General features: G+C 36.8%; 34 protein-coding genes (1 of these 34 only partly in view). 4 read left to right on the top strand and 30 right to left on the bottom strand.

All coding sequences use genetic code 11. The features are described 5' to 3' along the window. Positions 1-1,504 carry the 5' portion of a CAMP factor family pore-forming toxin gene (locus M1R53_RS07410; RefSeq protein ID WP_249242580.1) on the bottom strand. 194 nt of this gene lie to the left of the window's left edge, so the window shows 1,504 of its 1,698 coding nt (coding positions 1-1,504); the start codon lies at positions 1,502-1,504; its stop codon lies off the left edge, out of view. Positions 1,505-1,558: 54 nt separating this feature from the next. Continuing rightward, complete coding sequence (locus M1R53_RS07415; protein WP_249242582.1) at positions 1,559-4,633, bottom strand: C1 family peptidase; 3,075 nt, start codon at positions 4,631-4,633, stop codon at positions 1,559-1,561. A 404-nt stretch (positions 4,634-5,037) separates the two neighbouring features. Between M1R53_RS07415 and M1R53_RS07420 the strand changes: the two genes are divergently transcribed. Then, positions 5,038-10,431, top strand: a complete 5,394-nt coding sequence (locus tag M1R53_RS07420; RefSeq protein WP_249242583.1) for a lectin like domain-containing protein — start codon at positions 5,038-5,040, stop codon at positions 10,429-10,431. A gap of 315 nt (positions 10,432-10,746) precedes the next feature. Here the strand turns inward: M1R53_RS07420 and M1R53_RS07425 are convergent, their stop codons facing one another. From M1R53_RS07425 to M1R53_RS07465, 9 genes are all read right to left on the bottom strand, one after another. Then, complete coding sequence (locus M1R53_RS07425) at positions 10,747-14,124, bottom strand: S-layer homology domain-containing protein (protein WP_249242584.1); 3,378 nt, start codon at positions 14,122-14,124, stop codon at positions 10,747-10,749. A gap of 22 nt (positions 14,125-14,146) precedes the next feature. Then, positions 14,147-21,352, bottom strand: a complete 7,206-nt coding sequence (locus tag M1R53_RS07430; RefSeq protein WP_249242585.1) for an InlB B-repeat-containing protein — start codon at positions 21,350-21,352, stop codon at positions 14,147-14,149. 551 nt (positions 21,353-21,903) lie between these two features. Further along, positions 21,904-22,113: a hypothetical protein gene (locus tag M1R53_RS07435; RefSeq protein ID WP_249242586.1), complete on the bottom strand. Its 210-nt coding sequence runs from the start codon at positions 22,111-22,113 to the stop codon at positions 21,904-21,906. A gap of 48 nt (positions 22,114-22,161) precedes the next feature. Beyond that, positions 22,162-22,581 carry a type II toxin-antitoxin system HicB family antitoxin gene (locus tag M1R53_RS07440; protein WP_249242587.1) on the bottom strand — a complete coding sequence of 140 codons (420 nt, stop codon included), beginning with the start codon at positions 22,579-22,581 and terminating at the stop codon, positions 22,162-22,164. A 25-nt stretch (positions 22,582-22,606) separates the two neighbouring features. After that, positions 22,607-22,906 carry a type II toxin-antitoxin system RelE/ParE family toxin gene (locus tag M1R53_RS07445; protein WP_249242588.1) on the bottom strand — a complete coding sequence of 100 codons (300 nt, stop codon included), beginning with the start codon at positions 22,904-22,906 and terminating at the stop codon, positions 22,607-22,609. Continuing rightward, positions 22,899-23,231: an AbrB/MazE/SpoVT family DNA-binding domain-containing protein gene (locus tag M1R53_RS07450; RefSeq protein ID WP_249242589.1), complete on the bottom strand. Its 333-nt coding sequence runs from the start codon at positions 23,229-23,231 to the stop codon at positions 22,899-22,901. Before M1R53_RS07450 ends, M1R53_RS07445 begins: the two co-directional genes overlap by 8 nt. Positions 23,232-23,522: 291 nt before the next feature. Beyond that, entirely contained in the window at positions 23,523-25,418 is a 1,896-nt protein-coding gene (locus M1R53_RS07455; protein ID WP_249242590.1) for an alpha/beta fold hydrolase, read from the bottom strand. 585 nt (positions 25,419-26,003) lie between these two features. Continuing rightward, positions 26,004-26,219 (bottom strand): DUF2922 domain-containing protein, encoded by a 216-nt coding sequence (locus M1R53_RS07460; RefSeq protein WP_249242591.1) that lies wholly within the window; start codon positions 26,217-26,219, stop codon positions 26,004-26,006. A gap of 30 nt (positions 26,220-26,249) precedes the next feature. Then, positions 26,250-26,441 (bottom strand): DUF1659 domain-containing protein, encoded by a 192-nt coding sequence (locus tag M1R53_RS07465; protein ID WP_249242592.1) that lies wholly within the window; start codon positions 26,439-26,441, stop codon positions 26,250-26,252. 291 nt (positions 26,442-26,732) lie between these two features. Between M1R53_RS07465 and M1R53_RS07470 the strand changes: the two genes are divergently transcribed. Together M1R53_RS07470 and M1R53_RS07475 are read left to right on the top strand one after the other, a co-directional pair. Further along, positions 26,733-27,230 (top strand): sigma-70 family RNA polymerase sigma factor, encoded by a 498-nt coding sequence (locus tag M1R53_RS07470; protein WP_249242594.1) that lies wholly within the window; start codon positions 26,733-26,735, stop codon positions 27,228-27,230. Positions 27,231-27,330: 100 nt separating this feature from the next. Further along, on the top strand, positions 27,331-27,774 hold the full coding sequence (locus tag M1R53_RS07475) for a hypothetical protein (protein WP_249242595.1): 444 nt from the start codon (positions 27,331-27,333) through the stop codon (positions 27,772-27,774). A gap of 421 nt (positions 27,775-28,195) precedes the next feature. Here the strand turns inward: M1R53_RS07475 and M1R53_RS07480 are convergent, their stop codons facing one another. Further along, on the bottom strand, positions 28,196-29,350 hold the full coding sequence (locus tag M1R53_RS07480; protein WP_249242596.1) for an FRG domain-containing protein: 1,155 nt from the start codon (positions 29,348-29,350) through the stop codon (positions 28,196-28,198). A 5-nt stretch (positions 29,351-29,355) separates the two neighbouring features. Then, positions 29,356-30,018: an ImmA/IrrE family metallo-endopeptidase gene (locus M1R53_RS07485; protein WP_249242597.1), complete on the bottom strand. Its 663-nt coding sequence runs from the start codon at positions 30,016-30,018 to the stop codon at positions 29,356-29,358. 232 nt (positions 30,019-30,250) lie between these two features. Here M1R53_RS07485 and M1R53_RS07575 point away from each other — a divergent pair, with 232 nt between their 5' ends. Next, positions 30,251-30,385, top strand: coding sequence for a hypothetical protein (locus tag M1R53_RS07575; RefSeq protein WP_283162599.1), 135 nt, complete (start codon positions 30,251-30,253; stop codon positions 30,383-30,385). 587 nt (positions 30,386-30,972) lie between these two features. Here the strand turns inward: M1R53_RS07575 and M1R53_RS07490 are convergent. The 17 genes from M1R53_RS07490 to M1R53_RS07570 form a co-directional block, all read right to left on the bottom strand. Further along, positions 30,973-34,617, bottom strand: coding sequence for an S-layer homology domain-containing protein (locus M1R53_RS07490; protein WP_249242598.1), 3,645 nt, complete (start codon positions 34,615-34,617; stop codon positions 30,973-30,975). Between the two features lie 1,090 nt (positions 34,618-35,707). Beyond that, complete coding sequence (locus M1R53_RS07495; protein WP_428979549.1) at positions 35,708-37,510, bottom strand: RNA/DNA-binding domain-containing protein; 1,803 nt, start codon at positions 37,508-37,510, stop codon at positions 35,708-35,710. Positions 37,511-37,583: 73 nt separating this feature from the next. Next, positions 37,584-38,225, bottom strand: a complete 642-nt coding sequence (locus tag M1R53_RS07500; protein WP_249242599.1) for a cyclodeaminase/cyclohydrolase family protein — start codon at positions 38,223-38,225, stop codon at positions 37,584-37,586. 663 nt (positions 38,226-38,888) lie between these two features. Then, positions 38,889-39,782: a PhzF family phenazine biosynthesis protein gene (locus tag M1R53_RS07505; protein WP_085839833.1), complete on the bottom strand. Its 894-nt coding sequence runs from the start codon at positions 39,780-39,782 to the stop codon at positions 38,889-38,891. 1 nt (position 39,783) lies between these two features. Then, on the bottom strand, positions 39,784-40,620 hold the full coding sequence (locus M1R53_RS07510) for a ParB/RepB/Spo0J family partition protein (RefSeq protein WP_249242600.1): 837 nt from the start codon (positions 40,618-40,620) through the stop codon (positions 39,784-39,786). 4 nt (positions 40,621-40,624) lie between these two features. Continuing rightward, positions 40,625-41,395, bottom strand: coding sequence for a ParA family protein (locus M1R53_RS07515; RefSeq protein ID WP_249242601.1), 771 nt, complete (start codon positions 41,393-41,395; stop codon positions 40,625-40,627). A 617-nt stretch (positions 41,396-42,012) separates the two neighbouring features. Continuing rightward, entirely contained in the window at positions 42,013-42,714 is a 702-nt protein-coding gene (gene rsmG, locus M1R53_RS07520) for a 16S rRNA (guanine(527)-N(7))-methyltransferase RsmG (RefSeq protein WP_249242602.1), read from the bottom strand. Between the two features lie 31 nt (positions 42,715-42,745). Next, positions 42,746-43,546: a metallophosphoesterase gene (locus M1R53_RS07525; RefSeq protein ID WP_249242603.1), complete on the bottom strand. Its 801-nt coding sequence runs from the start codon at positions 43,544-43,546 to the stop codon at positions 42,746-42,748. After that, positions 43,543-45,432 (bottom strand): tRNA uridine-5-carboxymethylaminomethyl(34) synthesis enzyme MnmG, encoded by a 1,890-nt coding sequence (gene mnmG, locus M1R53_RS07530; protein ID WP_249242604.1) that lies wholly within the window; start codon positions 45,430-45,432, stop codon positions 43,543-43,545. The genes M1R53_RS07525 and mnmG overlap by 4 nt, the downstream gene beginning before the upstream one ends. 18 nt (positions 45,433-45,450) lie before the next feature. Beyond that, positions 45,451-46,806, bottom strand: coding sequence for a tRNA uridine-5-carboxymethylaminomethyl(34) synthesis GTPase MnmE (gene mnmE, locus M1R53_RS07535; RefSeq protein WP_249242605.1), 1,356 nt, complete (start codon positions 46,804-46,806; stop codon positions 45,451-45,453). A 181-nt stretch (positions 46,807-46,987) separates the two neighbouring features. Next, a complete protein-coding gene (gene jag / locus M1R53_RS07540) occupies positions 46,988-47,737 on the bottom strand; it encodes an RNA-binding cell elongation regulator Jag/EloR (RefSeq protein WP_249242606.1) in 750 nt (249 codons plus the stop codon). Continuing rightward, complete coding sequence (locus M1R53_RS07545; RefSeq protein ID WP_019214999.1) at positions 47,727-48,434, bottom strand: YidC/Oxa1 family membrane protein insertase; 708 nt, start codon at positions 48,432-48,434, stop codon at positions 47,727-47,729. Before M1R53_RS07545 ends, jag begins: the two co-directional genes overlap by 11 nt. A 38-nt stretch (positions 48,435-48,472) precedes the next feature. Continuing rightward, positions 48,473-48,688 (bottom strand): membrane protein insertion efficiency factor YidD, encoded by a 216-nt coding sequence (yidD, locus tag M1R53_RS07550; RefSeq protein ID WP_019214998.1) that lies wholly within the window; start codon positions 48,686-48,688, stop codon positions 48,473-48,475. Next, positions 48,681-49,031: a ribonuclease P protein component gene (rnpA, locus tag M1R53_RS07555; protein ID WP_283162600.1), complete on the bottom strand. Its 351-nt coding sequence runs from the start codon at positions 49,029-49,031 to the stop codon at positions 48,681-48,683. Before rnpA ends, yidD begins: the two co-directional genes overlap by 8 nt. A gap of 6 nt (positions 49,032-49,037) precedes the next feature. Continuing rightward, a complete protein-coding gene (gene rpmH / locus M1R53_RS07560) occupies positions 49,038-49,172 on the bottom strand; it encodes a 50S ribosomal protein L34 (RefSeq protein ID WP_019214996.1) in 135 nt (44 codons plus the stop codon). A 163-nt stretch (positions 49,173-49,335) separates the two neighbouring features. After that, the gene (locus tag M1R53_RS07565) at positions 49,336-49,551 is read right to left on the bottom strand and encodes a hypothetical protein (RefSeq protein WP_019214995.1); all 216 of its coding nucleotides are present in this window, start codon (positions 49,549-49,551) and stop codon (positions 49,336-49,338) included. Positions 49,552-50,254: 703 nt separating this feature from the next. Next, positions 50,255-51,592 carry an ATP-binding protein gene (locus M1R53_RS07570; RefSeq protein ID WP_249242608.1) on the bottom strand — a complete coding sequence of 446 codons (1,338 nt, stop codon included), beginning with the start codon at positions 51,590-51,592 and terminating at the stop codon, positions 50,255-50,257. Positions 51,593-52,758 lie beyond the last annotated feature (1,166 nt).

Raw genomic sequence — 52,758 nt, forward strand, 5'->3', positions numbered from 1 at the left:
CGTTATTTAAAGCTTCTACTTCGATAGAGAAGATACCTGCTCTTCTTTGAGTGTTTTCTACTCTAACGATTTCGATGTTATCTTCTAATTTTCTTTCTTTTACTTCTACATAAACTGAGCCTCTAACTCCATTTTCAGAAGTAGCAAATACTTTAATAAGTCCTGGATGTAGTGCTCTTACAAGTCCTGTAGTTTTGTCAACGTCTGCTATAGTGTCGTTTTCTGAACTGTATGATAATGATTTATTAACTGCTTCTACTGGATAAACAAGTGCTTGAGCTGATAAATCATAAGTGTCTCCTACTGTCATAGTGATTTTATCTGTAGCAAAATCAACGCTTTTTACTATTGTCTTGTCATGTTGAATTGGTGGTTGATCGTCATGTCCTGGATTTGGGTTTGGATTTAAATCGTAGCCGTAATTTTGTCCTGTTGCTTGTAGTGGTGGGATTTGATCCATGTATCCGCCTTGTTCAACAACGTATAATGTAAATTTGCCTTGAACGTTGTTATCTTTAGCAATAACAATGATTTCAGTTGATCCAGTCTTTTGTGGAATGATTTCTCCAGCGCTTACTCTTGCGATATATGGATTAGCTGAGTAAATGATGACGTCTTTATTCTTTACTTCGTTTGGGAATATAACTGGTCTGATTCTTGTCTTTTTATCTATAGTAATATATCCAGCTGGTCCTTCCATAAATTCAATTCTGTCTACTCTAACCTTTGGTCCAGTTATCTTTTCCATTTCAGCATGAACTTTTTCGACTTGTGCATCAAGTTCTCCACAAGTTACATCAATTCTCCACCACATTCTAGAAGCGTTGTCTATAGCTTCTTTAAGTGGTCTTGCTCTAAATTGTTTAGTCACGCTGTTTTGACTGTTATAAACTCTTCTTGCTTCTGATAGCTCTCTACTAAAAGCGGCTTTCTTGTAGATAGTTGCTATGTCTTCAGGTCTAAGATCTGGATATTGAAGTAATTCTTGTTGAAGTGCTTCAAATTTTTCCATGTACTCAACGATTTGTCCTTCGCTTGCGAATGGATTAACTACATATAATATACCTGTTAAGATATATTCTGCAATCTTAGTGTGAGCAGCTACTACTTTGTTTGAAAGTTCAGTAGTTGCAAATCTTATAGCGCGACCGATTCTAATAAGAAGTTGTATTCTTACTGGAATTGTTGTTAGATCATAAACTGATCCATCTGCGATACCTTGTACGGCACCAGATACTCTTTCTTCGCTTATTTCAAGCTCTCTGTTGATGTCTTTAGCAGCTTCATGATACTTATCTAGAAGTTCTTTTTCATCAGCATTCTTTGGCTCGATATCTTGAACGCTTTGAACGGCGTTTTTAATATCAACCTTTAAGTCAGAAATTTCTAGTAATACTTGATCCTTTTGTGAATCAGCTTTTACTACGCTGCCTAGAGGGCTAAATACTGTTACTAAGATTGCCAATGCCATGACAAATGATAGTACATTCTTGTAATTTTTCATAGGTAAACCTCCCCTAAATTTATTTATATAATTGGCTAAGCCACTTATACCAAATTAATTATATGAATATTTAATTGATGTTTCTTCACCATAAATATTAAGCGTAGATGTAAATTCTTTTCTCCAGTTAGCAAATCTGCCAGCTGTATACTCGATTTGAGCTTTACCGTCTGTAAATTTAACAGTGTTTGTAAGTTTACGGCCGTTTCCCTCTGTTGTTATAGTAGCGTATCCATCAAAAGGTTTTCCATCTACCATAGCTTCGGCTGTAAGTGTGAATCTAGCTGATGTTCTTGTAGCTGAATTTCTAAAGTATAGTATCTTTACTACAGGATTAGCTCCATATGCAGGTTTTGTTAGGTCGTATGAAAAGTGTAGTACTTTTCTTTCGCTTCCTACTGTAAGTGTTGCGACAAAATCGTCGTGTCCTAAGCCAAAGGATGCAGCTGTGAACTCTCTTACAATGTAGCCTTCTTTAGCCCAAAGCTTTGATGTGATTGTCTTGCCATCAAGTGCTTCTACTTCTAATGTTGTATAGCCTGTGTATGGTTTGCCATTTGCTTCAACATAGGCATTTACTCTAAATATGCCTGAGTGGCGCTCTGTATTTTCAAGACTTATGATTCTTATATCTTCTAAGTCTTCTGTGAGTATCTCGCCATACTTGCCAAATCTTATAGTCTTTTCTTCGTTTCTTATCTTAAGTGTAGCTTCAAATCTGCTTCTCGAAAGAGCAAAGTCTCCGCCAAGATACTTAGCTACAACTTTTCCTGCGTTAAAGTAAACTTTTCTTTCGACTACTTTGTCATCACTTTTAACTATGATTGTGGCGGCTCCATTGTATGGCTTGCCATCAACTGTTGCCTCGCCATATAATCTGAAGATACCAGATCTTCTTTCTGAGTTAGTAAAACTTGTTATTTCAATAACTTGTTTGTCGTAGTCAGGTACTACCTTTGCTCTAAATGTTGTCTTTAAGCCCTTATCAGTCATTACAGTTATGTTTGAGTAGCCTACACTCCTAGCAACTAGTATACCGTCTGGTCTTGCTTCAATAACATTTGGATGATCTGAGTAATAAATGAAGTTTCTCTTAGCTGTTGCTGGATAAGTGCCAACTAGTGGCTCTAGGTTAAATGTTTTTCCTTCTGTTATAACGTCTGATTGTCTATTCATAAATAATGATATAGCAACGTCTGGGTCAAGTTCAGGTTTGATTGGGTCTGGCTTTTTGTCATCAGGAACGCCAGGTTTTTCTGGTTCTGGTTCAGGTTCAGGAACATAATCGTTATTGCCTAAAACTTCAATCTTTTCTCTTCCTGGAATTCTTATGCCCGGATTAACTACTTGTACGTTAAATCTCTTCTCTAAAGTGCCGTCCTTAGTTTTTATAAAGACGTTAGTATTTCCAGGTGCTACTGGATAAAGTATGCCGCCTTCTTTAAATACAGCTACCTTTTTATCCATGCTGCCAAAAACTAGTTCAACATCATCAGCATTGGCTGGCTCTAAAGTGTATCTTAGTATACCTTTTTTATCAATCTCGATAACGCCTTGGCTGCCTTGATTAAAAGATATATCTCTTAATTTTACTTTTCCGTCTATGATTATATCGCTGCCAGAATCGTCAACTTCGTCTAAGTCCTTTTCAGGAACCTCATCGCCAGTTGTTGTGATAGCTTTGATACAGAAGTTTGCGTTTGCAATTGTTTCTGTTAAGTCCTTCCAACCGCTACCTGTTTTTGAGTAGAACGATTGTCCAGGAGCAGATGCTGCCTTAGATGTGTAACCGCTAATTCTTGATTCAATAGCAAGTGGTGTGTTGTTTTTAGCTCTTTGTGAATTCATATAGACAACTACAGCAAATTGTTCGCCTTCATCAAGCTGTTGTGGTGTGATGTCTATAGTGTAGTAACCTGGATAAAGTATATTTCCTTCAGCAACTTTTACTCTGTCGTCTGATAGCTGAGATGTTTTATCGATGTGTCTTACTACATAAACCTCATAACTAGTTTGATTAGAAACGTTAAATACACCAACTTCGTGAAGAAGTTCTTTGTATTTAGCTGTGTAGATGTTGGCCATGTATCCCTCGCCCTTAAAGCCTACAGACCTTGTTGCTCCAAGAGGGTCATATTGATGAATGATACCTCTTAAGTCTTTTTTCCTTGGAACAAAAACAGTTGGGCTCTTACCTATAAAGCCATCGTAGTATGAAACATAGTAAAAACCAGAGTCCATATACTTATTGCCCCAAGAGTTTTTACAAATCCAAGCTCCATTGCCTGGTGCATTTTGAGTAAATGCTGTTGCAGGGAAAGTATCGTCCCAACCAACTATAGTTACAGCGTGGTTAGTAGATCCATGACCTGGGTTATACATAGAGTTTGTACTTTTGTTTTCATAGTAAGATGTAGAGTTAACAGTAGTATAAACACCGCCGTACTCATTTATAGCCCACTTAATGTTATCAATTTCATTGATGTTTGTTACGTCTGGAAGGTAGATAACTTTGTCAATATCTAAAATTCTTCTTAAGTCGCTTTTTGAAACAGTTATAACTGGATCATAAGGGTCGTCATCTTCAGATATAGGTCCCTTGCCGCTTGCAAAGTAAGCAGTTGCCATATCGCGGTTACCGCCCTTTTCAGCAGACCAGTCAAAGCCGTGCATATTTCTTAAGTGTTTTTCACTAAAATCGTATAGGCCCTTCTTTTGTCTTAATAATATGGATTCCATAGATCCATATGTAGCGAATGCCCAGCACGAACCATTTTGTCCTTGGTCTTTAACAGGAGATACCATGCCACTTTGTCTTAAGTCGAATTTAGCAGGATAAAACTTCGCTGCTCTCATAGATCTAGTTCTAAGCTCTGGAACAGTTGCTTTAGTGTCAACCTTTAGCGGTGCAACACTTAAGTCTTCCCCATCAAAATTTTCATTGATCTCGCTTATTTGCAAAGAAGAATCTTCCTCACTATCGTCAGGTACTAAAACTGTTTCTTCATTGTTGTTATCAAATTCTAAGCCGTCAAAGTTTTCTGCCTTAGATATGTTTGGAAGATTGCTAGTTAATATTAAACATAGAACTAAAAGAAAAACTAAGTTTCTAAATTTTTTACTTCCCATTGATATCCTCTCCTTTCATTATATTTTTACATGTTGATGTAAACAAATTTTATAGAAATTTTTTCAATTAGTATAAGCTAATAGTATAAATTTCCTAACCTATTATAATATATTTTGCATCGTTTTTTAAATAAATTGCAAAATTTTTTTCAATTTTTGCTAAAAAATACTACAAAAGTATGACAAATTTCTTTAAAATAAAATATTTTTCTATAAAAATACTACTTTTGTCTATAAATTTTTTTGATATTAATCATTGTAATTTCAAATACTTTGTGATATAATCAATAATTGTAAACAGTATAACGTTGACGGTTTATCGCGGTACAATTGTTTTGGGTATACGTCTTAATGATGCAACTTATTTTTTTATAAATTCATTTTCTTTTAAGGGAGGTATGTAAATGAAAAGAAAATTTCTTAACAGTATTTTAAGCCTTATTTTAGCACTTATAATACTAGTCACACCGGTAACAGCATTTGCTGAAGATTTAGAAGTATCAGACCCTTTGGTCAATCAAGTAAATCGAGCAGATATTGTTAAGAAAGATGAAATTACTGATCAGATCGATGGCTCTTTCTCGCCTATCAATCCCGAGTACAACAAAGTAAGGTCATCAAAGCAAGATGAAGCGTTCTATGGTTTGCGCGTGAGCCCTGTGCTTTACAACGCAAACTATGAACTAGAAAAAAGCAAGGAGTTCGCTCCGTGGAGAGAGCGTCAAGCAGCTCCAAGAAAGTATGACCTAAGAGAGCACAATCGTGTTACTTCAGTCAAAAATCAAGGCCCTAACGGCTCTTGTTGGTCATTTGCATCGTTTGGATCAGCTGAATCAGTTTTGATGCCCGAGTACAATGACTTTAGTGAAAAGAACATGAGAAACACTCACGGCTTTGACTGGGGTCCAGACCAAGGCGGTACTTGGCAAGTAGCAAGTGCCTACTTAACTCGTGGCTCTGGTCCTATCGCAGAAAGAGACGAACCATACTCACCTTATGATTTTTACTCTCCTAGAGGATTAAGAAGAGTTAAAGACGTTGATAAGATTATGAATATACCAGATGTTAGAGGCGGCTGGGATACAGATACCTTAAAGCAAGCTGTTATGGAATACGGCGCTGCTTATACAACTGTTAACGGTGATGAATCGTACTTAAACTCAAGAACTATGGGTTCATACAACCCAGGCTACCGCGGCTATGCTAACCACGCTGTTGCTATAGTTGGTTGGGACGATAATTTCTCTCGTTATAATTTTGGTATCACTCCTCCAGGAGATGGCGCTTGGTTAATCAAGAACTCTTGGGGACAAAACTGGAAGTACATGGGCGGTTATTATTGGGTTTCTTATTATGACGGTTTTGCAGGCAGAAGCAATGCAATTTTTAAATTAAAGGACATGACTCCTAACGAAGAGATTTGGTATTATGACGACTTAGGTATGACAAGTACCTATGGTAATGGTCAAAGTGCATATTTCTCAAATGTTTTCGGCCCAGTTAATTCTAGTAAAGATGTTTATCAAGTTGGTTTTTTCGTTCCGTCAAATGGAGCAAGATATGAAATATATATGACAAAAGGCAGAGGACAAGTTTCTTTCAACGACAGAGTAAAAGTTGCTGAAGGAAGTGTTACTTATGCTGGCTATGTTAATGTCCCTATAAGAAAGTTTAACGTTTCAAACGGAGAATACTTTGCCCCTATAGTTAAGCTAACAACTCCAGGATATAACTATCCAATCCCTGTTGAAAACTACATCAGTGGCTACTCATCAAGAGCAAGAGCGGGTAGAGGCGAGTCCTACATTTCCTACGACGGATCTAGATGGACTGATATGACTCAAGTTAGATACAATGCTAACGTCGCTTTAAAGGCTATGACAGTTCCAGGAGGTTCTTCTCCATCTTATGATAAGAAAGTTTCTTCAATTGAATTTAATGAAGATCCACTAAATATTAAAGTCGGAGAAAATTATGAAATAAATCCAAGAGTTCTTCCACAAGACGCTGCAAATAAAAATTTAAACTACTCTGTTAATCCAAGCGGAATTGTTAGTGTTAATAACGGCGTTTTAAGAGCTTTAAGAAAAGGAACAGCAACAGTAACTGCTACAGCTACTGACGGCTCTTACAAGAGAAATTCATTCACTGTAAATGTTTTAGATGACGTTCAAAATGTAGAAGTAAAAAATATTATCTTAGATAAAGAAAATATTAAATTAAAAGTTAATGAAACAAGTACAATCAGAGCAAGCGTTGAGCCAAGTAATGCTACAAACAGAGCTATATACTGGACAAGCACTAACACAAGAGTTGCCACAGTTCAAGGAGGCTTCGTAAAAGCCATAGCTAAGGGCGAATGCGACATCATCGCTAAAACTGCTAACGGTGTTTATAAAAAAGCTCATGTAATTGTTTATGATGAAAATAACGATAATGATGATAATGACAAAAACATTATCAAAGTATCATCATCTGTATACGCTAAGACTATAAAGCAAGGCTACAGCCAAAGTGTTACAGTTAATTCAAAGGACTACCTAAACAGAAATCTTCGCTATGTAATGACTGAGATTGAACTTATCGCTCCAGATGGAACTAGCATAAATAAATCAGCCTACTCTGACTACTATGGCAACGCAAAATTCAATTTCGGCGCCAATGAAATTTATGCTACAGGTGAATACACTGTCAATATCAAGGTTAGCGGCGGAACTTACAAAGCAAATACTGATAAATTAACATTTACAGTTGAAGATTCTCGTCCAAGTTTTGATGTAGAGGTAAAACCTATGTCAAAAGAAATCATGAACAACCAAAAAATTCAACTAGCAATCAAAACTACTGCTAACGGCAGAAACTTAAGAAATGTAGACCTAGATATCGAGATAGTAACTGCAAGTGGCGCTGTTCATAAAAACACAGGCAGAACTAACTACTACGGCAGAGCAAACTATTTCTACAGTCCAGACGGAGGACAAGAAGGCACTTATACAGTAAAAGTTACAGCTAGAAGCTCTCAATACAAAGACGCCGTTGGAACAGCAAGCTTTGAAGTTAAAAAATACAGAAACCCTTATCACCTAGATATGTCTTTCGAAAAAGATAGTGAAAGCTACAAATTAGGCGATAGAGCTGAGATAAACATTAAAGTTATTGACCAAAGAAAATATGGTGTAAGATACTTACCTGTTAAGATCGAAGTAAGTGGTCCAAATAACTTTAAGTATAATTTAACAAAATATACTAATAACTATGGTATAGCCACAGTCTACATCACTCCAACTAAGGAAATGGGCGATGGCGAATACACTATCAAGGCAAGCGCAAGCAAATACGGATACGACGACGCTTTAGGTGAATACAAGATTGTTTTCGGCGATAAAAAGCCTATCGATCCAGTAGACCCAGTTATACCTGAAGAAACTATCTACAAGATGATAGAAACTGACGAAGCTCAAAAACTTATCGAAGAAAATAAAGGCAATGAAAACTTTGTTATCTTTGACGCAAGAACAAAGGCTGAATACAACGAATCTCACATCGATGGCTGCATACACCACGATTATTACCAAAAAGATCATGAAGATTTTATAAAAACACTAGATAAGAACAAAACTTACCTACTATACTGTAGAACACAAGTTCGTTCAGGCGCTACTGCTGAGATTATGAAAAAGCTTGGCTTTAAAAAGATTTATTGGATGAACGGCGGTATGACTAAGTGGCTTAGAGAAAATCGTCCATCAGTCTTCCCTGAATACGATAAAGCGCTTGATATCAATATCGGCGCAGAAAAATCAGCCTACACCGCTGGCGAAAATGTTGTTTTAAACGCAAAAGTTACTGACCTTGATGCTAACGGCGTAAGAAAAGCAAATATCGATTTAGTCTTACTTGATGACAATGGCAAATCTATCGATAGAAAAACCGTTCAATCAGGCAATACTGGTGAGTTCACAGTTAATTTCACAGCTCCAGCAAAGCTTGGCAAATACACAGTAGAAGCAAAGGCTAGCTACAACGATTTCAAAAATGCGAACGGCCTTGCATCTTTCGATGTAGCCCAAAGCGAAAAAGAATTTACTTCTTATGAAGAAAGAAAAGCAGCTGGCCAATACAAGCACTTAAAAACAACTGATTTTGAATACGAAGCACTACAAAAACATTATGGCAAGAACCTTCTTCAATATTATGTAAAGGATGCAAATCTAAAAGATCACAGAATTTCAGACCTTATAGACCCTAATAAGAAAACAGTTTTAGTCTTTGGTTACCCAGGATGCGGAGCCTGTGTAGAAATGTGGAAGGCCATGGCACCACTTGCACACGAAAAATATAATTTCATTGAGATAGTTACTTCAGTTGAAGAAGATGTTAAATCAACAGTTAATTTTGTTGACAACGTTTTGAAAGAATTAAATATCGAGCACTTTAAAAACCATATATTCTACGATGCAGACGAAAAGATCTGGGCATCACGCCTTGGTTTCTTGACAACACCAAATACAGTTATCTTAGACGAAAACGGAAGATTAGTAAATATAGCCGGCGCACTTGATAAAGACGGTCTATATGATTTACTATACAAAACATTAGGCTTAAATGTCGATGGAAATGACGAGCCAGAAGAAGAGTACAACGCTAAACTTAGCCTAAACTTTGATAAAGAAGAGATAAGAAGTGGCGAAACAGTTAAGATCACAGCTAAACTACAAGATTTAGCAGGTAAAAACATCAACCAAGATACAATCAGATACACAATCAAGTACCCAAACGGTGCTTACAAAGACGGTGTATACGATAGAAAAACACTTTATACAGGCGAAACAAACTTATACTTCACAAGTGATGAATCAAGCGTAGAAGGCGAACATGAAGTTACAATCGAACTTATCTCAAATAATTACAAAGCAAAAAAAGTCACAAAATCATTTAGAATAGTGAAAGAAGAAAAGAAAGCTGATTATAACTTAAACATCTCCTTTGGTAAAGATAATTTCAAAAAAGGCGACGTTATCAGAATGGTGCTTGAAGTAAAAGACCAAAATGGAAACGCAGTTAAAAACGAAAGAGTTAAATTCATATTCGAATATCCTGATGGAAAATCATATAACTATGATAGACAAACAGACTACTACGGACAAGCAATGCTAACATTTACAACAAACTCCTACGTTCCAGAAGGCAAATTCACATTAAAAGCATCATTGACAGATAGACCAGAGTATACAGCCGAAAAATCATTCACAATTGGAAGCCAAGATCCAGATAAGCCTATAAACAAAGATTCACTAAGCTATCAAGACAGATACAACAACGGTGAGTTTAATCACTTACAATCAGGCGACCTACTTGGCAAATTAAGAAATGCATACGGCAAAAACGTTTCTAATTACACACTTACAAATATGCAAGGACAAACAGTTACTATCGCTTCACTAATGGATGGCCGCCGTCCAACAGTCATCGCCATGGGTTACCCAACATGTGGAGGCTGCCAAGCAAGCTGGAGAAGCCTTGTAAACATCAATAAATCAAGTTTCAACATGGTAGAAGCAATGACAAATGGAGATAGCCAAAGCATCACATCTATACTAAATAGACTTGGCCTAAGCCAAATGCTACCATATTTCCACTACAACGCAAGAAGCTTATTTAACATAATTAGCTCAAACTACGTTCCTTGCCTAATGTATCTTGATAAAGATGGCAATATAACAAACCTAAGCTACTTCAACTCAAACGAAGAAGTACTAAGCATAGTTAGGACAATAGCTGGAACAACATCAAAATAGTTATAGAAACTCTATAATAATAAACAATATTTACACTTTGGATGCTATCTAGAAATAGATGGCATCCATTTTTATTTCTTCGTAAATTTTTTATCTAAGATAATTTTCAAAAGAGTTTTGTATATAGAAAAGATAGTTCGAATGCGTTTTACTCACTAGCTAGAATAGAAAGAGCTTGTAACCTTTACGCTCGTTCGCATCTTACCATATACGTTTGCTTTGCTATTGGCAAGCACTTATCCTTAGTCTGAAGCGCAAAAAAGACGCATATCTTAATTGATATGCGTCTTTCTATTTTGATATTATATTGTTTACTTATCTAATAACATTGTATTGGAACTTCTTTTGAGAAATTCTTAAATAATCCGTAACAATGTTAAATGTAACATTATCCATCACAATAGTATTAGCCTTGTAATATCTGCCATCTGTCAATAATGTGTTGCTTGCACATAAGATGTCTTCATATAGAGGCATGCTTGGATTGATATCCTTATAAGTCAATAGTGTGTTTACACTTCTCTTTAGATATATCTTGTCAAGCACTCTTCTGAAGGCTCTGTTCGATACGTAGGCAACTTCTTGTCTTGTGATAGGCTTGTCAGCATCAAACTTCGCTGTACCATCTTGGTAAACGCCTAGCCATCCAGCTTGGTATGCTGCTTCAACTTCTTCAGTAGCCCAGTGACCGCTTCTTAGCATCATAGTGTTGCCACTTGCCTTTTTAAGGTCTTGGAATCTTCTAAGAGTTGCTACCCACTCAGCTCTAGTGATCTTGCCTTGTGGTCTGAACGTTCCATCGCTATAGCCTTGGAATACATTTGCTTGAGTAACTACTCTAACTGCGTCTGTGTACCACTTGCTTCCAACGTCACTGTAGCTTAGAGCGTAGTTTGCATCGTATCTGTAGCCGTCAGCCTTTAGAGCGTTCGCTAAGATTTGAGCAGCTTCAGCTCTAGTTAAGCCATCGTATGGTCTGAACTTGCCGTTAAAGCCTTGCATGTATCTGATTTCCTTAAGAAGTTCGTCGTTGTCGCCAACTTTGACAATCTTTTCAACTATCTTTTCTTTTTCGACAATTTTGTCTCTGTAGATAACTTCTGGATATGGTCTGCCTGGTCTATCGTCTGGCTTACTAGGTGTGAATTTTGCTAAAGCTGTTACTACGATGTCGTCTTTGCCAATAGGAGTTGTGTCAGGTTTATCCCAGCCATCAAATGCATAACCGTTAGCTGCTTGATATTTAGGTTTTGCTAATTGAGCTAAAGTAATTCCTGCATTGGCCTTAACATAATAATACTTAGTACCTGTTAACTTTAATCCTAAGTCAGCATCAAATGTTACTGTCACATAACCTTCTGGCTTTGCAGTAGGTTTTGTTGGATCTACTGGTATTATATCTTTAGAGTCATTGTATGTTGCTGTTATAGTTGTCGCTTCTTTAAATTGTGTAGGCACTGTTGGATCATATTTATCTCCGTCAGCCTTTTCTCCAAATTTCCATTCTTTGAATGTGAAGTATTGTTTACCGACTGGATCTTTTACTGGAATAGTTACTTCTTTTTCAGGATTAACCCAGAAAATCTTAGCACCTTCCATAGTACCATTGTCTGTTGGCACGAAAGTAATTTTTACAAAATTATCTGGTACTCCTTCAGGTTTTGTGTCCCCTTCTTGTGGAATTACATCTGCTGAGTATTGTGCAGTGATTGTGCTTGCCTTTTCAAATTTAGTTCTTGGTTTTTCTGAAAGTTTATATTCAGAGCCTTCTCCTTTTGCAATATCTTCTTTCGTAGTCCAATTAATAAATTTAAATCCACTAATTGCTGTTGGATCTTTTCCAGGAATTACAACTTTAGCCGCTGGATTTACATAATAGTAAGTCTTTTGTGGGTCAGTAGCCTTTGTTGTTGGGTCTACTGTTACTTTTACATAATCATCTGGTACATAGAAAGGCTTTTCTGTCAATGTTTTTGCTTCGTAGATATTTTTAACTACCTTGATAGGTATTGTAACTTCTTGAATTATGCCATCGCCACGAGTTACTTTTGCCTTTAAAGTAACATTGCGAGAAACTTCTGTCGCATCGTCTTCTTTTAATAAATTATAAAGATAATCTTTAGCTGCAGCATCAGTTGTGTATTCATTTTGACCATCAACTATTGCAAAAGTATCATCATTTGCTAGTGCTTGTGGAGTTCCACTTGCATCTTTAATCTTTACTTGTCCCTTTAATTGGTCAAGTGTCGGAATAAAATCGTTGACATAGCCTGTTCCATCTTTAAAAGATTCTTTTACTTCTAATTCATCTGCTGTGATTTGGTTATTGTCCCAAATTGCAAAGAAAGTCTTTGCTTCTTTGATGTTTTTTATAGCTTCCTTAAACTCTTCTTCAGTAAGTGGAGTTCCATCTTTTGCTGTTGACCAACCCTTAAAAGTTTCTCTTTCTTTTGTCGGATCTTCAGCCTTGTCTGTCAAAGTGCCTTCATAATCAACTTCTTTAACAATTTTTTGCTCTGCATTTGGTTCAGTAATAGAAGCAAACTTACCACCATTAGCATCAAATGTTAATGGTATTATTTCTGTCATAATAAGCTTTCCGCCGTTTATAACGTCGTAATCGAAAGTGTATTTAAACTTATTATTAACATCCTTAACAGTCTTAACTCCATCTTTTTCTTCAAAAGTTAAACCTGCTGTATTTGTTTTAACTTCTACTGTCTTTGGAGTTGTTTCAAGTTCAGAAGATAAGAAAGACCATGGACCATTCTCTTCATCTTCTTCAAAGTTTTCTACAAAACTAGATCTTAATATAGTTCTTGTTGTATCATTCTTAGGAAAATTAAAGTCATTATCTGTTTCATCATCGACCTTAAAATATCCTTCAATTTGAGGTCTGTCTGCTTCATTAACTCCTGTATGCCACTCAGATACAAATTTTGTAGAAGCTACTTGCTGAATCTTTATATCTAGGAAAGATATAGTTGCAACTTGTTTGTCCCCTTCTTGTCTCCATTGAGATTTAGGTGTACTATTAGATTCTTGGATAATAAGTTGTACATTTTTACTGTAATTTCTTTCTATTTGGACATTATAGGTGTAGGGATTTCCATCTACATCATATAAAGGTAGGTAGGTTGGCTTACCGTCACTACCTTGCCAAGTATAGGTTCCATCTTTATCTACTAATAAAGAATATGTTACACCTGTCATAACATAGCCATTTGTTTGTGTAAATAAAAGCTTTACTTTTGCCCCTTGGCCAAATATCTTATCCCAATCAAATGTAGTACCGTCAATTCCTCTTGTTGTAAGTTTTCCCTGTACATTTGCCCAATACTTTGGCTTATCAGGGTCAGCTGGTTGCGAACCATTGATATATGGAGAACCAGCGCTCCTTAATGCTTGAGGAATGTTTTCATCACTTATTTCCAATCCATCTAAAGCGTCTGTGTTCTTATGGTTTTTTTCTTTTACTTCTTCTATTATGCTAATAGATGCAGTGGGATTATCTTTAGAGAATCCCACTCCTTTTAGCTTTCCAATTGTTACTACATTATCTGGACCTTTAGTTTCTTCAGATATTATTTTTGTGTCTTGAGGGTTTGCTTGATTTGCATATACAAGACTTGGTAAGAAGGCTTGCAATAGAAAAACAAGAGCTAAAAATCCTGCCGATATTTTTTTCTTCATTCTAATTTAATCTCTCCTTTCTCTAATTGATAACCTCTGTTGTTTTGTCAGATATTCTAGATGAACTTTCTTGCCAGTATCTTATAGTATCTCCGGATTGCAATGCATTAGTAAGATCAAATACATTGTATTTTTTTCCTCTTCTCGTAAACCTTTTGTTAGTAACAGTTTCTATTAACTTGCCAGCTCTTATAAGTTCAAGTTTTCCTGTCAAATCATCAGACATTTGCTCGATATAAATTCTCTTATCTCCTGCAAATGGTTTTGTAATTATAAGTTTAATTTCATCTGTTTTATTATCACTAATTACTGTATCTTCTTTAAATGCTTGTTTTACCCATTGGAATAATTTTGCTTCAGGGTTGTTAATGTCATTTGGATCAAGTGGTTCATTAACTATGTTTACATCTTTCCAGCCTTTAAATACATCATCAATGTTTTTCTCTAAAACTACTGGTGTAGGAATTCTAACTTCTGTATCTTTCTTTACATAGTATTTAGCATTGTTTGGAATGTAGAAATTATTGTCATCAGAAACTTTAAATGTTACTAATACCATGCCTTCTGGTCTTTCATCCTCAATTTCTTGATCTGTCTTACTTGGGTCTATAGGGATGACATCTGCTTCTGGTTTGTATTGTGCTGTGAATGTAACTTCTTTTCCTTCTAGTTTAAGAGCCTTGTCCCAACCAGAGTTTTTGTCTATCAATTTATAATAAGTGTCTGCTATTGCTTTTGGTACTACCAAGCCATTTTTCATAGCTTCAGCCATTGAATAGTCTTTAGCAACTTTGTAATATACATTTTCTAATTTAGTATTTTGTTCATCAAGCTTTAATGTTCCATGTTTACCTTTATTAAATGTAACTTTTATAAATTGTTCTTCAACTTGATCAGTATCACCAATCTTTTGAACTGGGTCTTGCCATTGAGCTATTAATGTTTTGTCTTCATTTATAGCTGTATTAGCAAAGTCAAAGTAAGCTTCTTCGTTTTCTTTGCTCTTTTCTTTCCAGCCCATAAAGACTTTGCCATCTTGTGTTGGTGCTTCAGGGTTTGTTGCTGTCTTTCCGTGTTCAACTGTTTGGCTAGGAACGTCGCTGCCGCCCATACTATTGAATGTTACTTTATGTTTAGCTGTTGTCCATTGAGCTGTTGCTGTTCTTGCTTTTTCAAGTGTTACTAGTTCGCCTGCTTGGTAAATTTTTTCTTCTCCATCAAGCTTCCAACCAGCAAATGTAGCATTATCTTTTTTAAGTCCATCTGGTCTTGCAAGTGCAACTGTTGTGCCATAGTCTACTTCAACTGCTGCTGGTACTGTTCCTGTGCCTTCACCTGCTTTATAAGTTAATGTTACCTTAGCTAGTTTAAATTTAGCTACATGGATTCTTTCACTTGTAATTGGAGTTTTTTGGTCGATTTCTTCGTACCAAGTATCATCTTCGTAATGTTCAGCTGGTATTGTTTTTGGAACTGCTAATTGTTTATCTGTTGCTGTTTCATTTTTGCCTAAAACTTTTAGAGTAATTCCTGCTTTTGGATTTACATAGTAGATTTTTACTAGCTTTTCACCTTCAAGTTTACCCTTGGCTTCATCTTCTGTCTTGAAGGTTACTTGTACATATCCGTCTGGCTTTTTAACAGTGTCGTCTGTTTTTTCTACTATATCATCTGTCTTTGTAAAGTTAAAAGTAAATTCAGTTTCTTGAGCAGTGAATGTTGCTTTTAATTTTTTAGTTTCGCTTGTATCCCAATCTCCACTGATATAACCAACATCTGGATTCTTTGTAATTTTTTCAGCTGATTCTGTCATGTCGACTTCTACTTCTGGTGATACATAGTAAACTAGGTCGCCTGATAGGCTTCCGCCTGTGCCTGCTTTGAAGATTACTTTTACATAATTTTCAAGTGCGTCTTTTGGTCTTTGTCCGCCAGGTGCTTCTGGAATTATGTTTTTGTGTACTTCAACTGGAACTTCTAATGGTTTATCATTTGTACCAACGCTTGATCCGTCAGTGTATTCAACGATTACTTTTGCTATACTCTTTCCAGGATTATTTACATCTGGATTTTCAACTATTGTTACTTTGCTAATAGTTTTTCCTTCAGGTGGAGTAATTTTAGCTTTGATTTCATCTACTGTTGGTGTCTTGCCTTGTGGTGTGTGAACTGTATCTGCACTTGGTACTTGAGGCTTAATAACTTCTGGTGTTACAGAATATTTTGCAATGATTGTAGTTTCATTTTCAAATTTTCCTACTATCTTGTCTGTCCAAGTTTTTGCCTTGTCTTCTGTTGATTCCCACTTAGAGAATTTCATTGTGTAGCCAACTGCTCCAACATTTGCAGGGTCTGCAGCTACAGTCTTACCTGTTGGATTTGTTACATCAATAGTAACTTCCTTAGTTGGATTAACCCAGAATGTTTTTTCAAAAGCTGTTTCATCTGTAGCCTTGTCTGTTGTTTTAACTATAACTTTTACATAGCTGTTTGGTACATCTGGTTTCTTGTTCGGATCTGTTTGTTCAACTACATCCTTAGCAAATCCTGGTGAAATTATTGTGTTTTCTGTAAACTTGTGACGTTTTGTAAACTCATAGACACCATTTGCTTCTTTATTTTCATTTTGAGCATCCTTATCTGCTGTCCAATTTGTAAAGCCTAGTGCCTTCTTTTCTTCTTCTGTTAATTTAATTTCAGGAATTTCTACCCAAGCCTTTGGATTGACATAGTAAATCTTTGAATCTTTTTCTCCTGGTTTTCCTGTTGGGTTTACTGTTACCTTTACATATTCTCCAGTAATATCTTTCAATTCGCCTTTTTCAGCTTGTGAAAGGAATAATGGTTTTTCTGTTCCTGTAAGTGCTTCGTAAACATTTTTGTAAACTGTAATTGGTATATCAAGCTCTTGTGGCTCTTTGCCGTTTTTGAAAGTAACTTTAGCTTTGACATTCACTGTGCGAACAAGCTCATCCGTGTCGGCAGCTTTCTTTTCATTGACTAATTCATAAACTTGATCGTTTGTTGTTAATTCGTTTCCAGCTTCATCGTATAATTTTATTTCAGTTCCTGCTGGAAGAGGTTTTACCTCATCTTTTTCTCTCCAAACAAGTTGTGCTTTTAACTGGTCAATAGTTGGAGCAAAGTCGTTTGTCCAAGTGCCATTAGGATCTTTAAAGGCTTCTGTTCTTACTAGTCCAGATGCGCTTAGGCCTGACCATTCAAAGTAGGCTGTAAATTCATGAGCTTCGTTAATAATTGTGTTTTTGTTTAATAGTGGACTCTTGTCCCACTTAGTAAATTTCTTTCCAGTTTCTGGTGTGATGTAGTACTTGTCAGCAACTTTTTCCTCACCATCCTTAAGTTCTTCTGGAACTGGAAGTAGGTCTGACTTAAGTCCCTTTATTACATCGTAGTATAATTCTGTCTTTGAATTTCCATCCTTGTCGGTAAATGCTCCGCCCTTGTCCGCCTTATAAGTTACTCTTACATAGCCATCTGGTACTGGATCATCTTTTGGAACTTCAATTACTCTTACATCCTTATAATAGAAGGTAATTTCATCCTTGCCTGTTCCGTTGATTCCTAAGAATTCATTTGTTTTTTCATTTACATCAAAGAATAATTGTTGTTGTGGTTTTTCATCTTTGGCTAAAACCCAGCCTGGTATTGGTCTATAGTTTCTTGCGTCAAAGTGACGATTACCATTTGTAACTAATTCTTGGTCAATAATCTTTCCTTTTTCTGGATCGTCTTTAAATCTTTCATCTATATAGTTAACCTTATATTGACGAGTTCTAAATGGTTTGTAGAAGAAGTGGAAAACATTGTTTTTTACATCAGGATTGTCTTCTACTTGGTTAGTTGCTGTATTTAATTTCTTTTCCGGTTCTACACGGAATTGTTGGAAGTAAGTGTTATTAGCCTTTACTCTTCCATTATATTCTTCATATAGTGTCTTTAAGTCGCCTGTTAATTTTTCACTAAGTTCTTCATGAGGAGCAAGCACCAATTCGTCATTTTGTTGGTCTCCAGTTGTGGCAACAAGATAGTTTGCACGCTTATTAGCTAAAATTTGTTCAAGTGGCGGTTTTGTTTCTTTACTTAAATCCAAACTTAAAAAGTGGTGTACTACTTTTACATCTACTTTGTCGTTTGGAAGCCAAATTGCCTTTAGATAAACTGGTGCTACTACGTCGTTACCAAAGGAGTAAAGTTCTGGAACCTTATAAGTATCTCTATAGCTTGTGTCTTGCTCGTTAGTGTAGTCGCCTGTATTGGCATCCTTCTTATAATGGATGACTTCCCAGCCCATAAAGTCGTAGCCTTTTCTTGTAGGCTTATATTTCGGCTCTACAAGCTTTTGTCTTTGAATTACTGTAAAGACTTGCTTGTCGCCTTCGTTGGCTTCTTTTTTCGCATAAGTGTTTATTTCTTCTTGACCAATGTCGCCTTCTTGGATTTTCTTGCGACTAGTAGTTAAATCTTCTTCTTTAATGTTTCTTAAAGATCCACCGTTCGGATCAAATGTTACCTTCCATTTATAATCTGGTTCGCCCCACTTAGCATATAGGTTTACTGGGTGGTTAGGCATCTTTTCGCCCGGGTTCTCCCAAATAAGCTTTGAACCGGCAGGGTCTAGTGCCCAGCCCTTAAATACCATTTGGTCTGAAAGATTATCTGGTCTCTTAACTTTTAACTTGCCATCTGCCGGATCTGTGAAAACAAGGTCTGTAAGGCCTAATTTCTGTAAGTTTTCCGGATTATCTAATAAGTTCTTAGGACCTTCCTTTGTATCTACTTTCTTATACTCATCATTTGAATCTACATCAGGACTTAGGGCCTTGAGTGGGAATTCATAGAAGGTATCTATTTGGTTCTTAGAGTTAAAATAGCTATCATCTCTAGTGATTGATGGGTCGTAATTAAACCTTAGTGGGTACTTATTACGAGTGTATTTAAAGCGTAGGTAGCCGTTTTCTTCAAATGATTGACCACCTTCTTTTACATCTCCAAATTCGTCTGAATCGCTAAAGAAGGATGATATAAACTCTAGCTGTCCGATAGGAAGTTTTGTTCCAAAGTTGTTATAGTATGTCCCACAATTGTTAGGGGTGATTTCATCACGCGCGTCGTTTAGGTCATTAATTTCATCTTCGTTCACGCGGCCATTTTCCTCACTACCCTCTGCAATAGCTGGCCATGCAGCTCTAGGATTATAGCCATAAGGGGTAAAACCTAAAACTTTCGGGTACCTATGGCCATATCCCAGACCGGCGGTGTCCGCCTTAGTCCTAACAAGATCGTAACGGATTATGGTTTCTCCGTCCTTAAAGCCGTCCATCCAAAAGTCCATGTGGTGAGGGATAGATGGATGATCCTGCTTAATACCGAAGGAAAGGGTTGTAAAGTCGAGTGGGTCTAAATCGATCGTTGTGCCGTCACCCTTGTCTATATGTTTAACATAGCCGCCCCAATTAGTGTAATTAGCCATGTCAAGGAACTCATCGGCATTAAGTCTATAAGGAGGTGTGTCCAAATGTATCGGCCAATTTGGTCTAGTATAATTTGGTCCCCAGCCAAAAGATTGATAGCCCGGTGTAAATCCATTTGTTTGCTTGGCATCGTTTGGCCACTTATACATCATCTCATTAAATCTAGCCTTGTAGTGGTAGAGATTGCCAGGTCCACCTACTTTAACTGCCTCACCTTTCTTTTCGTCATATTTCCAAATTTCAGGGTAGAAGGTGTTTTCTTCAGGTTGTGCATTGGACTTAGTAAAGTATAGGTCGTATACTTGCCTGTCGTAGTAGATATTGTAGACAGTCTTACCTGTTGAATCAACAGACTTAACTAGGTTTACATTTGCAGGGTCCTTATTTTGCTCGTGAGTTAGAGCTTGGTTGTAGACATAGAACTTGTTTAGATAAAGATCTTCGCCACGATTAAATCTTGCGTTAGCCCATATCTTTTTTAGACGAGCTTGGTCCAGGTCAGTAAAGACTATGTCTTTTACAGGTTCATTATCCAAGTCCGGTCTCGAACCTGTGGCTTTTTCTTTATAGACACGAGTACCTATATAGTCGTACTTATCTAGTAGAGATGCATCATCTGCATGGTCTGCCTTTTCTGCCCAGAATTGTACAGCGTAGTCAGCCTTTTCCTTTTCCTTCCACACAGCTGTGAAAGTAACTTTACTTGCAGGCATAATCAAATTGGCATCAAGATCTTTGATAGCACCGCTGGTTCCAACTGCAATTATTTCATTTGCTTTATATTTTTTTCCATCCTTTGTTTTTAATTCTACAGATGGCTTCCAGCCTAAAAAGTCGCCGCCGACTTTTGTAGGTATATCTGCATCGGCAATTTTAGGAATAACTTGTCCATAATAAAGAGTACGAGCTGGAAGAGCTGTGCCGCCCGCAGTGTCAAAAGTCACATCGTAGTGGGCCCGGATATAGCGATATTCTAAAATAAAGTTCTCAGCATTTTCCGGAACTTGCATGATTATATGGTCAGCTTCTGGAACAAAGCCTTCTCTTCTTGGATCATCTTCACTCAAAGGACTTACTTCCATAGTGGAGCCAGTGTTACCGTTTTGAGTGGTGAAAAGTGCAGTTTTATCTCCAGTGCTTTCGTCTGGATTTTTATACTTATTAAAATCTTCTAAGACTTGGAAAATATGTTTTATTTTTATTTGATTTGACTTGGCTTTGTAGTCAAGCTCTTGCTCATCAGAATATCTTAATCCGTTAGCATCATTTCCTGTTTCATTTTTTCCTTTTGCAGCATCAAAAACAGTTTTGTAGTCGATTGTAAAATTATCTTGTGGTTCGTCATAACCAGCAAGGGCAGGTAGGTCTATAGTCTTATTAACCTTTGCTTTTTCTGCATCTGTTGCTGCTGCACCTACACTTGCAATATATGGTTGGTAGTCAACATCATACTTTTCGCCTCTTTGTACCTTATAGTCAGTACGCAAAGTGTAGATAGCCGGCTGAGCTGGATTTTTAATTAAATCCGCTGCCGTTTGGTTTTCATCTGGTTTTGCAGGCTTAGCAGGTTTCAACTCGTTGACATAGTTCGCCTTATCGCCTGCGATGTCATTGTGATCAACCTTGACCTTCCTTTCATCTTTCGCTAATAAGCCAACAGGCATAGCGCTCACAAGCATCATCCCTGCGATGATTAGCGTTAGTAGTCTTTTGTATTTAAAATTAAATTTCATACCCTTTTCCCCTCTCTATGTATGATTATATATTATGTTTTTTCAAACACTTGTCCACATACAATTATACCACATTTCCCGCTAAAATCATAGCAAATACATCAATAAATTGAATCAAATTGAAAAATTTAACACAATCTTAACATAAGAGATATATTTTTTATTAAAATAATGGCTATGAAATGCATTTTGCACGCAATAATTATATAGTTTTTTATATATTTCACGTTGGCAAATTATTTGTTTCATGACAATCCTTTTGCAGAGCACTTGGATGAGATTGGCGTAGTACAGAATTTTTTGGAGCGGCCGTAAGTTTAAGCAAATCGTCGTTCACTTCGTTCCGTCTCTTTGTAAACTCTGGCATAAGGCATGCATAGCCAATCGAACATCGCTAACACTCGTTCTCTTGGTGCATGGACTTAACGTGTGCATAGAAGCACTCCGCAGCGACAAAATAATTTGAAACTAGCCAAGATCGCCAAGTGAATGCAAAAGAAAAAAAGAGAGCCCATATCTTTCAATATGAACCCCCTTAATATAATTATTTATTATTTAACTCTTTTAAACTCATGAACTAGCTCTTCGCCTTCAAAGCCACTATTAATAAGGTCTTCCATGATTAGATCATCAATCATTTCGTCAACACTTTCATAAGTCTTGCCTATGAATGGATCCTTCTTCATCGCTTCGATCTCTTTTATAGCCTCGATAGTCTCAGCATTTGGAACTTCGTTTTGGGTTTTATTCTTATTATTCATAAACACCTCTTTTGATAACAGAATATTATAATATTGTCAATCTTAATTCTATTTAATATTCAATTCCTTCTTCAAGCCCTCAGTCAAAACCCTTGAAAAATTAACACCATATTCTTTAGCCATCTCATTTAAGTAGCTTGGTATAGTTACTGTCTTTTTAATGGTCTTAGCACTAGTTCTTCTGATGTAGTCATCCATATCGATATCAATCATGGTTTTAAAACTCAAATCCATGTCAGAGAATTTGTCGTCGTCTATGACAATGTCGTCAATCGAACTTGCCTTAGGAAGCGTATTGCCCTCTATGTAGTCATCATACAAAGCACAGCCTAAAAAATCTTCCGCCATGTAATATGCATCGGAAATATTGTCTCCGCAAGTAGCCCCCATGCCAATATCAGGAAAAACAATAGAGTAGCCTTCACTTTCAAGATCCTTGTAAAAAATAGCAGGATAGATTAATTTCATACTTTCACCTCCGTTTATAGTAAGGTTAATGTTTTGTTTTAATGTACCTTTTCACTTCTTTATAAAAATTCTCTCTTGTTCCAATCAGCACTACTAGTATAAACTTACCCTTATCCTCAATGAGTTCATAACAAATTTCGTAATTTGTCTTGTTATAGTAAACATCTAATGACCAAAATCCTTTTAAATCTCCAGTTTTTCTACTTCCAATAGTGTAATCTTCTTTAATTCTAGCAAGTTCTGTTCTAATTTTATCCATTAAGCCCTTATCACTTATCTTTTTTAAAAACTTTTGACTAGACTTAGATAATACTAGACTATACATTGAAAAATTCCTCAAATTCTACAGTCTCACCGTTTTTATACTCATTCAAAATATCACGTTTTAATTTTTTCACAGCCATTGGCATGCTCTTTTTAACTCTTTTAAACTCCTTAAGCAGCTCTTCCCCCTCAAATCCGCTATTAATAAGGTCTTCCAGGATTAAATCTGAAAAATCATCAAAATCTTCAGCTTTTGATAAGATAATTTTGTCATCTTCAACGTCAAGCTTTAACTCGTCGTCAACATTAAATCCTAGCGCCGATAACACAATCTTAGGAAGTATAATCCCTTGAGAGTTGCCCCACTTTTTTATGGTAATGTTCATAATATCACCTCAATTATAGTTTATACTATGTATAACTATTTGTCAATAGTTTTTTTATATTTTTTCACTCGCTTACAAAATTTAAGCAACTCATTGCTTCCTCATCACATTTAGTTCGCGGAGCGATTTGATGAGATTGGCGTAGTACAGAATTTTTTGGAGCGAGTCGTATAAAAATACGTCGCAGCGACAAAACAATTCGAAACTAGCCAAGATCGCAAATCGAATGCGAAATAAAAAAAGAGAGCCACATCCCTCGATACAGCTCCCTTCATTACCTATACTATTGAATTATCTTCCTAATAAGAAGTGACACATCATGTCTAGGCACTTAGCATCCATAAGTATGCCCATGTGGTTGCCATTAACAACTTTGAACTTTGATCTAAGCTCTTCTGGCATCTCGTCAAGCTCCATACCCATAGTTGCTGAGTATAGCGGAACTAGGCCATCGCCTTCCTTAGTCATAAGCTTTTTAACCTTGCTAAGACCACTTACGTTTTCTGTGTAGTAGCCGCTAACTTGAGTATCCATGCCCTCTCCAACTATGAACATGGAATTTGGTCTATGAAGCATGTAAACGCTTTCGTCCATGCTGCCCATTGCTCTGTAAGCTTGTGCACGTCTTAAGAACTCAGTGAATCTTTCACTTCCTAAGTATGCTTGCATTTGCTCTTGAACGTCATCTGATCCAAGGCTTTTGGATGCAAATGTTAGGTGAAGCTTGTTCACAAGTGAGTCGTATGTCACAAAATTGTTCTTTAAAAGCTCGCTGTCAAGCTGCTTTTGGTTCATTACAACTTGGTATGGATACTTATCAAGCATCTTCTTTGTTGGATATAGCTCAAGAAGTCCGTCGTAGTCTTGTACAACCTTGCTGTCTATGTTAAGGAAATTGTTAAGGAAAAAGTCCGCGATACCTCCTAAGATGTTGCCGTTAGTCATTTCGTTGTAAGCGTGCGGAGCACCCTCGTATGGTGTACCGAAGGAGATGTATTTATCTACCTTGTCATCGTGCTTAGCTAGGTAGTGGCTTGATACAAGGCCGCCCATGCTGTGCGCGATAAGGTCAACCTTTAATTTTCCACCTTCGTTAATGCTGTCGATGAAGGCATCAAGTTTTTCGCTTGTAATTTCGTTAGACTTTCTCCAATCGTATGAGAATAGATATACCGGTCTATCTGGGAAGTGCTTGATAAGCGCATCTATAAGCAAAGTGTATGATGCCGCAGGTCCAGTGTGTCTTGTTATTAACTTAGCATATCTAAGGTCGCCTTCTTGCAGTCCGTATGCATTGTTTTTTATATTAAGAAGCTCACTTAGCTCAGACTTTCCGTATCCAAGTGGGATCCAGATTCTCTTGCCAATAAATTCTTTATCAGATGAGATCATGCCAGTTTTGCGTTCTTCGTCGCTTACGTATTTTTCGTCAATGGAGTATAACTCGCTTCCCGCAATGCCTGGAACGAAGACTATAGGTCTTTTATCTTCACTTACTTTGTCTATAGCAGCGCCGCCATGAACATAGTCAAGGATACCCTTAGAATCACCATTTAGATAAGTTTTCTTGGATAATTCAGTATAAAGTTTCTTAGTGAAAGCGTAGTCTTTGTTGTTCAAACGAGCCATGTCAAGAACTGTGATTAAGTCGTAATCACTTCCTAGCTCATCGGCTGTGTTTTTAAGCGCGTTCGCGTTTCTGAAGTAGAAGTGGTCGCGACTTGTGTATGGACCGTCTGCTCTGATTGGGCCAATTGCTGGGTAGCTCGATGTGTAAAGCACAAGGTAGTTTTTATCAGCCTTTTCGATGGCTCTCGCCTTTTCGATGGCTGCGATCGGATTTGAAAAACCTAGTGCAAACTCTGGAGTCTTCGCGTTTTTGATAAGCGCTGCATCCTTTACCTTCTCTACTAGAGTTTCTGCTCTACCGTTGAAGTAGATTAGTGAAACACTTAGATTAGAGTCGCTCTCAATAAGCTTCTCGCTAAGCTCATTGATTTCGTTTTTTATTTCAGCAAGTCTTTCCTTGCCAGTTGCCATGCTTCTGTCAACCATGAAGATGACCTCTTTTGTCTTAGTGCCAAAGTCTATGGATGGGCCAGCTTTTACTACAGCTTGGCCGAAACTCATGAATATACTTAGGCACATGATTAGTGCTAATATTATAGCTTTCTTATTACTTCTCATGTAATCCTCTCCTTTATAATATACGTTGCTATTATACCACAAAGTCCTAAAGCGTGCAAGATTTTTATTAGCTATTCTAAATGTTTTACGCGAAGTATGTTTCTTCACCTAAACCGTTCTTGAAGAACCTCGTCAATGAATTGACGTGAACCTTTGCGCTATGCAGAGCACTTGGTACAGATGACTTTAGTGAGAAAATTGATTTTCACGAGCGCAGCATTCGGAGAAAACTGCCTTAATTTCTTAGCGCAACGAACCGGCCGTAGGCTCATCTAGTTGAGCGAAGCGAACGAATATGAGACCACAGGTGAGTAAGCTTAGAAATTATCAGTTTTCGTAGACGAGCAAGCGAAGGAAAGCCGTAAGTTTAATCAAATCGACGTTCGCTATGCTCCGTCTCTTTGTAAACTCTGGCATAAGGCATGCATAGCCAATCGAACTTCGCTAAAGCTCGTTCTCTTGGTGCATGGACTTAACAATTTTCGATGTGCAAATCGAACGCGAAATAAAAAAGAGAGCCCATATCTTTCAATACGAACCCCCTTAATTACCTGCACTATTTTATTTTATCGACATGAGTATCAATTAAAATAGAGTTTCAACAGATGTTGTCACAATTTTCGCTCCTTCCATCGCGTTAACCGCACCACCATCCTTATTCATAATAAGTTTTTGGTCAACGATAGCTTGGAAAGCCTCCTTAACAGTCTTAGCGTCAAGACCGTTCTTAGGATTTTGGACAGACAAGTTATAATTTTTGCCGTCCTCACATTTGAACTTCATTTGTAATCTTTTCATCATTTCACCCCCTTTCTAAAAATTAGAGCCAAATTATAGCTCAGCAACAGTGATCTTCACCGCTCTAGATATTTCTTTACCTAAAAGCGCAGAAAAAGCACCTTTAAAAGCGCCAAGAGCGTCATTATTAGCCCTTGGGTTAATAAAGTTAACAGTCTTAGAGAAATTTCTCTTCGCACCGTTACGCTCACCAGTAAAGTAAACCCTTATACTAGTCTTTTCCATATTTCTCACCCCCTTTCACTAGAGCTTTTCGCCCTACACTTAATATATACAAAATCAGGACAATATTTCCCGTGCACAAAAAAACCATAATTATGGAAATCGTGCACACAAACGTCCAATTTATATGCGAAATGTCTAAAAATTGCAGCGTTTTCCAATATTTATGCATAAGGTAGAGTTTGCCACACACATAGTTTAGTAGCTACAATAATCTTAAGAAAATAAAAAGGAGGACAGAAGAAGAAAATTAATTTTGACAAAATCGCAGAAATTTATCAAGAAAGCGGCATCGTGGCAACAGACGCCATAGAAGCACTCAAACCACTAATGCTCGCGCAGATCAGACGCTACTACCCAAACTACAAAGAGCTAGAAGATTTAATCCAAGAACTCAGAGTCGTGGCACTCGAGGCACTACTTGACTTCGACATCAAAAAAGGCGCACACGCACTCGCACACATCAAATCCAGGATGAAATACCATTTGCTTGGTAAATACAAAAAAGGCATAGACACACAGCCACTAGACGACGCCTTCCTCGTAGAAGACGAAACCAGCATGGACGACTTCGAAAAACTATTCTACAACGACACCTTAGGAAAAGTTTTTAAAGAGCTCACATACGAAGAAGAAAAACTCATCTATTTACGTTATTACACCGAGATGAACTACGAAGACATAGGGCGCGCACTTGGATACTCAAAAAGCACCGCCGCCAAGAAAATATCGGGGCTGCTTAAAAAACTCAGAAAATTATACAAAGAACAGGGACATAATACTAAAGTATGAAAATTAGAATAATAGACAAATATTGACATAAAATAAGAAAAAGTTATTGACAAAGAAAATATAAAGGACTATAATAGACCTATAATAAGGAGGAAAAATTATGAAACAAAAGCAGTTGGCGGCATTAATCCCAGCTTACGATAGTGAAGGAATAAACACGACAGTCGCCATATACCAAGACATGAGCGCTGAAAACCTAAAAGTTTCAATAAGAACAGCAGTTTCTAGACTATTTAGAGATAAACTTGCAGACGAGAAAGGCTACAGAAAGTGGGCAAAAACAGTTGCCGAGAAAAAGACAGGCCTTGCACTCGTAATCAGAGATACAAGACTAGTAGGCATCAAATGCAGAAAACTACGCTCCAAAGGCGACGGATCCATGATCTACCTAAACAGATCGCTAATCTACGACATCGAAGACGGATACGTGCACATCCAAGGCCTAACAAAAATACCAGTGCTCGCAAAGAAAAGAACAATCAGAGATAGAATCAAAGACTGCGACAGAATCAGTAAAGCTTATGACGAGAAATTCGGGGATTGAGTACCTAAGTACCCAATCCTTTTTTTATGCATTTAGATGATGATAATGGCAATGGTTATGGTTATGGTTATGGTTATGGCTATGGTTATGGTTATGGTTATGGCTATGGCTTTGCATGGGTAAACTTGAAGTGAAAAAATCGTCCACAAGATAAATTGAAAAAAGAAAAGAAAAAGATAGCCTTGTTTCAAAAAAAGCCGAGTTTCTGAAACAAGAGAAGGGGAAATGGATTATTGTTTCAAAAAGAGATAGATAGAAAATAAATCACCTAATAAAAAATAAATCCCCTAAAATAGTGAAAATAATAGACGATTGAGCTAAGACATAATAAAAGACCCATAGCCCCTTTTGATTGGAAAGGAGTACTATGGGTCTTCTTTTGTAAATAAAACGCGTGTGATGAGTTTTGAAGCGTGGGTTTTTATCTTTTTTTATTCTTACGTTTTTTATAATCTATATTCTGTATATCATCATAAATATACTTATTTGATAAATATCTAATTCTGTTTTCAAAATCTGGAAACATGTCTTCTTTTAAATAATAATATTCCTTTAATTTTTGTGTTAGCTCATTATTAATATATTCTAAACAGTCTTTCTTTGTCGTTTCCACAGAGTTAAAAAGCTCTATTATTTTATTGATATTCTTTTCATAATAATCTTTTGATTCTTTTATATTATTTACATCTTCATCGCTTCCTATTTCATTACTTTCAATCAAATCATATTTGCGCATTAAATTTGCACCTTTTTCAAAATAGAGGGCTTCCTGATATTTATATTCATCAAACTCTAAAATAATCTTAACATAAGGAATTGCTTTTAATAGTTTATTCTTTTGAACTTTTTCAAAATTAAGAAAGGCCCCTTTTTGAGCAATAATTCGTTCATTAGTGTGACTTTTTCTCACCTCTGAAAATAATGTTGGGCTATCAAATTCCTGATCATTTATTTTGAATAAATACAATGTTGGACTTCTATACTCATCTATATTTTCTCGTAACATAAATAACATTGCTATATACGGATTCTTAGTAATATCTAAAAGAGCAGTTTTTAATCCATAGTGCTGCAATACAGATAAATTAGATTCTCTTTCAGCTATGTTACTTTCACTCATAGATACATAGTTAATTATATCTGGAAACTCATAAGATAATCTTAGATACAACCCTTCAAAATCTCTAATATAGTCAGAATTCTTACTATATCTTAATGCACCTGGCAATAAATCATTTTTGTCAGATTGACCTCTAAAATAATTAAAGTTCAGCCCGTCTCCAGTTAGAGTCTGTAGCAATTCCTTATAAAGATAAAATACTTGCCAATGACTTATCTTCTTTTCTCTAGTGATTAAATTATTGCATCTTGTAACCAATTCTTCAATTTTCGCCTTATTTTTTTCATCGTTTGATTCTACCAAATTCACACTAGTAATATTATAGTTCCTATTTCCAGATAAGGCTTCGCTTATATTTGGAATATATTTTATCACTATCGTATTTTTGATAAAACATTTATCCTCATTATAGCAATCAATAATTTCTGCATAAGATTTTTTATTGTTATCCGTCATTTTACTCACCCAAATATATCTAATTCTCTAAGTCTGTATTTAAGCGTTTCCCTTGGAACGTTCATTAATATAGAAGTCTTATCCGTTAATATATCTATATCAGTACTAGAAAATTTTTTTGTTGAATCATAGTTAAGTTCACTCATAATATGTTCAAGAGCATCTCTCAATAAATCTTCTGGCATTAATAATTCTACTGCAAAGAAATTAGCGTTAATAGAGTTTACATCTGAAATAAACTTTTCTAATTCTACTTGAAATTTACTTGCGTCTTTGGGGGCTTTAAATCCCATCAATATATATCCAATTTCATGTGCAATTGAAAATCTTTGCCTTTGATTACTTATATATTTATTAATCACTATATGTCTTTTCTCTATATCTGTTTCATACTCAACAGAAGCACTTTTGTGAGTAGCATGCATCATTTTGCAAGCACCCATCTCATCTTGATCTTCAACTACTTCTAAATCATCTTCAGTAACTTCTATCTTACAAAGCTCTGCTATCTTCTTAACATCTACCTCAAACTCTTTTTCTAACTTAGCTTTTTCTACGTCCCCTCTGTACTTTCCAAACTTTTCTAAAAATTCTTCATCATAAATTTGACCGTAAGTTTTTAAATCTGGCATTACACTTTCACCTTCTTTTAATAAAATTATAAACATTTTTACCACTTGTATACATATTATACCACAAAAGATACAAAATTTAAGCGCTTTACAGTCAAAATTTTAAATTTATTTACTTTATGCATAGTATTATATAAAGGATTTCTTATTTCTGCAATAGCAAAGTTTATTTGAAATAAGCTTTACTTTTTTTATAAAAACATTTTTCTTACATACTTACTATAGGAGGCAATAACGCCTCTTTTTTTATGTTTACGGAGGTAAAAGTATGACTGACAAACTTATATCGCTACTTGCTATGACTTTAAAATTCATGTTCAAAAACACTGCAAAAGACAAAGCAGAATTTGTAATGGCAATTGCAAGCCTAGTACGCGAAATAAAAGATCTAGTCGTAGAATGACGTAAATTGTTTTAGGTTAAATTCTATGATTAAATGAAAAAAGACCTATAGTGCCGCTTATTATACTAATGGGTGCTATGGGTCTTCTTTTGTAAATAAAGCTCGTGCGATGGGTTTTGTTAGGTCATTTAATCATATACCGTCATAATAAGCCTAATATTAATAAAGGAGTAGTATTATACCTAAAAATAATTTAATGCCCCTTAAAATCGATTTTGAGAGGTCGTTTTTATACACTTTATTTGTTATTTTATAGAAAGAATATAATTTATTGATTTTATTAAATAATCTGATCAAAATAAGTTTTTCAAATCCACTTAATTAATGATTTATTTATATGAAAGTAAATAAAGCTTTTAGAGTACACTAAATGCTAGCATGGATTAAATGTATAAAAAAACAATTCAATGAAAGATAACAAATTAATTATATTTGACATTTATAAAAATTAGATGATTGTTGTAATTGTAATTGATTGTGTTAAATGCTAGTTATATTATATACTTCTTATAATTAGCTCAATTCAAATTTATGTACAAAAAAGGAAGGTCATATGACCCTCCTCTTTTATTTTAGTTAATTGTTAACTATTTTGCAACTGTGTATTCAATAACTACTGTCTTTGATTCTGTTGTAGCGCCAGTGTATTTTATAACAGTTGTATATTGATTTGTTCCTGTAACTACTGTTGATGAAGTTATAGAAAGTTTAGTTTTATCAATTCCTGGAACTGCATCAAGAATATTCTTTATTGCAGTTGCTGTTGTTGCATCACTAAGTGTTGTACCTTTTGGTAATTCAAACTTCTTATTGTGTGCATCGATATAGTCCATTATAGCTTTTTGTTCTTTATCAGCTTGAGCTTTAGCTGCATTTCCTGCTTCTGTTGCAGTTTCTACGTGGAATGGTTTAGCTGCTAATGCTTTAGAAGCTGGTGCGCTTGTTAAAGTTAATACAACTTTACCGTTTCCTTCGTCAGGTGCAGCAGTTCCTACATATACAGGTGTTCCTGAAGCTGCAAGGTTTACTAATTCAGCTGTTACTGAAACATTTTTAGCTACTTCTGTTGATAATAAAGCTTTTGCTCTCTTTGCAATTTCAGCTTCGATGTCTGCCTTAGCAGTTAAAGTATTAGCTAAATCGTCAATCTTTAATGTAGCTAATTCAGCTTCAGCTTTAGCAATCCAGTCTTTGCCTATGTCATCAGCGTTCTTAAGAGCTCTTACTGATAATAAGTTACCAACATTGTCAAACTTAAGTTCAACATTTCTGTTCATATTAGCTTTAACAAATGCTGTAGTATCCTTAGGTCCTCTACCTACAAAGCTATTGTTAATATCTAAGAAAGTAGTACCTTCAAGTACTGTGTATAGTTTTTCAACACCAGTATTGTCACGAATAACAATTGTACGTCCATCACTTAGTGAATTTACAGCTGTTAACTCAAGATCCATTCCTGGAAGGTTATCTGATGCGTCAGTAAATCTGATAACTTCAACAAAGTGATTTTCATCCATTACTAATTGAGCGTATCCAGATCTTCTGTCGTTAAATACCTTAGTATCTTTTGTGAAGTATACTTGTTCGTTAGCATCTTCAACACCGTTGTCGTTAAAGTCATACCAGTAAGTTTGTCTATAAGTTATTGACTTAATAGCATGTTTAAGTGGTAAGCCTTTCTTTGTAAGAACTGCAGGTCTAGTAGTTTTATCAGCAGCTACGAATCTCTTAACAAATCCTCTCATAATTGCTTTTTCTTTTGAGTCATTGAAGATTCTTAGGTCAACGATGTCGCCTTCCTTGATTTCGTCAGCATGTACTCCTCTGTAGTCTCTAATGTCTACAGTGTAAACAGTACCTTCTGCATCTACAAATTTTACTCTATCAATATAGTTGTACGTATCAGTAACTAATGCATATACTTGAGTCATGTCTAATTTTTCAACTGTATCAGTGAATACTACTATTCTTGCAACTTTCTTAGCAGCTTCGTTGTCGCTTAAGAAGTTGTAAGTTCTAGCGTATCTTTCACCCTTAATGTTTTTACCTTCGATTAATTTCTTAAGGTCATATTCGCTCATTACATAAGATTTTAATTTAGCATTGTTTTTGTTGCCAGCAACAAATTTAGCCATATCAGCAACTTGTTGTAATTCTCCATCTTCATCAATGTAATATGCGTTTAAGTTGTCAAAGTATCTATAAACTACACCGTTTCTCTTGATGTACCTATCTGTTATACCAGTAGGTTCTTGTTCTCTTTCGTATCCTAAGCCTCTAGCTTCTTTTCTTCTAACAACAAGACCCATAGTGTTTGTAGTTTGATCTTTACCTTCTTCGCCTTCACCTGTATAGAATACTATATCGTCTTTCATAAAGTCGTTGTGTAATACAGTATTGTTTACTCTAGCGTCATAGTAATAAGTGTCTCTACCTTCTTTAGACCAGAAAGCAGCTCCCTTTGCAGGAAGTAACTTAACTTCACCGTATGAAGCTATTTGTTTAATAGCATTAATTCCGTCATTCCAAGCAAGGTCTGATTGGATAAGTTGAACTGATCCATCTAAAGCTATAAGAGCTTTAACTTTTCTGCCTGTGATAGGTTTTAAGTCAAATCTGCTTGTTACAACTCTAAATTCTTTTCCTTCATAGCTATATACTGCTCTGAATGGAACTTCATTTACATTGTGAATGTAATATTCATTTTTGTCTTCTAATACTATAAATTCTTCTCCATCACTGTTTCTACGAGTGTCTGTAAGTTTTTGTTCTGTTTTAGCATCTTTTTTAACAATAGCTCTTCTGTATCCATCATAGAAGTGGATAACATCGTCAGCTGCGATAAGTTTTCTTTCGCCAACAGAATATTTACCATTGCTGTTAAATGTTACTCTGTTTCTTAAGTCAGCTGCTCTTTTTACTCTTGCATTGTCAGCATCGTCATAGTAATAAACGTTTTCATTTTTTACTGATTCTACTGGTGCAATATCTGTAAATTGGTAAGCATCGATGAAGATAACTTTACCGTTCTTTACAGTAACTCTAGCAAAATCATAGTTGCCTTCTTTGTATCCTCTAGCAAAGTCTTCATACTTGTAGTCTTTGTCGTTTAGATAAGTTCTGTAGATTCTTTCGTCTTCTCCAGCATATCTTTCGTCAAATAAAGCTGAATACTTGTTACGGTTTAGACCAAATTTCTTGTAGTCAACGCTTGTGATGTCGCCTTCAAAGTAGTTGTATGTCTTATCAACTGTAACGTTAACAATCTTGTCTTCTTTATTAACTGTTAAGTCAATAACTTTACCAAGTAAGTCTTCAGGGTCTAACTTAAGATCTTTGTCAAGTACGTATTTGTGTTGGTCGCCTCTCTTAGTTCTGTTTCCGTCAACCCAGTTAGCTTCTTGAACAACTTTAATAACTTCAACAACGATTTCGTCGTCAGCCATCTTTTCAACTCTTGAGTTTTCTAGAACGATAGCTTTAACGATCTTTCTTTCGCCAAATTCTTTGCTTGTAATCATGTTGTAAACCATCTTGAAAACGTCTCCTCTTGTAGCCATGTCTGTGTAAGCTAGTGGGTTAACGTTTTTGAATAGTCCTAATGATTGAGCTTTAACGATGTAACCAGCTGGATAAACATCTCCAGGAGCGTTTTGGCCAAGTGCGATTGTAAGCATTGTAGCCATGTCTTGGTAAGATATTTGTTTGTTTGGTTGGAATGTTCCGTTAGGGTAACCGTTTACAAAGCCTTGTTGTTTAGCAACTGCGATGTATCCGTTAGCCCAAAGGTTAGCTGGAACGTCCTTAAATCCTGTAGGAAGGTTAGCTAAAGCTTTAGCTGAAGCTTCAAGTCCTTTAACTCTAACGATCATAGAAGCAAATTCTGCTCTAGTTACGTTCTTTTCAGCTTTGAAGTCTTCTGAATCTTTTGAATAACCAGAAATGAATCCGGCTTTCTTAAGAACGTCGATAGCTTTTGCTAGGTATTCGTCCTTAACTTCTTCCTTCTTTTCTTCTTTCTTTTCTTCTTTCTTTTCTTCAGTCTTTTCTTCCTTCTTTTCTTCGGATTTTTCGTCTTTCTTTTCTTCAGACTTTTCATCCTTCTTTTCTGTTGCTACTGGTTCTTTTTTGTCTTCTGGTTTAGTTTCAGTAGCCTTTTCAGCTAGAACTGAAGTAAATGAGCCTACTATCATGACTAATGCAAGTAGTAGTGCAAGTAATTTTTTACTCATGTCTAATGACCTCCTTTTGTATTTGTGTAGGAAAAGCCTACACTCTTAATGTATTATACCATCTAAAAAAGAATTTTGCAAGTAAAAAGCTTTATCTGTAACATACTTGTAACACAGTTACAAGTATGTTACGAGCTGTGGGTCTGTTCTTATGGATAGTCAGCTCTAAATATATCTGTAACAATGTCAGTTTCTTGCGAGCTTGCAGCCGTTTTATTAGGCTTTCAAGCTTGTTTCTTGCTCAAAACAATTTTAGTGGTACTTTATTTACAATTACATTATAACACAGAAAATGTGTTTTGTATGTTAAGAGTGTGTTACAAAATACTATTTGCGTGAAAAAAGAAGGCTTTTGCAAAAAAGTCTTCCTATATATATAGGCGATATATTTGAATATTTATTTAGATTAAAAATAGAAATATTTTCAATCGCAAGAAGATTTTTGCAAAAAAAGTCTTTTTTTTATGGCTTATATATGTATGAATATTTGGTATTAATATTTTTATAGATTTAAAATAAGCAAGTATTTTGGATCGCAAGAAGGCTTTTGCTAAAAAGCCTTCTTTTATTGGGATTATATATTGAAGTTATATATTTGAATATTTGGTATAAATATTTTAAATCTGTCACATATACGTGTATTTGTCTATGATTTACGAAGCGCGCTAGCCATGTGCATGGTATTGATGCATAAATTTCTTGACTTTGTCTTCCTTTTATAATATAATACACTATGTAGTTTATTTTGCTAGACTACTAGGAAAGTAAGGGGATTCTCCTTCGTAGGTCATACTTTGTATGGCTACCCAAGTCTCGTTTCACGAAATATTTACTTATGACGAATTCTTAGGCGCGGGCTATGCCTAAGCTTGGGTTAAATAAAGAAATCCTCCTTCGTTATTGATTTCTTTTGCCCTTTGCTTTCCTTAAATATACCATCCCCAAAGGCAGTACATGTGTACTGCTTTTTTGTTTGGATTATGGCAATGGTTTTGCGGGTGATCGTTTACGAAGTGGCAAGGCCATTCTCAAAGAAAAAGACGCCTCGTGTGAAGCGTCTATATATATTATAGGAAGATAGTTTTAGATATTACTCGTTTAGTTCCCAGTGGCCATGTCTTCCTACTCCGACATATTTAATTTCTGGAATATCTTTTATTAGTCTTTCAATAGTTTTCTTGCTAACCTTTGCTCTGTCTGCTATTTCTTGTCTTGATATTGTATTATCTTTTTTTATCTCGAGTTTTATAAAGTCAATTAAATCTTTACTTGTTTTTGTGTCATTTTGTAGAGCGACATTTGATTTTCCTAGAGCGACATTTTTATCATCTTTTTCTTCTGATTCAGTCATATGCTCATTTTGTAGAGCGACATCGTTTTTTTCTAGAGCGACATTTTCTTTATCATTTTCCTCGGATTCAGTGATATGCTCATTTTGTAGAGCGACATCGTTTTTTTCTAGAGCGACATTTTCTTTATCATTTTCCTCGGATTCAGTGATAGTCTCATTTCGTAGAGCGACATCGTTTTTTTCTAGAGCGACATTTTCTTTATCATTTTCCTCGGATTCAGTGATAGTCTCATTTCGTAGAGCGACATCGTTTTTCTGTAGAGCGACATTTTTATCATCATTTTTCTCTGGTTCAGCTATATGCTCATTTTGTAGAGCGACATTTCCATTGCCATTATCCTCTTCTTCTGAACCAACTTTTTCTGTAGCTATCCTCTTAAGTGGAACTATGGTTCTAAATATGTCACCTTCCTCGAATATCGGATCTGTGCCTGAATAAAGTCTTGTGTACTTATATGTGTTACGCATGCCCGAACCAAGCTCGTCTGCTAGTCCTATCTCTCTAAAGACTTTGGATATTGGTGGATTTTTAGGGAATGGCGCGAAATTTTTAATATCTAAAGCTCCGATGCCATGTGCAAGGTTACTGTTTTCAACAACTATCTTTTCGTCATCGATAATCATTTTAGCTGGAAAACCGCTTGAATAATCTCTGTGAGCGAGTGTATTTGAGACTATCTCTCTAAGTATTCTGTCTCTGGCACTAACATTGACGATGCCATCTAGCACAAAGAGGTCATTTAGGTGTTTTTGTCCAAAGGCTATGAGCCTATCGTATGAATCAATAAGGTTTGTGGTGATGACGTCTCTGTCGTCGTAGCGGTCTTTATTAACTACTCTAAAGATTGCGTCTGTCTTATGCTGTGGCAGTACTGACATGATGGTGTTGTCTTTACCAAAAAGCAGTATGGCTGCTAGTGTAAGGCCTTCTCTGTTTGTTTGTGGGTCGATTAGTATCAGGTTTGCGCTTCTAAGTAGTTCCTCGTCTGTCATGTCTTTCCACGAGTGGCTTTGATTTCTAATTGACGCTCTCTTTCTGACTTTTGCGATGATTGACGCATCTAGGCACTCAAGTGTTAGATTTGGATAAACTTTATTGACAAAGTAGCTGCCTTGTTTCCTCGCATACAGCTTATAAACTAGCTCTGAGCTGTCTGTAATGTTGACGTCTCCCTCGTATGATCTATCGTAAATTCTTGAACCGTGTCTACAAACTTGATTGCCCTCTGGCACTCGTATATAGATAAGGTCTTTGCCATCTACCACGATATGCTCTGGTGTGAGGTATAGTGGTGGATAGACTTTTTTTGGATTGTTTATGGCTGTGGTAAAATCTTTGATCATTTTATCTGCTTTTGCTGGATTTACACCGACTATCTCTCTTTTGTCGTTAACGCCTAATATGATGTGTCCACCTGTCCTATTATTAAAGGATGCGACGGTATCATAAATATCTTTATTGAGTGTATTTTTTGACTCTTTTAGCTCGACATCAATCTTCTCGCCACTGGCAATAAGTTTTTTTATCTCTTCTTTTGTCATTTTGACCTCCTTTCCTTAATATTTGCATAATATTTTGAAAAATTGACGCTCCACAAGTGAAGCGCCATAATATCTACTCTGCTAATCTCTTATATACTATCGCAAGTGTTTCTTCTTTATACTTTTTGGAAGCCTCTAGCATGTCTTCGACTTTATGTCTTGTTTCTTCTCTGAAGGCTTCGTCTTTAAGTGATTTTAGGTTGATTGTAACGTTTAGTAATGCGCCTTCAACGCCTGTTTGTAATAGTAGGCAGCCTACGCCAACGTCTGTGATTGCGTTGATGTTGCCGTTTTGTGCGAATATCTTTTGCATTGCCATGGCTTCTAGGCCTAATTCTGCGCATCTGAATGGTATTTCTAGCGCGATTTTGTAGCCTTCTTGTATTTTTTCTGATCTGATTTTCTTTTCTTCGTCTGTTTCTTTTGGCATCTTAAGTGCTTTGATTACATCGTTGAATGCTGTTGAGTCTGTGTCGACGATGTCTTCAAGCTCTGTGCATACTGCTACTAGTTTTTTGGAGTAGTCTTTCATTGTGTTTTGGTCTGATTCTGGTAGCTCTGCGAAGGCTTTTTTGCTTTCTGTTAGCGCCATGACCATGTTTGTAAGTGATGCGCCTAGTGCTGATGAATAGGCTGCAACTGAGCCACCGCCTGGTGCTGGTGAGTCTGATCTAACTTCTTTTAAATAATCTCTTAGTGTTTTTTCGATTAACATAATTTTCCTCCTTGATATTTTGTATTTGGAATGGCTTTGCCTTGATTATGGCTGAGCCACGATGTATACTTTTTTGTTTTGTAAATTTTTTTGTAAATTGTCTTCCTTTATATATAGGGCCTATCAAATATTATTTATTTGCACTTCAAAAATCGTTTTCCTTCGCTTGCACATCGAAAAGATAGTTCCACGCAGCTTAGTTCATCAAATTGACAATTGCTAAGCTTGTCCGACTAAAAATCCATATTCGTTCGCTACGCTCCACTAGATGGATTTTTGGCCGTCGTCCTACGCAAAGCAATTGAAGCAATTTGTCTCAATGCGCTGCTTTTGGAACATATCTTTTCTCACTAATTACAGTTTTTTTCCAAATGCTGCGCTCATAAATAACAATTTTTTTTCACTATTGTATTAGAACCAACTTGAATTTCGCAGAGCAAATTGATGCATGAGGCGAATTGGAAATTTTTGACAAGCGATCCGTAAGATTAATCAAAGCTATGTTCGCTTTGCTCCATACCTTTGTAAACTCTGGCATAAGGCATGCATAGCCAATCGAACTTCGCTAAAGCTCGTTCTCTTGGTGCATAGACTTAACCGTACTAATGGTACGTGAGCATTGAAAAAAATCGAACGACTTCCAGACGAAATTTGAATGCGAAATTATATATTCAAAATTCCATCCAAAGAAATCCGTGCCATCCCCATAACCGTAATAAACGCTGAATCCTTATCCTCTAAGTAGCGCGTTTGTACTCTTGACGGTCTGTTCATGGTCTCGCCTTGTAGCATCTTGGCTTTGAGCTTTGTGGTTAATTTATTTTTTATCAAATAATAGTGCAGCGCCGCATTAGCGTATGCTGAGGAACTATCCTCTTCAAAGGCAAGGTCTTTTGTGTAATTCCTTACGTAATAGAAGCCGTCTTCCGCTTGGTAGAACAGGTGTACGTTTTCGACGCCTATGCTCTTAGCTGCGTCTCTGAATTTGAATTCGTCTAGTGTATAACCATAAAGTGCTTGTCTCGTCCTAACTGGTACGATGAGTGTATTCTCCTCTGCTTTCACGACCATTGCTCTAGCATCTTTTGCGCCATCGATACCGATATCTGCTGTAGAAAGGCTCATGGAGCTGAGCATATTTGAAATGTCGGGCGAGGTATTTAATATCTCTGGACGAGAGACTTCTATCTCTAAATTCTCTATCTTGTAGTCTTTGTAATAGATGTAGACTTTTTTCTTTGAATTTCTGTTCACTTCGTAGACGAGCTTGACACCATTCTCAATGGCTTTGATATAGCCAAGGCTTGTAAGCACGTAGAATAGTGCAAGTGAGCCTTGTCCGGAGCCTTCGAGTTCGGTTTTGCTTGTGAAGTATCTAGTTCTGAAAACGTCTTGGTCTACTGGCTCTGCAAAGGCTGTGAGGCTTGCTCTGAGCTCATTTGCGATGATTTGGTACTCTTCTTCTTTAAGGCCTTCTGCGTCGGCAACTACGCCGATGGGTGTTCCGCCGAAGCGGCATGTTGCGAAGGCATCGACGATGTATACGTGTAGATCCATACTAATCCTCCGTGATCAAGTCTGTAAGCCTTGTTAGGTCGTCATCTGTGTAATAATCGATCGTGATAGAGCCGCCGCGTTTTGTGTGCTTGATCGAAACTTTTGTTGATAAAAAGTCTTCAAGTCTTTCGCGAATGTCTTTGATGTAGATGTCTTCTGGCTTTGCCTTCTTTGGCTTACGTGTATTTTCTTCTGTCTTTTTAACTGTTAGGCCTGCGTCTTTTATTTTATGAGCAAGTTTTAATCGCTCTTCTTTTGTATCAAGTGATAAGATAAGTTTTGCGTGTGATACTGTAATCTCGCCCTTCTTAAGCATTTCAAGTATCTCATCTTCAAGGGATAATATCCTTGTCATGTTCGAGATATATGGACGGGATTTGCCAACTGCTTTGGCGATGTCCTCTTGCTTTAGTCCGTACTTTTCTTTTAATTTTAAATAAGCAATGGCCTCGTCATAAGGGTTTAAGTCCTCTCTTTGAACATTTTCAACAAGTTGAAGCTTGTCGACTTCTTCGTCTTTGTAGTCTCTCACGATGGCTGGGATGACTTTTCTATCTAGCTTTTTAAAGGCTCTGTAACGTCTTTCGCCGGCTATGATCTGATATTTGCCACTCGCCATTGGTCTAAGTACTATTGGCTGAAGTAAGCCGTTTTTCTCTATGGACTCTGCCAATTCTTTGATGGTATCGTCGTTAAATAGCTGACGCGGCTGTGCCTCTGTTGGCACTACCAATGCCATATCCATATCCACTAGCTCGTTTTTGGACTTTTCTGTGATTTCTGTGATGCTTTCAACGCCTAGGAGGCTGCCTAGGCCCTTGCCAAGTTTTTTCGCCATATAATCACCTTCCTTGCTTTTGTAAAAATTCTTCGGCTAGATTCATGTAATTTTCGGCTCCTTTTGAGGCTTTGTCGTACTCGAATATGCTCATCGAGTAGCTTGGCGCCTCTGCAAGACGGATATTGCGGTTAATGACCGCTGTGTAGAGCTTCGTGCCAAAGAAGTTTTGAACCTCGGAGAAGACTTCGGTGTGAAGATTATTTCTCGCGTCAAACATAGTGATTAGAACGCCTTCGATTGTAAGGGCTTGATTGTAATTTTCTTTGACTAGCTCTATGGTCTTAATGAGTTTCGAAACGCCTTCAAGTGCGTAGTACTCGGCCTGTATCGGGATGATAACTGAGTTTGCGGCTGCAAGGCTCATGATTGAAAGGATGCCAAGTGACGGCGGCGAGTCTATAAAAATGAAATCGTAATCACTTTTAATCTTGTCCAAACGGCGCTTTAAGATGTCTTTCCAATCGCCTTTTTGTGCAAGCTCGATCTCAAGGCCCGCGATGTCTGTCGATGAGTCGATGACATGGAGCTTATCTAGCTTAGTCGGCTTTATTAGTGATCTGATGTCTTTTTTATCGTCTGTAAGAAGCGTATATGTGGCTGACGTAGCCTCGCTGTAGTCTTCAAGAAGACCGCTCGATAGGTTTGACTGAGCATCCATGTCGACGCACAAGACCCTCTGACCAAGCTTAGCAAGCGCATAGCTTAGGTTGATGGCTGTCGTTGTTTTGCCGACGCCGCCTTTTTGATTAAATATGACAATAGTTTTGGACATGAAATCACCTCTAAGTTAATATTACCACAAAGCTACGTAAATATCAATAGCTATTTTAGACAAGCCAATTCTGTAAAAATTTCGCCTAGAGCTCGAACGATTGTAATAGATGTGTTAATAGGCTTGTTTAGTATGTTGTAAGGAATGTTCCACGTGGAACATTTTATGAAAATGGTTATCGGGCGATAGATGTTCCACGTGGAACATTTTTATTGAGATGATAAAATGTTAAATGCTTATGGGCTGCATCTATTTTATTCTCTGTATATAATAAAAGAAAAGTGATTTTTCTTTATGACTTATTTATTTAAGATCAAAATTCTGTTTTCACTATCAAATGACAGAAAAGTGTTATTAACGAAGTGACGCATCTGAGCAAATTGTGAAATTTATTAGCGAAACGAACTGCCCGAAAATTCATCTAGTGGAGTGAAACGTAACGAATATGAATTTTCAAGTGAGTGAGCTTTTAGAAATTTCCAATTTGTGAAGGCTAAGTCACGAGTAATACACTTTTCGTTAAATATTGCAAATAAATCACTTTTCGTTATTGAGCCAAACAAAAAAGAGACCATATCAAATATGATCTCTTATATATAATATAAATCGAATGCGAACTACAAGATCGGCTTAGTTTTAGGAAGATTCTTGTTACGTGGATATTTTTTCGGTGTATTTCTAACTTTTTTAATCACCACTATCGATCGATCAAACTCATCAAACAATCTATACTTATGCACATCTACAATTTCTCCGCCCATTGCAGCTATAGCTTTCTTTGCTTCGGCTGCTTCTTCATCTATATCTCCGCTTTTCATCGAAAGCATAAATCCGCCGACTTTCACAAAGCCGAGCATATACTCTGTAAGTGTGGCTAGGCGAGCGACTGCTCTTGAAATTGCTACGTCGTAGGCTTCTCTATGCGCTGCGACATGAGCAAGGTCTTCGCTTCTTGCGTGAACTGTCTCTATATCCTTTAAATCCAAATCTAAAATAACTTCGTCCAAAAATTTTAGTCTCTTCAACAAACTATCGTTGAGTAAAATCTCTTTTTCTGGAGCAAGTATCTTCAGAACTATGCCGGGGAAGCCGGCGCCTGTACCTACGTCTATTATCTTCTTCGCATTTTTTAATTCGGGCAGGGTAAGAGGGTAGGCACTGTCGGTGAAGTGAAGCCTGTCAACCTCGTCTGACTCGGTGATGCCAGTTAGGTTCATTACCTTATTTTTCTCCACGAGCAAGTCCTTAAAGCGCTCAAGTTCAGCAATTTGCCCCTCTGTAGCGTTTATATTAATCTCATTCAAATAATCTTTTAGCATATATATCCTTTCAAATGTTCCACGTGGAACATTATTTTCTTAAGTGTAGTAAAACGATCTCGGGCGGGTTGTTTAGCCGCGGCACAAGCTTTAGTCCGCGCGCTAGACCTCTCGAAACGACTTCGCATCTGCCGTTCGTCTCATATACGCCGCCAGCATACTTTGGAAATATTCCTTGGTTTGGCGCGAAAACTCCGTTATTTATAGGAGGTAAGCGCCATTGACCGCCATGTGCGTGGCCTGCGATGATTAAATCTGCGTTTATGTCCTTAAACTCATCCTTCGTTAGTGGCTTGTGCGAGAGAACTATGCGATAATCATGGCTATCTGTATCGGAAGCAAGCGTACGAGCCACATGCGCCGCATAATCTTTCATTCGCCAAGGGTGTCTATCTCTAAAACCCCAAATTTCTACATCATTTTCATCTGCTTTGATAATGGCTTTGCCATCGTCCAAAACTGTGATGCCCATGGAAGCGAGCTTATTCATATGCAGCTCTGCCTTGCCAGAGATGATCTCGTTATTGCCTAAAATGTAGTAGCACTTGTATTTCTTGATGCCTTCTATAAACTCATATCCTTTTTTATCGTCGACCTTATCGTCAAATATATCGCCAGGAAGTAGTATCGCGTCAAATGGAATGCTATCGACTATATCAAGCAGCTCTCTTTGTCCTTCTCCGAAGTCCATCGAATGCAAATCAGATAATATAATGAGATCCATATCCATCGGCGCTTTTACTGTGTATTCACTCACGACTAATTTTTTCTTCCACATGATGAAGAAGGCGAGTGCCATTAACAAGGCGATGCCAATTATTAAATAAATCATTTGCGTTTATTTATTTCCATATATATAATGATGTTGTTTATATCGGCTGGCGAAACTCCGCTGATTCTCGATGCTTGACCAAGGTTTGACGGTCTAAACTTTTCGAGCTTTTCTTTCGCTTCGGTCTTTAGTCCCTTGACTAAGCTATAATCAAAGTCCTTCAATGAACGCTCTTCCATCTTCAAAAAGTTCTCTATCTCTTTATTTTGCTTCTTGATGTAGCCGTCGTACTTGACAATTGTCTCGAGCTCAAGTATTTCGTCCGGCTTATCTAGTGTAAGCTCCATAAACTTAGCTAAATTATCGTAATGTATCTCTGGGCGGCGAAGGAGCTCCTCTAGTGTAACTGCGGTCTTAAGCGCTGTCGTGCCAAGGCTTTCAAGGTAAGCGTTTGTCTCTTCTTTGGGGCCAATGGATTTCGATTTCAATTTTTCAAGCTCGCCATCGATGCGTTTCTTCTTCTCAAGCATGTGATTATAACGCTCTTCAGATGCGAGACCTATCCTATAAGCGTACTCTGTAAGACGCATATCAGCGTTGTCCTGCCTTAGACTTAATCTATATTCGCAGCGGCTCGTCATCATACGATACGGCTCGTTTGTGCCTTTTGTAACGAGGTCGTCGATCAGAACGCCTATGTAGCCCTCGCTACGCTTGATAATAAAAGGATCCTTGCCCTCAAGCTTTAAGTAGCAGTTGATGCCTGCCATGATGCCTTGGGCAGCGGCCTCTTCGTAGCCCGATGAGCCATTGATCTGGCCCGCGAAAAATAGATTATCATGGCTTTTGGACTCAAGATTAAGCTTTAGTGAAGTGGGGTCGATCGAGTCATATTCAATCGCGTAGGCACTTCTCATAATCTCGGATTGCTCAAGCCCCTCTATCATCCTATACATCTCGACTTGCATCTCCTCAGGAAGGGCAGTCGAAACGCCTTGGATGTACATTTCATCAGTATCCGTGCCCTCTGGCTCGATGAAAACTTGGTGCTGATCCTTGTCCTTAAAACGAAGCACTTTATCCTCTATACTTGGGCAATAGCGTGGTCCTTCGCCAGTTATGTCGCCAAGCGTCCTCGCTGAGCGATCCATGTGTGCCAAAATGTATTCGTGCATTGGCTTAGTAGTGTATGTTAGGTAGCAAACCTCTTGATCCCTCTTAATAGCGTCCGCCTCATTCATAAATGAGAAGGGGACTATGGTCTTGTCGCCCTCTTGTACAGCCATCTTTGACGTGTCGATGCTGCGGCGATGGACTCTGGCTGGTGTTCCTGTCTTCATTCTACGTAACTCAATGCCATTCTCATTTAAAGACGCTGATAGATAGCGAGCAGGGAAGCGGCCATCGGGGCCCGACTCGTAATTTAGCTCGCCCTCAAATATTCTTCCTTTAAGGTAAGTGCCTGTCGCCAAAATTACTGCCTTCGACTCAAGTACAGCGCCTGTAGTCATGCGTACGCCAGTGGCAGTGCCATTATCAAAAAGAACTTCGTCCACTTCACCTTGGATTATGGTAAGATTCGGCTCGTTTTCAAGCGTCTTTTTCATCGCGCGGTGGTAGGCCTGCTTATCTGCTTGAACGCGCAAAGAGTGCACAGCTGGGCCTTTTGAGGTGTTTAGCATACGCGACTGAATGTAAGTTTTGTCGATGTTTTTCGCCATCTCGCCGCCAAGCGCGTCAATCTCGCGAACGAGATGACCCTTGCCAGTGCCGCCAATGTTAGGATTGCAGCTCATCGCAGCGATTGCGTCGAGGCTGATGGTGATGACGGCAGTTTTTTTGCCAAGGCGGGCAAGTGCTAGTGCCGCCTCGCAGCCAGCGTGTCCAGCGCCGACTACGACTGCATCAAACGTGCCTCTAATATATGTTTTTTCTCTTCTTTGCATAAAATCACTTCCTTTAATCTATTTGCCGATGCAAAAGTTTTGGAAAATCTTATCAAGTATCTCACTGTCAAGCTTCTCGCCAAGAATTTCGAGTAAGCTATCGAGAGCGCCTCTGATGTTGACTATGAGTAGATCGTAGACTTGTTTATGTTCGGCATCATTTAGTGCCTCGCTTATGGCTGCGTGCGCCTTATTAAGTAGATCCATCTCCCTGATATTAGCATAAACAAGGTCATCTTGAGTAATTTCGCCACCTAAGAACATTTCCTTAATCATGTCCTTAAGCGCTTCGAAGCCTTCGCCAGTCTTTAGGCTCGTTAAAATGTATTTTGCATTTTGCTCGAAATGGTCTAAATACTCGCCGTTTTCGCCTTCGTCTACCTTATTTAATATATATATGTGTTTTTTGTCTTGAACCATGTCAATGATCTCTTTATCGCCGTCCGTCATTGGCTTTGAATAATCAAAAACCGCTAGAACGAGGTCTGCGTCCTTGATTGCCTTCTTCGATATGGCGACGCCCATGCGTTCAATTTCGTCCGATGCCTCACGAATGCCAGCCGTATCCATAAGTTTAAGGCTGATGCCCTCAAGGTCGATGTACTCGGTGATCATGTCACGCGTAGTGCCCTCGATATTTGAGACGATGGCAGTTTCTTCGCGGGTAAATGTGTTTAGAAGCGAGGATTTACCTACGTTTGGTACGCCGACTATGGACGTTTTGATGCCGTCCTTAATTAGTGTCGATGTAGATGCGCGCCTAATGTGCTCATCTAAGCTATTTTTCACGCTTTCCAAAGTATTTGTGATGCGCTCGTAGCTAATTTCCTCTATGTCTTCTTCTGGATAATCGATAGCGACCTCGATATTTGCAATGAGCATCTTAAGGCTATCTGCAAGGCCATTAATAAAGTCACGAACTGAGCCATCAAAAGCTTTTAAAGACAAATTATAGCTCATGTCGGTCTTGGCGTTGATCATGTCAGCGACAGCCTCAGCCTGTGTGATGTCGATTCTGCCGCCAATAAAGGCCTTCTTTGTAAATTCGCCGCGCTCAGCAAGTTCTGCGCCATTTTTTAGTAAGAGATTAAGTATCCTTCTTTGACTAATTACACTACCGTGCGAATAAATTTCGACCATGTCCTCTGTAGTGTAGGTATTTGGCGCCTTCATAAACGAGATTAGAACTTCGTCCACAAAGTCTTCGCCGTCGTAGATCCTGCCGAAGTACATGTATTTATTTTTAAAATCATCTTTGCCGCTTGCCGAGCGAAAAATTTTATTCGCAATAGCAAAACTATTCGCCCCGCTCATCCTGATGATGGCGATGGCACCCGGCTGCATAGCAGTTGATATTGCACAAATCGTTCTCATTTCTTCTCCTTTGTATAATATTTTAGATTTTAAATATGAGAATATTTAAAATCGCAAGAAAAATTACGCAAGTAAATTTTCTTTAAATCGCAAGAAAATTTATCAAAGTAAATTTTCTTTTATTATTCATCGTGGCAAATACATTAGCATAAATAAAAAAGAGGCTATATAAGCCTCCTAATTACTTCGCTATGATACAAACTCTTCTGTGAGGCTCGTTGCCCTCAGAAAATGTTTTTACGCCTTCAATACCTGCTAAGGTTTCGTGAACGATACGTCTGTCATAGCTAGTCATGTACTCTAATGAAACCTTAGTACCATACTTTCTAGCCCTTTCACAACCTTGTATAGCAAGCTCTCTAACTTTTTCTTGTCTTTTTTTTCTGTAATCGCCGATGTCGATGTAAAGCCTCTTAAACTCAGTTAAACTCTTGTTTAGCTGGATTTGCGCTATCGTGTTCATAGAGTCCAGTACAGAACCCTTTTTGCCGATAAGTTTCGATGTATCATCAGATGTTTCGCCATCGATAAAAACGCTTATCATCTCGTCAGACTCTTCAATCTTGTACGAAGCCTTTACCTCAAATAGCCTTAAAAACTCGTCCAAGAAATTTTTTAATATCTTTATGTGCTCTTCATCAGCACTCACATGATTATCTTCATGGTGCTCATGATTTTCATGTTCTTCATGATTATGGTGTTCTTCATGCTCATGTCCATCTCCATGCTCGTGATCATGGCATCCGCAGTGAGGTTCACTCACTTCTTCGTAAATAACCTCAATCACAGCGTCCTTTGCGCCGATGCCTAAAAAGCCCTTAGTATCCTCATTTATAACATCAACAGTGAAATGCTCTCTACTCATACCAAGCTGAGTTTCAGCCTTCTTTATAGCGTCTTCAACAGTTTTTGCTTCAAATCTACTTTTCACTTACAATTACCTCCTCTTTTTTAATGATCCTATTTTGTACAAATTGTTGAATTGCAGCAAATAGGCTTGACACAGCCCAATAAAGAGCTAGTCCTGCAGGATATTTAATTGTAAAGAAAAATGTCATTAGTGGCATAAAATACTGCATTATGTTCATGGACTTTGCTTGCTGCTGGTCAGTCATGCCGACCTTTGGAGTAGTCACACTCATTAACAGAGTTACAAGCGTTGCAATTAGTGGAAGACCGTACCAATACGGATCAACTAAAGATAAATCCTTGATCCAGAAGAAAGTCTTTTGCATCGCAGCATACTTTGCTTCGCCAAACGCGTTAACAGCAGGATTTTGGCACACTTGGAAGAACGCAATCAAGATAGGGAACTGAACAAGAAGTGGAAGACAGCCGCCAGTTATTGACGCGCCCTCTTTTCTGTAAAGCTCCATAACCTTTTGAGAAGCGATCTGTTGATCATATCCATATTTCTCTTGAATCTCCTTAACCTTAGGCTGCAAATCCGCAGTCTTCTTCATCTTCTTAGTAGAAGAAATTTGTAAGGGTAGAACCAATAATTTCACGACAACAGTCGAGATTATGATAGTCATCGCTAAAAACGAGAAGTTTGCAGGCTCCGCGCCCATGCTAGCAAGCTGATCATATATGAAATTAAAAAGGTAACCTAAAATTTTACCTAACATATAAATCCTCCTAACGATAAATAAAGCCTAAAGGAAAACTATACAAGCGGGTCATAGCCGCCCTTCGACCATGGATTGCATCTTAAAACCCTTTTTACAGACAAATACAAGCCTTTGAAAAAACCATATTTTTCAAAAGCTTCCATCGCATACTCAGAGCAAGTTGGAGTGAAAATACAGCTGGGCCTCTTGTGAAAAATCTTATGTGCCACAAAGCGGTAAAATTTCACCAATAAAACCATAATCCTACTCATAAGCTTTATCCTTTAAAACATTTATTTTTCTTAACAAAGAAAGAAATCTTTTTCTAATCTTGTAGAAATCGTAGTCACAAACAGAGGGTTTAACCGAAATAACGATGTCATAAGACTTTTCAAAATCATTTTGATTAGCTTCGATAATCGCCTTTAGCCTTCTTTTTAATAAATTCCTCTTATTCGCCTTGCCGTACTTTTTACTTATAGCAAAACAAAACCTAGGGTTATCTAGATTGTTATTGCGGTAATATATTGTAAACGACTCGTTAAAGGCCTTCTTTTTAGACAAGAAAACCCTGTTAATATCTACTTTCTTTCTTAAACTCAAATATCTTTGCATAGCTAATTATGCAGATAATTTCTTTCTTCCTTTTAATCTTCTTCTTCTTAAGACATTTCTACCAGACTTAGTTGCCATTCTTTTTCTAAAACCATGTTCAACTTTTCTTTGTCTTTTCTTAGGTTGATAAGTTCTCTTCATTTATATACACCTCCTATAGTACATAAACTCCTATAGTAATTATAATTAATTAGATGCGCTTTGTCAAGAGAAAATTATAAAAATATTAATATAATAGATAAAATATGCGTATGGCAGAGCCATTTTATAAAAAAAAGAAGCCTTAAAAAGACTTCTATGTAGATTAGTTCTTAAGAGATGCCTTATAAATTGCGTCAAAAATTTGAGAAATAGTTAGAATTGAAAATATTAAAGACGCCGCCTTGCAGTAGATAACAGCATCAGGCATGACATTTTCTTCAAGACAAAAAACACCCGGATTAAAATACAATAGCAAGAATAGTCCCGCAACGATCAGCTTGAGTATGGTATACTCAAAAAAAGTAATTTTCTTGTTCATGATAAACCTCCCTTGATTATAACTTTATTATAACACAGTATGGGACGTGGTGCAAGATGATTTTAAAGGGGATTATGGTGGGGCGCTTTTACTTAATTTATTTAAATTAAAAATTCCAGACACTGTCTGGAAAATTGTTTAAGATTTTCTTCTTATATAGAAAAGTGATTTAGTTTTGCGATTAATTCTCGAAAAGTGTTTTCATAGCTTGCTACGTCTACGAAAACTGATAATTTCTAAGCTCGTTCACCTGTGGTCTCATATTCGTTCGCTTCGCTCAACTAGATGAGCCCACGGGCGGCTCACTTCGCCAAGAAATTTAAACAGTTTTCTCCGAAGGCTTCGCTCTGTAAAAGCACTTTTCTTTTATTTGTAGTAAATACAAAATTTTGATCTAAAAAATTTTCTTGTCAAAAAAATCACTTTTCTTAAATTTGCTTGAAATATTAATTTAGATATGATAAATAATTTTGCTAGAACTAAGAGGAAATTATTTTAAGATGAAGCTGTTTTACTAAATGCTCGTAATATAATAATTCGAAACTAGCGAAGACTTTAATTGATAATAATTAATTTCAAAATTTGCAGAGAAATTAAGATGATTTCGCGTTGTGCAGAATTTTTTGGAGTGAGGTGTGCAAATGCACTCCGCAACGACAAAATAATTCGAAACTAGCGAAAGGGCTTAATTTAATGCAAATTTTTATATTTCATCCAAAAACTGAGTATAGTACACCGGCAAATACTCTATATCTCCCTCTTTAAGATAATCTTTTGTGTATATAACAAAACTTTTTCCTATCCTTGACCTATATTTATCGATGAACACATCCAAGGATTTATGCGCCTTGTAGCCAGACGATTTCACTTCTATAGGGTAGATCTTATTGCCACTTGAGATAAGAAAGTCAAGTTCATACGATTTTTTATAATCTTCGTCATAAGAAGTGTTGAAGTATAGGTCATAGCCTAAGGATCTAAGCGACGTTGCAACTGCATTTTCATAAAGCATGCCAAGATTTACCTCTGATTTATTAGATAGCAATTTTTTATATATTTCATTCTTTGTAAATGGCTTATCCATAAACATTAGAGTAACAAAGAGGCCAGTATCTGAAAGATAAAGTTTGAACTTGTTTATGTCTTTAGTCAAGGCAAGCGATGCGCTTGGATCGGTGCTGTTGTATGAGGCGAGTACTGTTTTTGACTCGATAAGCTCTCTAATCTCGTCTTGAACCGTGCTTGGTCTTTCATTTTTTAAGACAGATGAAATTTTATATGAGCTTGTGTGTCTTGATAATTCTGAAGGGATGTTTTTGTATAGATCAGATGTAAAACCCCTGCCGTCAAGTTTATAGAAATCGTCTAGGTACAGTGTAATTATATTTCTCTTCACCATATCAACTTCTTCAAGATTATTGCTTTCAATGTATTTAGCTACTGCTTGAGGCATGCCGCCAACTAGCATATAAAGTCTAAATTTTAAAAGCATCTTGCGGTTTGCAGCTTCACCTAGACTAGTTCCATTCAAAAAGCACTCTCTTAAAATGTCATTGCTAGCAGTATCGCCTGTAGCCCAAAGAAATTCTTCAAAGTCCATAGGATACATGCTTAATTTTTCTTCCTCGCTCGGTATTAGAATATTCTCAACATTCTTCCTGATTGATATAAGAGAACCAGTCTCTATGTAGTCGTATTTACCGTCTTCAACCAAGAGTTTTATAGCTTGCCTAGCCTTTGGGCAAAATTGCACTTCGTCAAATATAATTAACGATTTTCTCTCAACAAGCTTAGTATTGAACAATAGTTGCAGCTGCATGAATAGATAATCAGTACTACTTAAGTCATCAAATAAACTTTTCAAGTCTTTACCAGCTCGTGAAAAATCTATAAGAATATAGCTTTCGTATTCATTCTTAGCAAATTCTAGGGCTATAGTCGATTTACCGATACGTCTTGCACCCTCAATAAGTAGAGCAGTGCTGCCTTTGGACCTTCTTTTCCACTCAAGCATCTTAGCATAAATTTTTCTTTTAAACATAGTTTCACCTCAAACCCGACAATTCTTTTTGGCGTTTTTATCACAAACCCGACAATTCTTTTTCGCACTTTTTCTGCAAACCCGACAATTGTTTTTCTTAATTATACCACAAACCCGACAATTGTTCAAGAAATTTTATCGGGGATTATAGTTTTGTGGGGATAATAGTGGGGCGCTTTTACTTAATCAAGACTCTCTAATTAAAATTGCTTAGAATTTTGCAATTTCACCTAAAATTTATTTTCTAAGTAAATTTTATTTTTTGACATCTTTTGTAAATTGAAGAAGATTTGTTTTTTAAGCAAGTTTTTATTTTTTCAATTTTACTAAGAATGATTAATTGTGATGAATAAATTTTCTTCTTATAACGAAAAGTGATTTAGTTTGCTATGAGTAGCGAAAAGTGTATTGCTCGTGACTTAGCCTTCACAAATTGGAAATTTCTAAAAGCTCACTCACTTGAAAATTCATATTCGTTACGTTTCACTCCACTAGATGAATTTTCGGGCAGTTCGTTTCGCTAATAAATTTCACAATTTGCTCAGATGCGTCACTTCGTCAATTACACTTTTCTTTTAATAGATAGTGAATACAAAATATTGATCTAAAATAAAAACCATTTATAAAAACCATTTATAATAAATCACTTTTCTTATGTTGATCTAAATATTTATTTTACTATAATTATTTTTTTCATCCTAAGAGGTATTATTTTATTATTAGCCTTGAAAAAAATGACAAAATAAAAAATCATAAGCATTTTGTCATATTTTTCTAGGAGCAATTGTTTAAAACTATTTGAATAAATTAAGTGAAATGAGTAAAAGCGCAAGACTATAAACGTGGTTTATCTAAAAATTTTCTAGAAAGAATTCCTAAAACTCGTCACGCTATTTAAAAGGTATAAACAACTTATCAACATAAAAGAAAAATAAATGTTGATAATTTTTTTATTTGTTGATATAATATAAAAGACATAGAAAATAGCGAAGATATTATCATGTATCTTGTTAATAATCTGTGGATATCCTGTGGAAATGTGTATAAAAATAAAACTTATCCACAGAAAACAGATATTTTTCTATGCACAAGGGGTTTTTAGTAGAAATACATATACATACAGATTCCTGTGGATAAATTATCCACATTGGACGGAGGTAAGAAAT

The organism is Fenollaria massiliensis (assembly GCF_023347705.1).
GTDB classification, from domain to species: Bacteria; Bacillota; Clostridia; order Tissierellales; family Peptoniphilaceae; genus Fenollaria; species Fenollaria massiliensis.

Excerpts from the sequence above, each read along its gene's own strand:
- M1R53_RS07415 (WP_249242582.1), bottom strand. The coding sequence starts at position 4,633 with ATGGGAAGTAAAAAATTTAGAAACTTAGTTTTTCTTTTAGTTCTATGT.
- M1R53_RS07420 (WP_249242583.1), top strand. The coding sequence starts at position 5,038 with ATGAAAAGAAAATTTCTTAACAGTATTTTAAGCCTTATTTTAGCACTT.
- M1R53_RS07425 (WP_249242584.1), bottom strand. The coding sequence starts at position 14,124 with ATGAAGAAAAAAATATCGGCAGGATTTTTAGCTCTTGTTTTTCTATTG.
- M1R53_RS07430 (WP_249242585.1), bottom strand. The coding sequence starts at position 21,352 with ATGAAATTTAATTTTAAATACAAAAGACTACTAACGCTAATCATCGCA.
- M1R53_RS07435 (WP_249242586.1), bottom strand. The coding sequence starts at position 22,113 with ATGAATAATAAGAATAAAACCCAAAACGAAGTTCCAAATGCTGAGACT.
- M1R53_RS07440 (WP_249242587.1), bottom strand. The coding sequence starts at position 22,581 with ATGAAATTAATCTATCCTGCTATTTTTTACAAGGATCTTGAAAGTGAA.
- M1R53_RS07445 (WP_249242588.1), bottom strand. The coding sequence starts at position 22,906 with ATGTATAGTCTAGTATTATCTAAGTCTAGTCAAAAGTTTTTAAAAAAG.
- M1R53_RS07450 (WP_249242589.1), bottom strand. The coding sequence starts at position 23,231 with ATGAACATTACCATAAAAAAGTGGGGCAACTCTCAAGGGATTATACTT.
- M1R53_RS07455 (WP_249242590.1), bottom strand. The coding sequence starts at position 25,418 with ATGAGAAGTAATAAGAAAGCTATAATATTAGCACTAATCATGTGCCTA.
- M1R53_RS07460 (WP_249242591.1), bottom strand. The coding sequence starts at position 26,219 with ATGATGAAAAGATTACAAATGAAGTTCAAATGTGAGGACGGCAAAAAT.
- M1R53_RS07465 (WP_249242592.1), bottom strand. The coding sequence starts at position 26,441 with ATGGAAAAGACTAGTATAAGGGTTTACTTTACTGGTGAGCGTAACGGT.
- M1R53_RS07475 (WP_249242595.1), top strand. The coding sequence starts at position 27,331 with ATGAAACAAAAGCAGTTGGCGGCATTAATCCCAGCTTACGATAGTGAA.
- M1R53_RS07480 (WP_249242596.1), bottom strand. The coding sequence starts at position 29,350 with ATGACGGATAACAATAAAAAATCTTATGCAGAAATTATTGATTGCTAT.
- M1R53_RS07485 (WP_249242597.1), bottom strand. The coding sequence starts at position 30,018 with ATGTTTATAATTTTATTAAAAGAAGGTGAAAGTGTAATGCCAGATTTA.
- M1R53_RS07575 (WP_283162599.1), top strand. The coding sequence starts at position 30,251 with ATGACTGACAAACTTATATCGCTACTTGCTATGACTTTAAAATTCATG.
- M1R53_RS07490 (WP_249242598.1), bottom strand. The coding sequence starts at position 34,617 with ATGAGTAAAAAATTACTTGCACTACTACTTGCATTAGTCATGATAGTA.
- M1R53_RS07495 (WP_428979549.1), bottom strand. The coding sequence starts at position 37,510 with ATGACAAAAGAAGAGATAAAAAAACTTATTGCCAGTGGCGAGAAGATT.
- M1R53_RS07500 (WP_249242599.1), bottom strand. The coding sequence starts at position 38,225 with ATGTTAATCGAAAAAACACTAAGAGATTATTTAAAAGAAGTTAGATCA.
- M1R53_RS07505 (WP_085839833.1), bottom strand. The coding sequence starts at position 39,782 with ATGGATCTACACGTATACATCGTCGATGCCTTCGCAACATGCCGCTTC.
- M1R53_RS07510 (WP_249242600.1), bottom strand. The coding sequence starts at position 40,620 with ATGGCGAAAAAACTTGGCAAGGGCCTAGGCAGCCTCCTAGGCGTTGAA.
- M1R53_RS07515 (WP_249242601.1), bottom strand. The coding sequence starts at position 41,395 with ATGTCCAAAACTATTGTCATATTTAATCAAAAAGGCGGCGTCGGCAAA.
- rsmG (WP_249242602.1), bottom strand. The coding sequence starts at position 42,714 with ATGCTAAAAGATTATTTGAATGAGATTAATATAAACGCTACAGAGGGG.
- M1R53_RS07525 (WP_249242603.1), bottom strand. The coding sequence starts at position 43,546 with ATGATTTATTTAATAATTGGCATCGCCTTGTTAATGGCACTCGCCTTC.
- mnmG (WP_249242604.1), bottom strand. The coding sequence starts at position 45,432 with ATGCAAAGAAGAGAAAAAACATATATTAGAGGCACGTTTGATGCAGTC.
- mnmE (WP_249242605.1), bottom strand. The coding sequence starts at position 46,806 with ATGAGAACGATTTGTGCAATATCAACTGCTATGCAGCCGGGTGCCATC.
- M1R53_RS07545 (WP_019214999.1), bottom strand. The coding sequence starts at position 48,434 with ATGTTAGGTAAAATTTTAGGTTACCTTTTTAATTTCATATATGATCAG.
- yidD (WP_019214998.1), bottom strand. The coding sequence starts at position 48,688 with ATGAGTAGGATTATGGTTTTATTGGTGAAATTTTACCGCTTTGTGGCA.
- rnpA (WP_283162600.1), bottom strand. The coding sequence starts at position 49,031 with ATGCAAAGATATTTGAGTTTAAGAAAGAAAGTAGATATTAACAGGGTT.
- rpmH (WP_019214996.1), bottom strand. The coding sequence starts at position 49,172 with ATGAAGAGAACTTATCAACCTAAGAAAAGACAAAGAAAAGTTGAACAT.
- M1R53_RS07565 (WP_019214995.1), bottom strand. The coding sequence starts at position 49,551 with ATGAACAAGAAAATTACTTTTTTTGAGTATACCATACTCAAGCTGATC.
- M1R53_RS07570 (WP_249242608.1), bottom strand. The coding sequence starts at position 51,592 with ATGTTTAAAAGAAAAATTTATGCTAAGATGCTTGAGTGGAAAAGAAGG.